Origin of the sequence: Streptomyces sp. NPDC093260 (genome assembly GCF_040683715.1) — a bacterium.
GTDB classification, from domain to species: Bacteria; Actinomycetota; Actinomycetes; order Streptomycetales; family Streptomycetaceae; genus Streptomyces; species Streptomyces sennicomposti.
Window position 1 is genome coordinate 1 of the sequence record NZ_JBFBEK010000040.1, and the last position, 55,724, is coordinate 55,724.

The 55,724-nt window shown below is 71.9% G+C and carries 50 protein-coding genes and 7 pseudogenes (1 of these 57 running past the window's edge); 36 read left to right on the top strand and 21 right to left on the bottom strand.

The window, feature by feature from the left end; genetic code table 11:
* Positions 1-301: 301 nt before the first annotated feature.
* Positions 302-735 (top strand): annotated as a pseudogene (locus AB0N63_RS33180) (hypothetical protein); the annotation flags it as partial.
* A 144-nt stretch (positions 736-879) separates the two neighbouring features.
* On the opposite strand, the gene AB0N63_RS33185 reads toward AB0N63_RS33180, so the two are convergent.
* On the bottom strand, positions 880-2,331 hold the full coding sequence (locus AB0N63_RS33185) for an amidase (RefSeq protein ID WP_365535078.1): 1,452 nt from the start codon (positions 2,329-2,331) through the stop codon (positions 880-882).
* Positions 2,332-2,450: 119 nt separating this feature from the next.
* On the opposite strand from AB0N63_RS33185, the gene AB0N63_RS33190 reads away from it, so the two are divergent.
* From AB0N63_RS33190 to AB0N63_RS33200, 3 genes and pseudogenes are all read left to right on the top strand, one after another.
* A complete protein-coding gene (locus tag AB0N63_RS33190) occupies positions 2,451-3,071 on the top strand; it encodes a TetR/AcrR family transcriptional regulator (RefSeq protein WP_365535081.1) in 621 nt (206 codons plus the stop codon).
* Between the two features lie 342 nt (positions 3,072-3,413).
* A pseudogene (locus AB0N63_RS33195) lies at positions 3,414-4,076 on the top strand (NAD(P)-dependent alcohol dehydrogenase); the annotation flags it as partial.
* A 248-nt stretch (positions 4,077-4,324) separates the two neighbouring features.
* On the top strand, positions 4,325-5,674 hold the full coding sequence (locus AB0N63_RS33200; protein ID WP_365535084.1) for a DUF1254 domain-containing protein: 1,350 nt from the start codon (positions 4,325-4,327) through the stop codon (positions 5,672-5,674).
* A gap of 145 nt (positions 5,675-5,819) precedes the next feature.
* Here AB0N63_RS33200 and AB0N63_RS33205 read toward each other — a convergent pair whose 3' ends face one another.
* On the bottom strand, positions 5,820-6,380 hold the full coding sequence (locus tag AB0N63_RS33205; protein ID WP_365535087.1) for a GNAT family N-acetyltransferase: 561 nt from the start codon (positions 6,378-6,380) through the stop codon (positions 5,820-5,822).
* 295 nt (positions 6,381-6,675) lie between these two features.
* On the opposite strand from AB0N63_RS33205, the gene AB0N63_RS33210 reads away from it, so the two are divergent.
* Positions 6,676-6,858, top strand: coding sequence for an SflA family class IV lanthipeptide (locus tag AB0N63_RS33210; protein WP_365535089.1), 183 nt, complete (start codon positions 6,676-6,678; stop codon positions 6,856-6,858).
* Between the two features lie 2 nt (positions 6,859-6,860).
* The gene (lanL, locus tag AB0N63_RS33215) at positions 6,861-9,455 is read left to right on the top strand and encodes a class IV lanthionine synthetase LanL (RefSeq protein ID WP_365535092.1); all 2,595 of its coding nucleotides are present in this window, start codon (positions 6,861-6,863) and stop codon (positions 9,453-9,455) included.
* Between the two features lie 439 nt (positions 9,456-9,894).
* Here lanL and AB0N63_RS33220 read toward each other — a convergent pair whose 3' ends face one another.
* On the bottom strand, positions 9,895-10,473 hold the full coding sequence (locus AB0N63_RS33220) for a TetR/AcrR family transcriptional regulator (protein WP_365535095.1): 579 nt from the start codon (positions 10,471-10,473) through the stop codon (positions 9,895-9,897).
* 71 nt (positions 10,474-10,544) lie between these two features.
* Between AB0N63_RS33220 and AB0N63_RS33225 the strand changes: the two genes are divergently transcribed.
* Entirely contained in the window at positions 10,545-11,075 is a 531-nt protein-coding gene (locus tag AB0N63_RS33225) for a GNAT family N-acetyltransferase (protein ID WP_365535098.1), read from the top strand.
* Positions 11,076-11,216: 141 nt separating this feature from the next.
* On the opposite strand, the gene AB0N63_RS33230 is transcribed toward AB0N63_RS33225, so the two are convergent.
* Together AB0N63_RS33230 and AB0N63_RS33235 are read right to left on the bottom strand one after the other, a co-directional pair.
* Positions 11,217-12,152, bottom strand: coding sequence for a hypothetical protein (locus tag AB0N63_RS33230; RefSeq protein WP_365535101.1), 936 nt, complete (start codon positions 12,150-12,152; stop codon positions 11,217-11,219).
* A 232-nt stretch (positions 12,153-12,384) separates the two neighbouring features.
* Entirely contained in the window at positions 12,385-12,558 is a 174-nt protein-coding gene (locus tag AB0N63_RS33235; RefSeq protein WP_365535103.1) for a CsbD family protein, read from the bottom strand.
* 138 nt (positions 12,559-12,696) lie between these two features.
* Here AB0N63_RS33235 and AB0N63_RS33240 point away from each other — a divergent pair, with 138 nt between their 5' ends.
* Positions 12,697-12,867 (top strand): hydrophobic protein, encoded by a 171-nt coding sequence (locus AB0N63_RS33240; protein WP_365535214.1) that lies wholly within the window; start codon positions 12,697-12,699, stop codon positions 12,865-12,867.
* Between the two features lie 342 nt (positions 12,868-13,209).
* Here AB0N63_RS33240 and AB0N63_RS33245 read toward each other — a convergent pair whose 3' ends face one another.
* From AB0N63_RS33245 to AB0N63_RS33255, 3 genes are all read right to left on the bottom strand, one after another.
* Positions 13,210-13,398 carry a hypothetical protein gene (locus tag AB0N63_RS33245; RefSeq protein ID WP_365535106.1) on the bottom strand — a complete coding sequence of 63 codons (189 nt, stop codon included), beginning with the start codon at positions 13,396-13,398 and terminating at the stop codon, positions 13,210-13,212.
* 222 nt (positions 13,399-13,620) lie between these two features.
* Positions 13,621-14,007, bottom strand: a complete 387-nt coding sequence (locus AB0N63_RS33250) for a fic family toxin-antitoxin system, toxin component (RefSeq protein ID WP_365535109.1) — start codon at positions 14,005-14,007, stop codon at positions 13,621-13,623.
* The gene (locus AB0N63_RS33255; protein ID WP_197073877.1) at positions 14,004-14,306 is read right to left on the bottom strand and encodes a DUF1778 domain-containing protein; all 303 of its coding nucleotides are present in this window, start codon (positions 14,304-14,306) and stop codon (positions 14,004-14,006) included. The genes AB0N63_RS33250 and AB0N63_RS33255 overlap by 4 nt, the downstream gene beginning before the upstream one ends.
* A 715-nt stretch (positions 14,307-15,021) precedes the next feature.
* Here AB0N63_RS33255 and AB0N63_RS33260 point away from each other — a divergent pair.
* Positions 15,022-15,225, top strand: a complete 204-nt coding sequence (locus tag AB0N63_RS33260; protein ID WP_009192932.1) for a cold-shock protein — start codon at positions 15,022-15,024, stop codon at positions 15,223-15,225.
* Between the two features lie 653 nt (positions 15,226-15,878).
* Positions 15,879-17,261, top strand: coding sequence for an FAD-binding oxidoreductase (locus AB0N63_RS33265; RefSeq protein WP_365535113.1), 1,383 nt, complete (start codon positions 15,879-15,881; stop codon positions 17,259-17,261).
* A 50-nt stretch (positions 17,262-17,311) separates the two neighbouring features.
* On the opposite strand, the gene AB0N63_RS33270 is transcribed toward AB0N63_RS33265, so the two are convergent.
* A complete protein-coding gene (locus tag AB0N63_RS33270; protein WP_365535116.1) occupies positions 17,312-17,971 on the bottom strand; it encodes a TetR/AcrR family transcriptional regulator in 660 nt (219 codons plus the stop codon).
* Positions 17,972-18,149: 178 nt separating this feature from the next.
* Between AB0N63_RS33270 and AB0N63_RS33275 the strand changes: the two genes are divergently transcribed.
* Both AB0N63_RS33275 and AB0N63_RS33280 read left to right on the top strand, forming a co-directional pair.
* Entirely contained in the window at positions 18,150-19,181 is a 1,032-nt protein-coding gene (locus tag AB0N63_RS33275; RefSeq protein ID WP_365535118.1) for a medium chain dehydrogenase/reductase family protein, read from the top strand.
* A gap of 256 nt (positions 19,182-19,437) precedes the next feature.
* A complete protein-coding gene (locus tag AB0N63_RS33280) occupies positions 19,438-20,316 on the top strand; it encodes a neutral zinc metallopeptidase (protein WP_365535120.1) in 879 nt (292 codons plus the stop codon).
* A gap of 468 nt (positions 20,317-20,784) precedes the next feature.
* Here the strand turns inward: AB0N63_RS33280 and AB0N63_RS33285 are convergent, their stop codons facing one another.
* On the bottom strand, positions 20,785-22,209 hold the full coding sequence (locus AB0N63_RS33285; RefSeq protein WP_365535122.1) for a non-reducing end alpha-L-arabinofuranosidase family hydrolase: 1,425 nt from the start codon (positions 22,207-22,209) through the stop codon (positions 20,785-20,787).
* A gap of 539 nt (positions 22,210-22,748) precedes the next feature.
* On the opposite strand from AB0N63_RS33285, the pseudogene AB0N63_RS33290 reads away from it, so the two are divergent.
* A pseudogene (locus tag AB0N63_RS33290) lies at positions 22,749-23,064 on the top strand (endo-1,4-beta-xylanase); the annotation flags it as partial.
* 336 nt (positions 23,065-23,400) lie between these two features.
* Here the strand turns inward: AB0N63_RS33290 and AB0N63_RS33295 are convergent.
* Positions 23,401-24,420: a DNA topoisomerase IB gene (locus AB0N63_RS33295; RefSeq protein ID WP_365535125.1), complete on the bottom strand. Its 1,020-nt coding sequence runs from the start codon at positions 24,418-24,420 to the stop codon at positions 23,401-23,403.
* Positions 24,421-24,508: 88 nt separating this feature from the next.
* Positions 24,509-24,844, bottom strand: coding sequence for a hypothetical protein (locus AB0N63_RS33300; protein ID WP_365535128.1), 336 nt, complete (start codon positions 24,842-24,844; stop codon positions 24,509-24,511).
* A gap of 449 nt (positions 24,845-25,293) precedes the next feature.
* On the opposite strand from AB0N63_RS33300, the gene AB0N63_RS33305 reads away from it, so the two are divergent.
* The 7 genes from AB0N63_RS33305 to AB0N63_RS33335 all read left to right on the top strand — a co-directional run bounded on the left by AB0N63_RS33305 (position 25,294) and on the right by AB0N63_RS33335 (position 30,366).
* The gene (locus tag AB0N63_RS33305; RefSeq protein WP_365535131.1) at positions 25,294-25,515 is read left to right on the top strand and encodes a hypothetical protein; all 222 of its coding nucleotides are present in this window, start codon (positions 25,294-25,296) and stop codon (positions 25,513-25,515) included.
* A gap of 97 nt (positions 25,516-25,612) precedes the next feature.
* A complete protein-coding gene (locus AB0N63_RS33310) occupies positions 25,613-26,161 on the top strand; it encodes a GNAT family protein (RefSeq protein ID WP_365535134.1) in 549 nt (182 codons plus the stop codon).
* Between the two features lie 4 nt (positions 26,162-26,165).
* Positions 26,166-26,717: a hypothetical protein gene (locus tag AB0N63_RS33315; RefSeq protein WP_365535137.1), complete on the top strand. Its 552-nt coding sequence runs from the start codon at positions 26,166-26,168 to the stop codon at positions 26,715-26,717.
* A 15-nt stretch (positions 26,718-26,732) separates the two neighbouring features.
* Positions 26,733-27,017 (top strand): hypothetical protein, encoded by a 285-nt coding sequence (locus AB0N63_RS33320; protein ID WP_365535139.1) that lies wholly within the window; start codon positions 26,733-26,735, stop codon positions 27,015-27,017.
* Between the two features lie 692 nt (positions 27,018-27,709).
* The gene (locus AB0N63_RS33325) at positions 27,710-28,624 is read left to right on the top strand and encodes an NADP-dependent oxidoreductase (protein WP_365535141.1); all 915 of its coding nucleotides are present in this window, start codon (positions 27,710-27,712) and stop codon (positions 28,622-28,624) included.
* A 33-nt stretch (positions 28,625-28,657) separates the two neighbouring features.
* Positions 28,658-29,137 (top strand): MarR family winged helix-turn-helix transcriptional regulator, encoded by a 480-nt coding sequence (locus AB0N63_RS33330; RefSeq protein WP_365535144.1) that lies wholly within the window; start codon positions 28,658-28,660, stop codon positions 29,135-29,137.
* A gap of 155 nt (positions 29,138-29,292) precedes the next feature.
* Positions 29,293-30,366: an alkene reductase gene (locus tag AB0N63_RS33335; RefSeq protein ID WP_365535147.1), complete on the top strand. Its 1,074-nt coding sequence runs from the start codon at positions 29,293-29,295 to the stop codon at positions 30,364-30,366.
* A 44-nt stretch (positions 30,367-30,410) separates the two neighbouring features.
* Here AB0N63_RS33335 and AB0N63_RS33340 read toward each other — a convergent pair.
* Positions 30,411-30,688 (bottom strand): annotated as a pseudogene (locus AB0N63_RS33340) (CoA-transferase); the annotation flags it as partial.
* A gap of 159 nt (positions 30,689-30,847) precedes the next feature.
* On the opposite strand from AB0N63_RS33340, the gene AB0N63_RS33345 reads away from it, so the two are divergent.
* From AB0N63_RS33345 to AB0N63_RS33355, 3 genes and pseudogenes are all read left to right on the top strand, one after another.
* The gene (locus tag AB0N63_RS33345; RefSeq protein WP_365535150.1) at positions 30,848-31,300 is read left to right on the top strand and encodes an ATP-binding protein; all 453 of its coding nucleotides are present in this window, start codon (positions 30,848-30,850) and stop codon (positions 31,298-31,300) included.
* Positions 31,301-31,448: 148 nt separating this feature from the next.
* Positions 31,449-31,676 (top strand): DUF5133 domain-containing protein, encoded by a 228-nt coding sequence (locus tag AB0N63_RS33350; RefSeq protein WP_365535153.1) that lies wholly within the window; start codon positions 31,449-31,451, stop codon positions 31,674-31,676.
* A gap of 52 nt (positions 31,677-31,728) precedes the next feature.
* A pseudogene (locus AB0N63_RS33355) lies at positions 31,729-31,953 on the top strand (zinc-binding dehydrogenase); the annotation flags it as partial.
* Positions 31,954-32,409: 456 nt separating this feature from the next.
* On the opposite strand, the gene AB0N63_RS33360 reads toward AB0N63_RS33355, so the two are convergent.
* From AB0N63_RS33360 to AB0N63_RS33370, 3 genes are all read right to left on the bottom strand, one after another.
* Complete coding sequence (locus tag AB0N63_RS33360; protein ID WP_365535156.1) at positions 32,410-33,153, bottom strand: SDR family oxidoreductase; 744 nt, start codon at positions 33,151-33,153, stop codon at positions 32,410-32,412.
* An 804-nt stretch (positions 33,154-33,957) separates the two neighbouring features.
* Complete coding sequence (locus tag AB0N63_RS33365; RefSeq protein ID WP_365535159.1) at positions 33,958-34,596, bottom strand: LysR substrate-binding domain-containing protein; 639 nt, start codon at positions 34,594-34,596, stop codon at positions 33,958-33,960.
* Between the two features lie 303 nt (positions 34,597-34,899).
* A complete protein-coding gene (locus AB0N63_RS33370) occupies positions 34,900-35,202 on the bottom strand; it encodes a helix-turn-helix transcriptional regulator (RefSeq protein ID WP_365535162.1) in 303 nt (100 codons plus the stop codon).
* 65 nt (positions 35,203-35,267) lie between these two features.
* On the opposite strand from AB0N63_RS33370, the gene map reads away from it, so the two are divergent.
* A complete protein-coding gene (map, locus tag AB0N63_RS33375) occupies positions 35,268-36,050 on the top strand; it encodes a type I methionyl aminopeptidase (protein WP_365535164.1) in 783 nt (260 codons plus the stop codon).
* 45 nt (positions 36,051-36,095) lie between these two features.
* Here map and AB0N63_RS33380 read toward each other — a convergent pair whose 3' ends face one another.
* A complete protein-coding gene (locus tag AB0N63_RS33380) occupies positions 36,096-36,365 on the bottom strand; it encodes a hypothetical protein (RefSeq protein ID WP_365535166.1) in 270 nt (89 codons plus the stop codon).
* A gap of 81 nt (positions 36,366-36,446) precedes the next feature.
* Here AB0N63_RS33380 and AB0N63_RS33385 point away from each other — a divergent pair, with 81 nt between their 5' ends.
* The 4 genes and pseudogenes from AB0N63_RS33385 to AB0N63_RS33400 all read left to right on the top strand — a co-directional run.
* On the top strand, positions 36,447-38,021 hold the full coding sequence (locus AB0N63_RS33385; RefSeq protein WP_365535168.1) for a hypothetical protein: 1,575 nt from the start codon (positions 36,447-36,449) through the stop codon (positions 38,019-38,021).
* 538 nt (positions 38,022-38,559) lie between these two features.
* On the top strand, positions 38,560-39,666 hold the full coding sequence (locus tag AB0N63_RS33390; RefSeq protein ID WP_365535170.1) for a serine hydrolase domain-containing protein: 1,107 nt from the start codon (positions 38,560-38,562) through the stop codon (positions 39,664-39,666).
* A 137-nt stretch (positions 39,667-39,803) separates the two neighbouring features.
* Positions 39,804-40,346 carry a GNAT family N-acetyltransferase gene (locus AB0N63_RS33395; protein ID WP_365535172.1) on the top strand — a complete coding sequence of 181 codons (543 nt, stop codon included), beginning with the start codon at positions 39,804-39,806 and terminating at the stop codon, positions 40,344-40,346.
* Positions 40,347-40,456: 110 nt separating this feature from the next.
* A pseudogene (locus tag AB0N63_RS33400) lies at positions 40,457-40,645 on the top strand (leucine zipper domain-containing protein); the annotation flags it as partial.
* 1 nt (position 40,646) lies between these two features.
* Here AB0N63_RS33400 and AB0N63_RS33405 read toward each other — a convergent pair.
* The 4 genes and pseudogenes from AB0N63_RS33405 to AB0N63_RS33420 form a co-directional block, all read right to left on the bottom strand.
* Positions 40,647-41,426: a hypothetical protein gene (locus tag AB0N63_RS33405; RefSeq protein ID WP_365535174.1), complete on the bottom strand. Its 780-nt coding sequence runs from the start codon at positions 41,424-41,426 to the stop codon at positions 40,647-40,649.
* A 522-nt stretch (positions 41,427-41,948) separates the two neighbouring features.
* Entirely contained in the window at positions 41,949-44,699 is a 2,751-nt protein-coding gene (locus AB0N63_RS33410) for an alkaline phosphatase family protein (protein ID WP_365535177.1), read from the bottom strand.
* A gap of 73 nt (positions 44,700-44,772) precedes the next feature.
* Positions 44,773-46,194: an ABC transporter permease gene (locus AB0N63_RS33415; RefSeq protein WP_365535179.1), complete on the bottom strand. Its 1,422-nt coding sequence runs from the start codon at positions 46,192-46,194 to the stop codon at positions 44,773-44,775.
* A 227-nt stretch (positions 46,195-46,421) separates the two neighbouring features.
* Positions 46,422-47,348, bottom strand: a pseudogene (locus AB0N63_RS33420) (ABC transporter ATP-binding protein); the annotation flags it as partial.
* Positions 47,349-48,039: 691 nt separating this feature from the next.
* Between AB0N63_RS33420 and AB0N63_RS33425 the strand changes: the two are divergent.
* The 8 genes in view from AB0N63_RS33425 to AB0N63_RS33460 are tightly spaced (at most 60 nt apart) and all read left to right on the top strand, a layout consistent with a single transcriptional unit that may run on beyond the window.
* Positions 48,040-49,161 (top strand): 3-deoxy-7-phosphoheptulonate synthase, encoded by a 1,122-nt coding sequence (locus tag AB0N63_RS33425; RefSeq protein ID WP_365535181.1) that lies wholly within the window; start codon positions 48,040-48,042, stop codon positions 49,159-49,161.
* Between the two features lie 42 nt (positions 49,162-49,203).
* Positions 49,204-50,592, top strand: coding sequence for an aldehyde dehydrogenase family protein (locus AB0N63_RS33430; protein ID WP_365535184.1), 1,389 nt, complete (start codon positions 49,204-49,206; stop codon positions 50,590-50,592).
* Complete coding sequence (locus AB0N63_RS33435; RefSeq protein ID WP_365535187.1) at positions 50,589-51,914, top strand: phenylacetate--CoA ligase family protein; 1,326 nt, start codon at positions 50,589-50,591, stop codon at positions 51,912-51,914. Before AB0N63_RS33430 ends, AB0N63_RS33435 begins: the two co-directional genes overlap by 4 nt.
* Positions 51,911-53,641 (top strand): prenyltransferase/squalene oxidase repeat-containing protein, encoded by a 1,731-nt coding sequence (locus AB0N63_RS33440; RefSeq protein ID WP_365535189.1) that lies wholly within the window; start codon positions 51,911-51,913, stop codon positions 53,639-53,641. Before AB0N63_RS33435 ends, AB0N63_RS33440 begins: the two co-directional genes overlap by 4 nt.
* A gap of 13 nt (positions 53,642-53,654) precedes the next feature.
* Positions 53,655-54,101, top strand: a complete 447-nt coding sequence (locus AB0N63_RS33445; RefSeq protein ID WP_365535191.1) for a hypothetical protein — start codon at positions 53,655-53,657, stop codon at positions 54,099-54,101.
* Positions 54,088-54,363 (top strand): acyl carrier protein, encoded by a 276-nt coding sequence (locus AB0N63_RS33450; RefSeq protein WP_365535194.1) that lies wholly within the window; start codon positions 54,088-54,090, stop codon positions 54,361-54,363. The genes AB0N63_RS33445 and AB0N63_RS33450 overlap by 14 nt, the downstream gene beginning before the upstream one ends.
* Positions 54,360-55,388, top strand: a complete 1,029-nt coding sequence (locus tag AB0N63_RS33455; RefSeq protein WP_365535197.1) for a class I adenylate-forming enzyme family protein — start codon at positions 54,360-54,362, stop codon at positions 55,386-55,388. The genes AB0N63_RS33450 and AB0N63_RS33455 overlap by 4 nt, the downstream gene beginning before the upstream one ends.
* Positions 55,389-55,448: 60 nt before the next feature.
* A protein-coding gene (locus tag AB0N63_RS33460; RefSeq protein WP_365535199.1) for an SDR family oxidoreductase crosses the window boundary here: on the top strand, positions 55,449-55,724 show its 5' end (the start). 465 nt of this gene lie beyond the right edge of the window; 276 of the gene's 741 nt are visible here — the first part of the coding sequence; it begins with the start codon at positions 55,449-55,451; its stop codon lies beyond the right edge, outside the window.

Genomic DNA, 55,724 nt, shown 5'->3' on the forward strand with positions numbered 1-55,724 from the left:
ATGGTACTGCAGGGGGGACCCTGTGGGAGAGTAGGACACCGCCGAACAATTTTTGGGGAAACCCCGCACCGTATGGTGCGGGGTTTTCCGCGTTTACCGCTGCCCAGCTGCTGGACTTGTTCGGGTGATGTCGGTGCCGTTCGTCACCACGTTCTCCGGTGAAGCAGGATGCAGGCGGGCGGGCAGGCAGAAGAAGGGCAGGCGCCGGGCGCCTGGAGCGGTACGTGACGTCCTTCTCGCGCCGCGTCGCAGGTCGGGTGAGCACCCTGCCGCGAGCCACCTGTATCGGTGAGCCCGCTCCCGGGTGCTGGCCGTCAAGCGCACCGGTGACCGTACGTACGTCGCGGTCGACGGCGGCATGAGCGACAACCCGCGCCCCGCCCTGTACGGAGTCCGCTACGCGCCCGTCCCATCGGCCGTCGCACCACCGCCGAACCGGCCCTCGTCACCGTCGTCGGCCGGCACTGCGAGGCCGGTGACGTGCTCGCCGCCGTCGTCGGCCTCCCCGCGGACGTACGTCCCGGAGACCTGCTCGCCATCCCCGTCGCCGGCGCCTACCACCTGTCCATGGCCTCCGGGTACAACCTCGTCGGCCGCCCGCCGGTGGCCGACGTGCGCGACGGCCGTGCCCGGCTCCTCGTGCGCCGGGAGTCCCTGGAGGACATCCGCAGCCGCGATGTGGGCCTCCAGCCTCGCGCTTGCGTCAGCGCGCTCGTCCATGCCTTGACCGAGTAAGCGAATAGTGCCCCTGATCTGCAACATGTGATTCGTCCTGGGTTCTGTCTTCGAGGGCACCCCTCGCGCGCGCCGCGAGAGTTGTCGGTCCTGAGACCGACAAGAATTCTTCGCTGTCTCTCTGCAGCGTGTCAGGAGCGTTCTTCAGCGGCCTGGGTGGTTTCCAGCCCATACCGCGGGAGTCCGGCCTGACCACGGACTTGCCTGTTCGAGTTGGCCGGCGAGGCGGAAGAGTCGGCTTTCAAGGCCGTATCCGGCGGCGAACTGCATGCCTACCGGAAGCCCCGTCCCGGCGGCGGCCGTCACAGGTACGGACATGGCAGGCGTGCCCGCCACGTTGAACGCCGTGGTGAACGGCGACAGGTCATTGATGCGCTCGATCCAGCCGAGGCCGTCCAGTGTCTCCGCACCCTCGGTATGAGTGCCCAGAGGCAAGGGGGGCTCCGGCAGGGTCGGCGTGAGGAGGATGTCGTACGCGTCGAAGTACCGCGCCAGGCTACGGGCCACCCGGTTCCGCATCGCGAGGGCGCTGAGGAACTGTGGGCCCCCGACCCGCTGCCCGTAGTGGTAAGCGGCGAGGGTCGCCGGCTCAAGGGTCGAGGAGTCGATGGGACGGCCGAATGCGGCGGCCAATCCGTCGACCAGGGTGGTGAGGTTCACCGTCATGAGCCGGGCGTTGGCCAGGACGAATTCCTCCCAGTCGGCGCCGAGGCCGACCTCGGCCTCCTCCACCTGGTGACCGAGGGATTCAAGCAACCGCACGGTGCGGGAGAGGGCGTCGGTCACCGGAGCGGTGGTGCGGCGTCCGCCCCACGCCTGGGCGAGGACACCGATGCGCAACGAGCCCGGAGGACGGGTGACTTCCTCCGCGTACGGCTGTGACGGCTGCTCGGCGAAGTAGGGGTCGCCCGATTCCGGGCCGCGTATCTGGTCGAGCAGCACCGCACTGTCGCGTACGGTGCGGCTGACGCTGCCGTGCACGGCCAGGCCGTTGAAGACCTCGTCGACGCCGGGCCCCATGGACACCCGGCCACGGGTGGGTTTGATCCCGAAGAGACCGTTGCAGGCGGCGGGAACACGGAGCGATCCGGCGGCGTCGGTGCCATGGGCGACCGGGACCACCCCCGCGGCGACAGCGGCGGCCGCGCCTCCACTGGATCCGCCCGCGCTCCGCTCCAGGTCCCACGGGTTGCGGGTCGCGCCGTACAACGCCGATTCCGTCGAGATGCCGTAGGCCATCTCCGGTGTCGCGGTGCGCCCGAACGTCACGAGGCCGGCGCGACGGAATCGCAGCATCAGTGAGGAGTCGGAGCCGGCGACGTTACCGGCCGCCAGACGGCTTCCCAGCTCCATGCGCCTGCCGGCCATGGCGACCGCGATGTCTTTGATCAGGAAAGGGACGCCGGCCAGAGGTGCGCTGCCGGGGACAGGTTCGTCGTCGGACGTCCAGGTTTCCACGACGGCATTGATCCGCGGATCGACTGCCTGTACGGCCTCGCGTGCGGCTGCCTCCAGCTCGGCGGGGAGCACCTCGCCCTTGGCCACCAGCTCCGCCAGCCCGACCGCGTCGAAACGTACGTATTCGGAAACTCTCACTGTCACTCCCCTGACAAGGCCGATACCGCCGAGTGCCGAACGATACCCCACGGTATCGAAAGGGGCTGGCTGGTACCGTAGGGGGTCGCGAACCCCACGATCGGAGTGACGGAGTAGTCATGGCATCGACCCTCAGCAGGCCGGGCAGAGTGGCGAAGCTGCCGCCTCGCGAGCGCATCCTCGACGCGGCCGAAGAGCTCTTCCAGAGAGACGGGATCCGGCAGGTGGGGGTCCAGGCGATCGCCGACAAGGCGGAGACCACCAAAATGGCGATCTACCGGCACTTCGAAACCAAGGACGCGCTGGTCGCGGAGTGGCTGCGGATCGTCGCCGCCGATTATCAGGCGGCCTTCGACCGCGTGGAAACCGAATACCCCGACCGGCCCGAGGAGCAGATTCTGGGCCTGGCCCGCTTCATCGCCGGGGGGCTGCCGGCGATCTCGTACAGGGGCTGCCCGTTCATCAACTCGCTCGCCGAGCTGCCCGACCGCCTTCATCCGGCACGACAGGTGATCGAGGACCACAAGGCCCGCCAGACCCGCAGGCTGATCGACATGTGCACCAAAGCCCAGATGCCCGACCCCGAACAGGCCGCGGCCGAGATCACCTTCGCACTCGAAGGAGCACAGGTCAGCACACAGAACGGAAGCATCGATCAGACGGGAGACCGCCTGATGAAGATCGTCGAGGGAATCGTGGACCGGCACTGCTCCCACCCCGAACGCCCACAGGGCGGCTGACTGACCGCCCGTGCCGCCCGCCCGACCACCGCTCGACGTAGGCATACGCGTGTGACCTGACGCGCCCGCTCACCTGAAAGCGCCGTTGACGGGAACGGGAACAGGAACCTGGACGATCCATGAACGATCCGGGCCAGGGCCCGTTGCGAAGGCGGAGTTGTCGGGGTCGATGTCTGGATGCGCTCTGCGGCAGGCGCCGTTTCCTGTCAGCCTCCCGGGGGCCGCCGCCCCTGAGGACCGCCAGTTGTGATCGGGAGGCTGCGCAGTGTCAGTGCAGCCGGCGGGGGCAGCGGTTCGTTGGAGCACGGGATCGACGCCCCGATGGCGAGCGTGGCCCGCCGGGCCGGGTTCGGCAGCGCCGACGAGTACGTACCCGCTGAGCGGGTCGGCCGGCTCCCCGACGGCCTCGACCTGGTGGACGCCGCCGCGCTGCCGGTGGCCACCACGGCCGTCACCGCGCTGCGGGACAAAGCCGGGCTGCGCCCCGGCGAACGACTCCTCGTCCGGGGCGCGTCGGGCGGTGTCGGCAACGCCGCCGTCCAACTCGGACGGGCGTACGGCGCCGAGGTGACGGCCCTGGCCCGCGCAGCCAACCTCGACTTCGTCCGCGGGCTCGGCGCACACGAGGCCGTCGACCACCGGACCGTGCGGCCGGCGGAACTGGGCCGCTTCGACGTGGTCCTGGACACCGCGGGGACCGACCTGCGGGCCTTCCGGCGCCTGCTGAATCCCGGCGGGCGCATGGTCACCATCGCCTTCGACCTGAAGCGGCCCGCCGCGTCGCTCGGCTACCTCGCGGCCAGCACGGTCCACGGACACGGCCGGGTGCGCTTCTTCAGCGGCAACCCCACGCGGGCGGACTTCGACGACCTCGCCCGCCACGTGGTCGAGGGCAAGCTCAGCCCTGCGGTGGACACGGTCTTCCCCCTGGAGGAGACGGCAGCGGCACACCGGGCGCTGGAGGCGGGCGGCGTCCAGGGCAAGTACGTGGTCAGGGTCGCATAGGACGGCCTTCGGGTCCGGGGCCGGTACGGCACGATCGAGGCCCGCGCGAAGCACGGTGTGGTGCGGGGCCGGAGCCGGCCGGTCGGCGGCCTTCACCGGGTTTTCGTTCGGGCCCGATCTGCTCGACGAGTGAGGTCGGGGTGACATCGGCGTGACGTCGGCGCGTGTCGAGGGGTCGCCGTCCGGGAGGTGGGGGAGCCTCGTGGCGTCGGACCAGAAGGGGGACGCACGAGTGCAGGGAGAAGCCGATGGCGGATGAGTCGCTGGAGCAGCTCGCCACCGAGGCCTGGCTGTACGGGTACCCGCTGCTGACGGCGGAGGCGACCAAGGCCGTGATGACGGCCGTCCCGGCACGCGACGACGAGCGGCGCAAGGCTCCGGTCAACCAGTTCGCCTCTATGCGCCGGACGCCGGACGCGTCGTTCACCGAGGTCGTCTCGCCGAACGCCGACACCCTGTACTCCAGCGCCTGGCTCGATCTGTCCCAGGAGCCACTGGTGTTGACCCTGCCGGACTTCGGTGACCGGTTCTGGCTGACGCCGATCCTCACCGCATGGTCGGATGTCTTCGCCGTTCCCGGCCGGCGCCTCGACGGCCCGGCCGCGGGGCCCTTCCTCCTCGCCGGTCCGTCCTGGACGGGCAACACCCCGCCGGGCCTGACCCTGCTGCGGTCGCCCACCGCCATGAACTGGATCGTCGCCCGCTACGCGACCAGCGGTCCGCCGGACTTTCCCGCCGTGAACCGGTTGCAGGACCGCACGCGCTTGATCCCGCTGCCGGCGTGGACCGGGAACCCCGACGACTACACCCCGCCCACCGACGTTCCCGTTCCCACCGGCATCGACACCGCCACACCTCCGGTCGACCGTGTCGAGTCCTTCTCCGGGCGCGAGTACTTCTCCCGCCTCAACCGGCTCATGGTCGACAACCCGCCCCACCCGGACGACGCCGCGTTCCTGGACCGCGTCGCCCAGCTGGGTATCGCGCCGGGCGCGGACCTCGAGAGCCGGCCCCCGGAGGTGCTCGCCGCGCTGGACGCCGCCGCCGCTGGCGGGCCGGACACGCTGCGCTCGCTCATGGCCCGGGCCGAGTCCGCCGGCGGGCAGGTCAACGGCTGGACCGTTCACCGCGGCCTGGGCGAGTACGGGACCGAATACGCCAAACGCGCCGTCATCGCCCGGTTCGGTTACGGCGCCAACCTCGATGCCGACGCCCTCTACCCGCATGCCACCACCGACGCCGACGGCCGGCCCCTGGACGGCGCGCACCCCTACGTCCTGCACTTCGACGCCGGGCAGACACCACCGGTGCGGGGCTTCTGGTCGCTGACGATGATGAACGAACGTCAGCTGTTCGTCGACAACCCGCTGGACCGCTACGCGATCGGTGACCGCAGCGGTATGACCCCCAACCCCGACGGCTCCCTGGACATCTACATCCAGCACGACACCCCGGGGCCCGAACGCGTAAGCAACTGGCTGCCCGCCCCCGGAGGCAGCTTCAACGTCTTCCTGCGCCTGTACTGGCCCGAGCAGGCCGCCCTCACCGGCGCCTGGACCCCGCCACCCCTCAGACGCCGAGACTCCGACGTCTCGTAGCCGAAAGACCCAGGCCCTCGACCCAGGTGCCCGCGGCTCGCGGACGACCCGGCGGAGGCCGTGGCCGTCGCATCGGTCGCCCGCGCGTGCACCGCCGCGGCGACAGCGGCGGCTCCTCCCGCGGCCGCGGAGGGCGGGGTCGTGTTCAGAGACTTCTGGTCATGAAGGTGCTGTTGGGATCGGGCCGGTAGTCGGCGAACGGCTCGCAGGGAGTGAACCCGAACTTCCGGTACAGCCTCCTGGCGGGCAGGAAGAACTCGGCCGAGCCGGTCTCCAGACTCAGCCGGGTGAATCCCATGCCCCGGGCCTCCGCGATGATGTGCTCCAGCAGCAGGGAGGCGATCCCACTCCGTCGGCGGGCCGACGTGGTACGCATCGACTTCAGTTCGGCGTGGTCCGCGTCCAGTCTCCTGATCGCCCCGCAGCCCACCACGACGCCGCCGTCCCGCGCGGCCCAGAAGGTGATCCCGGGCCGGCGAAGCGCGTCGACGTCGAGCGCGTGCTTGCTCTCCGGCGGGGAGACGGACCGCAACTGCTGGACGTGCGCCGCGAGGAACTCGGCGATCTCGGGGCTGGAGAGGTCGTCCGTGGCGATCTGCACTCTCGTCGGTCCTCCCGCTCGCGCCGCGAGGCGCCGTCCGTGCCGCGTCCCGGGCGGCAGAGGGCCGCCGCGAGGTGTGTTCGAAACGTTCGACGATTCTGCCATCCGCGAGTCGGCGTCGTTCCCCCGCCTCGATCCCGTGGCTCGTTCCCCCAGCCTCGGCCTTTCGCCTTCGCACCGTGCCGTGCCACCGGAGCCGTTCACGCCGCGGCGAGCCGGGGGCGCTCACCGCGCGGGCCCGCCGCCCCGGCGGCCCGTCGGACGGCGATGTCACCTGACCCCTTGTCAGCGCGTACGCCCCTCCCTACCTTTGTCCAGCGAGTGCTCGGCCCGGCGGGCTCACCGGCCCGTGCCGGCCATTGCCTGTTCCTCAGCGCACGACAGACCATGGAGGCGTCACATGCCCGTAGCCGTGCCGGATCTTCGGGAAGCCCACGGATTCCGCGACGCGGGACCGCTGGAGATCGACGACGAGGCGATCGTGTTCGAGGACGACGACCGGGGCGACCGCGAGCCCACGGCGTGTCTGGCCGACCCCTGGGTGACCGCCACCACCCGTTTCGCCTGTGACCTGAACTCGTAGCGGTGGCCGTCTCCATCGCCGGCCGCACCGGGTGGTCCGACGACGCATGGTCGTACCTGAACGATCCGCGGATGCCGGCGATGGAACACGGCTGGAAACTCCACGTCTCGGCGCGTCCCGACGACCTCGACACCGTGACCGGGCTCGTCCTGCCAGTGCTCGCCCGGTACGTCTGCCACGCGAAGGTCGCCCGGGACCCGGAGACGCTGCGCCGTCTCAACTCCGGGACGGCGAGCGCCGGGGCCGTCGGCAAGGCGATCACCGTCTACCCCCTGGCCGGAACCGTCGTCGAGGTCGCCCGCGAACTGGCCGCCGTACTGCGCGACCGGGAAGGCCCGCGGATCGTCAGCGACCGGCGGGTGGACCCGAGGGCCCCGGTCTACTACCGCTACGGCCCCTTCACGGGCGACTACCGGACCGGCCGCAGCGGGCGGCTCGAATCCGTCATGACAGGACCGGACGGCCGCGTCTTCGACGGCCTGGCCGTCGGCCGCTACCGGTGCCCTCCCTGGGCAGAGGACCCCTTCGCGACCGCCTCCGGACCCGGTACGGGACCGTCCGCGCACGGCCTGGGCGGCGGGCGCTACACGATCACCGCGGGCATCGCGCGCGCCGCCCATGGCAACGTCTACCGCGCCCTCGACAACACCCTCGGACGGCCGGTGGTGGTCAAACAGGCGCGGGCCTTCGTCGGCGAGGACGAGTCCGGCACGGACGCCCGCCACCGGCTGCGCAACGAGCACACGGTCCTCACCGCGCTCGACGGCGCCCCGGGCGTACCCCGCGCACTGGACTACTTCGCCCACCGGTCGGACGAATACCTGGTGATGAGCGACTGCGGTGACCGGAACCTCCGCAGGGAGATCCTGCGCGACGGCCCCTACCAGGACGACGGCGCCCGACCGGGACGCGCCCTGTCCGTTCTCGCCGTACGGCTCCTGCGCGTCCTGGACGCGATCCACGGCCGGGACGTGGTCGTCCGCGACCTCAAACCCGACAACGTCGTACTCGACGCATCAGGCCCCGGCCACTGCCACGTGATCGACTTCGGGATCAGCGAGCGCGCGGGCGCCGGACCGGGAGGGGCGACCCCCGGATACGGCGAACCGGTGCTGCGCGCGGCCGGACCGGCCGCCCCCGCCGACGACCACTACGCCCTCGGCGCCACCCTCTTCTTCGCCGCCACCGGCATGGACCCGGTGATCGTCGACACCGACCACGAGGTCAACCGGGACCGGACCCTGGCCTGCCTGTCCTGGGCCCTGCCCGGGCGCGCCCACCGCGAGATCCGGTCGACGATCACCGGCCTCCTCAGCTTCGAGGCGGCCGTACGGACCGCGGCCGCCGACCGGCTGCGCACCGGCACGGCCGGAACCGTGCACCGGCCCGCACGCCGGACCGCGCGCCCCCGGATCGACCGCGACCTGCTGGACGAGATCATCGAGCACACGACCGATTTCTGCGTCGGTGAGGCGGAGGCGATCGTCGACCCGGTGCGGGCCGCGCGCCTGAACGTCCCCACCTCGATCGACGTCTACGGCGGCAGTTCGGGACTCGGCCTGGAACTCCTCCACCATGCGCACCGGCCCCGCGTGCGTTCGGCCGTCACCGCCCTGGCGCGCTGGACGGCGGAACAGTCCAGGAACCTGCCGCCCGGCCTCTACACGGGGCGCACCGGAGTCCAGCTCTTCCTCGCGCAGACCGGCTTCGGGGAAGGGCCGGGGACGGACGCGGACGGCCGGTCCGCGCACCCCGCCGTGCCGGACCGCGCACCGGACGGGGGACCGCCGGAGGCAGACCTGATCGCGGGTGTCGCCGGAATCGGACTCGGCCGGGTGCTGCTCGCCCGGCACGCTCTGCTGTCCGGTCACCGGCAGGCCGCGGACCGGCACCTGGCCGTCGCCGCCGACTGCGACAGGATGCTGGCCTCGGGCACCGCTCGACTGACCCCGGCCGGTTCGGACACGGTCGGCAGCGCCGCCCTGCGCGAGGGCGTGGCGCACGGCGAGGCGGGCGTCGTCGGCTTCCTGCTCGAACACGGCTCCCCGCTCCAACACGGCGGCCTCGGCCACAGCGGCGCGACCGGGGATCCGGAGTCGGCCTCTCGCGCCGAGAAGGCCGCCGCGCGCCTGGCCGCCGTGACACCGGACATCATCGCGGCGGCCGCCGAGCCGGGGGCGACACGCCGCTACGGCTCATGGTGCCGGGGCCTGGCCGGCATCGGGACGGTACTCGTCCGGGCCGCCGAACGCCTCGACGAGCCCGGGTACCTCCGCCTCGCGCAGCGGTCCGCACGCGCCTGCGCGGCACTGGCGCCGCGGATGCCGCTGGTCACGCAGTGCTGCGGACTGGCCGGGGTCGGCGATCTGATGGTGGACGTGGCGGAGGCGTCCGCGTCCGAGGAGTTCCGGGACGCGGCCGAGACCGTCGCGCTGCTCATCCTGAGCCGCAGCGGTGGCACCTGGTCCCGGCCCGTCTTCCCGGACGCGGGTCTCGCCCGGCCGAGTGCGACCTGGGCGGGCGGCTCCGCGGGCGTGCTGGCCTTCTTCAGACGACTGCGGGACCGGGGCGGCCCGCGGCTCGGCCTCGTCGCCTGACCGTTTCACCGCCGGGCTGACCATGTCCCGCCGGCCCTCCCCTGACCTCACGCCAGGAACGGCCGTGAGGCCGGCGGGCCACACCGGCCGCTCCGGCGGCTGTCAGCACCGGGCTCACCACCAGGGCGGCCAGGCGGCGGCGGGTTCTGTCACGCGACGGACGGTCAGACGACCGTAAGAACGTGGACGGCACGGACATGGAGGTGCCTTCCTCATGGTCCGCGCGACGACGGCGGGGACCGGCGGGCCCCGGAAACCGGTGGCAGCGCACGCAGACGGTCCCACCAGCGGTGGGTCACTGACCATCGCCTGGAAGGCATGGGCCGGCCGGACACCGGGGGAAGGACGGGCTCCACGATCACGCTGAGGACGGCCGGGGCACGGTTCCCGGCGCGCTCGGCGGACCGGCTGCGTACCGGTTGGGCGTCCGGCTCCTGCGCTACCCGCGCAGCAGGGCGAGTTGGGCTTCGACGGCCTTGGTGAGCCGCTGCTCGTCGTCGGTGGCGAGGAGGTCGAGCAGGGCGCCGCGCAGGACGGCCAGGGCAAGGGTGCGGCGGACGGCACCGTCCTCACTGTCCCGTTCGGACGGCGACTGGCAGTCGGCCAGGACGCCGAGCCAGTCCTCCACCGTCGCCCGGGCGAACCCGGCCCAGGCCCCGTCGGGCTGGACGAGGGAGCGCGCGTACGCCTCGGCCCACAGACGCAGCAGTGGCCGGTGCTCCTGCGCGGCGAGCCACGTCCAGACCCGTTCGACGGCGGGCGCGAGTCCGGTGGGGCGATCGGGCTGCCTGGCCCGGTCCAGGAGCGCCAGTTCCTCGGCGCGGGCGCGGGCCAGCAGGGCTCGCAGCAGGCCGTCCTTGCTCTCGAAGAGGAAGAGCAGGACCCGCGGGCTGGAGCCGATGGCCTCGGCCAGCGGGCGCAGTGACAGGTCGGCCAGGCCGTGGGCGAGTGCGTACCGGTAGGCCGCGTCCAGCAGCTCGTTCTGCCGGGCGGAGGGGGCTGGCGTCTCGTGGGGCATGCAGCTAGCCTAACTGAAACAACTGTTTCAGTGGGGTGGGCGGGACGATCACGGGGCCGGGAGAGCAGCTCATGTCGCAGCAGGATCAGAAGCACGTCGTCATACGCCACGCCGACCGTCCCGGCGATCTGGGATGGGTGGTGATGGCCCATGGCCAGGTGTACGACCAGCAGTTCGGCTGGGACACCGACTTCGAGGTCCTGGTCGCCAAGATCGTCGCCGATTACGGAACCGAGCACGATCCGGCACGTGAGGCGGGCTGGATCGCCGAGGTGGACGGCCGGCGGGTGGGCTGCGTCTTCCTGGTCGCCGGCGATCAGCCGCACGTGGCCAGGCTGAGGATCCTGCTCGTCACACCGGAGGGCAGGGGCCTTCGCCTCGGGACGCGCCTGGTCGAGGAATGCGTGGCCTTCGCCCGCGTGGCGGACTACGAGCAGGTGACGCTGTGGACCAACGACGTGCTGACCGCGGCGCGCAGGATCTACCAGAGCTTCGGCTTCACCCTCGCCGACGAGGAGCGTCACCACAGCTTCGGCCACGATCTCGTCGGCCAGAACTGGACCCTGGACTTGCGCACCGGCGCGGCGGACGGCGACGGCTGACCGACGAGACCTAGCGGTGACACGGCGAAGCGGCGCCCGCCGGGACCCCACACCGCCGCCTCGGCCCGCCGGCTTCCCCACGACCTCGCCGCCGACTGACGGCGGGCGGCGGCGACTTGTTGTGACGGTGGCCCGGTGGTCTCAGGAGCCGACCCGGCCCCTCCGCTGCCGGAGGGGAGCAGGCCGGCCGGACGTGCCGGTCGTGTGACCGGCGGCGGCCCGGGCGGGACCGTCGGGGAGGGTGAAGGCGAAGACCGCCGTCGCCGCCGCGATCGCGGCCAGAGCGAGATACGAGTGCTGGTAGGCCGCCAAGGGCGGTACGGCGCCGGCGCCCGGCGGTGTGCCCAGCACGAGTGCCGTGGTGACCACGGCCGGCGCGAGCGCGCCGCCGGTCTGCCGTACGGCGGTGTTCAGCATCGTGGCCTGGGGCAGATCCGCGCGCTCGACGGTGGCCAGCGAGGCGACCGTGGTGGGGATGAAGAAGCAGCCGATCGCGGCCCCGAACAGGAGCATCAGACCGCGGAAGGCCCACAGACCGGTGTCCGTGCCGCAGCGGGCGAACAGCAGCAGTACCGCGCCGACACCGGCCAGTCCGCAGCCGACGATGACGCGCGGGCCGACCCTGGTGTACAGGATGGCGGAGAGCTGGACGGTCAGCAGCACGCCGAAAGCCTCGGGGAAGGTCGTCAGGCCCGACTCCAGCGCCGTACGGCCCTGGGCCTGCTGGAGGAAGAGCGGACCCAGGTACAGGGTGCCCATGACGGGGATCAGGCCGACCGGGTTGATCACGTTGGTGTCCCGGAACAGCCGGTCGGCGAACAGGCGCAACCGCAGCGCGAGATGGTCCGTGCGCAGTTCCACGGCCACGGCGGTGGTCAGCAGGACCGCGCCGGACGCCAGGGCGGTGAGGACGGCGGGGGAGGACCAGCCGCGGTTGGGCCCTTCGCACACACCGAACATCACCGTGCTCAAACCGCCCGCACTCAGCAGCAGGCCGGGCAGGTCGAAGCGACCTGGCCGGCCGCCGCGGCCGTCGGCGAGAAACAGCGCGCCGAACAGCAGCGCGGGCAGGCCCACCGGCAGATCGAGCCGGTGTGGCGGGGCCGGCGGGTGGAACTGGCGGGGCGGTTCGGGCAGTCGGCCCCGTCCGCCGAAGCGGATGCAGAGGAAGATCGCCGGGAGGGAGTCCGACTGGACCAGATCGGCCCCTGCATCCGATCACAGCGCCACGACGACAGAAAAGAGAGGGAATCCTCCATCGGCAGGAGGATTCCCTCTCTTCTCGGAGAACCGAGGGGTGAAGGGGACGTCAGTTCCTGAACACGTCCTTCGTCTTCTCCTTCGCCTCACGGGCGTCACCGGTGCTCTTCTCGGCCTGTCCTTCGGCGACCATGCGGTCGTTGCCGAGGGTCCTGCCCACGGCCTCCTTGGTCTTGCCCTTGGCCTGCTCGGTCTTCGCCTTGGCCTTCTCGCCGGCACTCATGAAAGACAGCCTCCTCGAAGTATCCGTTCGCCGTTGCGGTAACCGACTGGTGCCCCGGCCCAACTTCCGCAAACAAAGGCGCTACCGAGGAATGTGCGCGGCGATGCAGGGCAATCGGAGGTCAGGAGGTTGATGACGATGGTTCCCCTTTTGCTTGTCCTGCTTCTCGCGCTCATCCTTTTCGGTGCCGGCTTCGCCCTCAAGATTCTGTGGTGGGTGGCCGTCATCGTTCTGGTGGTATGGCTGCTCGGTTTCGTGATGCGTTCCACCAACGCAGGCGGTGGTCGCGGCCGCTGGTACCGATGGTGACCTGACGCCACGCGCACCCCCCGGTAGGGCCCAGCCGAGAACGGCTGGGCCCTACCGGCTTGTCCGGCGAATCACCGAGGGCGGCATCGGGTGAACGCGTACAGAAGGGACTTCCGGGTAGGTGTGGTGCAGTCGGGGACGGGTGGGGCCCGCGCGCCAGGAACCCGCGCAACCTCCAGTCGCCTCCCGTCCCCGACCCGAACTCACCCGCTCGGTGACGGGGTGCTCACGCGATGCCGGTCCTCAACGGTCTTCGTCAGCCACGTAGCCAGCGGGTTGGCGGCCGGCGGGGAGATGGCAGTGGGTGCGGAACTCCGGGTCAGGGTCGTCCTCCAGCACGCTCTACCGACGACAGGCGTCCGGCCGGAACAGCGGAACCTCGGCTTCGGCCGCCCGGACCGGGGTGATCACGTGGATATGGTCACCGGACGACTCATCGATGACGACGGTGTCGTACCGCTCCAGGACGACGGTGTACTCGCTCTCGTCCTCTGCGTATCGCTCCGACTCCGGCCGGCTGTGGAGAGGCACCCAGAACTCCGGTACGGGTCGCGGAGCTTGTACCCCGCCGGAGGGCAGTCAGGCCAGTGCTGCTGTCACAGCTCGGTCAAAGCCGTTCGGAGGCTTCCAGGCACCTGCCGCACCCGCGCTCACGCTGAGGTTCCCAGTCGCCATCGGACTGAGGCCGGGCGGCGGGGACGGGACTGCCGCGCCCCGGCCGCCCCGAGCCGGACCCGGCTCCTTCCCGAGCGGTCAGGCGAGGGTCCAGTCGCGCAGCTGGCGGGCGATCTGGGCGATGCCGAGGGCTCCGGAGGCGGCGTCCCGCACGAGCGCGACGGCCGCCTTGGGCGGATAGTCGAGCCGGCGCGCGTGGAGGATCAGGTACGCCTCGGTCGCATGCCAGGCGAAACGCTCGTTGGAATGCTCCAGGCACGGCAGTTTCGCCAGGGTCTGGAGCAGCGCGCCGGCCTTGAGATGCAGAGATCCGTAGATGTCGCGCTCCATCGCCCGGGCATTGACCCGGGCGACAGCGGCGTACAGCGGTCCGAAGTCGTCGACCTGCGGATCACCGTCGAGCAGCTCGGCGGCGTGCAGCAGGAACGTGACGTCGAGCGGGTGGAGCGGCTCCGGCTGCGTCACGCGGCGTGGCCTCGTTCCTGGTGCTGTCCGAGTTCCCGCTGCGCCTCCTGCTCGGCCGCCCGCTGCTCGGCACTGGGGTCAAGGCTGCTCGGCTCGGCAGCGAAGGCCGCGCCGCTACGGGCCATGGACGCCTGGAAACCGTCCAGGAACCGCCGTTCCACAGCGGTCGCACGGTCGTAGGCGGCGGAGAGGATGTACTCCTGCATGCTGACCCCCGCCTGCTTGGCGGCTGCCGCGATGGCGGCCCGCTGCGCGGGGTCGGGGAAGCGAAGGTTCATCGCTGTTTTGGCGTCCGACATGGTATCCACGGTACCAGCGGTACCGCAGTCGCGTCCCAGGACCGGCGCGGACCGCCCCGGCTTGGGCGGCCTTGGCGAGCTACGTGAGCCCCTTGAGGTTGACGCCCACCGTCCGGTCCCACTCGTCGGGCCGGGCCCGCAGCGCGTCCCCGGGTGCGGCGCCATCACGCTCGACAGGGCAGGCGACGGCGGGAGTCCGGACGTGGGACGCGCGGAGACCGTCGTCGGCGAACTCGGCCGACGGCTCGGCATCCGAGTTCCCGAGTCGTCACCGTGGAGATCGACCCGGAGACGGCGCGTCGCGACCCCGCCAGGAGATCCAGGAGCTGCTGCGGGCCGGCGCCGGGGAGAGCCTGGGCACGGACTTCCCGCCCGGCTGCCACCTCACCGACGCGATCGGCTCGGTCATCGGTCTGGTCGACGTCGACGGCTGGCACACCATCGGATGCTGACAAGCGGTCCGGACCCTGCCCACGGCCGGCGGCTCATGGCCGGGCACGGGGCGAGATGAGGCCTTGGCGCCGCGAGGACCGCCGGCACGGGGCGCTGGCCCGCCGCAGCGCCAGCCGCTCGGACGGAAGGGTTCCTGCTTCTCGGGTGATGATCGAATGGCGGAGCCCCGGGCGGGGTAGAACCGGTGCCGGGTGTCCGCCTTTCCTGGGAGACCCCGTTACCCACCCCGGCCGGCACCCCCGGCGAGATCGAAGGACACAGTATGGCCAGCGGCACCGTGAAGTGGTTCAACTCCGAGAAGGGCTTCGGTTTCATCGCCCAGGACGGCGGTGGACCGGACGTCTTCGCCCACTACTCGAACATCTCCGGCAACGGGTACCGCGAACTGGTCGAGGGGGAGCCGGTCACGTTCGACGTCACCCAGGGCCAGAAGGGCCCCCAGGCCGAGAACATCGTCCGGGGCTGACGTCCCGGCGCCCAGGGAGAGGTCCGTTTCACGGACATCCCGAGCCCTCGGTTCGATGCGCAGCGATACAACGGCGTCAGCTGCCGGTGCAGGCCACACCGCCTACCCGGGGCTGGCAGCCGCCGAACGGCCCCACCCTGTGGCAGGGCGTCTGACGGTCGCCGTACGGGACGCACACGCGCCAACGCACGGATCGCCCCGGCCGATCCCCGTGGAACGGGGGCCGGCCGGGGCCCGGCCGTACGCGGTAGCGGCTCGCCCTGCCCGCGGTCCCACGTCGAGCCGTTCGGGCGAGCGGCCAGATCTCACCGTCGTGGCGCTGGTGCACACAGAGGAGACGGGTGGCACGGAGCACGTTCCTGTCGCAGCGGCAGCTGTCCCACCTCCGGCCCGGCACCACCCGGCCCCTGCCGTCGGCGGCCTGCTACGACAGCTCGGCTCGACGGGACGGCCGGGACAGGGCTGGCCCCGGTCTCCTACGACTACGACGGTCAGCTGCATCAGTGCGGATGCGGGCACCTCGCGTCGGCGAGACGCTGGGAACACCAGCCGGCCGTGCGCGCGCCGCGTGGTCCGCGTGACAGTGATCCGCCGCCGCCGGCCAGAGCCCGGCACGGCTCCCTACCGCGGTGGACCGCTGCGAGGAGAACGTGATGGACGACATCACACTGGAAGAGATGCGGACGGCGCTGCGTGGTCCGGTCATCGGACCCCAGGACTCCGCGTACACGGCGGCGCGCACGATCTACAACGCCATGATCGATCGGCGCCCCGCCGCCGTGGTGCGCTGCGCGGACGCGGCGGACGTGATGGGCGCCGTGGACTTCGTGCGGGACCACGGCCTGGAGATCGCCGTGCGCGGCGGGGGCCACAGCGGCCCAGGGCTGTGCATGGTGGACGGCGGTGTCACCGTCGACTTGTCGCCGATGCGCTGGGTACGCGTCGACCCCGAGTCCCGTACGGCCCAAGTCGGCGGTGGCGCCCTGCTCGGCGACCTGGACCATGCCGGTCACGCATTCGGCCTTGCCACGCCCGCCGGTATCCAGTCCACCACGGGCGTCGGTGGCCTCACCCTGGGCGGAGGGCACGGTCATCTCACGCGCAGGTTCGGACTGACCATCGACAACCTGTTGGCCGCCGACGTGGTGCTGGCCGACGGCTCGTTCGTCACCGCGAGCGAGGAGGAGCACCCGGACCTCTTCTGGGCACTGCGCGGTGGCGGGGGCAACTTCGGTGCGGTCACCTCGTTCACCTTCCGGCTCCACCCGGTCGACATCGTCGTGCTGGGCATCACTCTGTGGCCCGTGGACCGCACCCGGGAGGTACTGCGGTGGTACCGCGACTTCCTGCCCCAGGCGTCCGAGGACCTCACCGGTTTCTTCGCCGCGCTCGCTGTACCGCCGAGTCAGCCGTTCCCCGGGGAGATCCACGGCCGCAAGATGTGCGGTGTCGTGTACTGCTGGACTGGTGACCCGGAGCGCGGGCCGGACATGCTGGCATCCGTCGACGCGCCTTCCGGGCCGGCCTTCCACTTCACCGCGCCCATGCCGTACCCCGCCGTGCAGAGCATGTTCGACGACCTACTGGCTCCGGGCCTGCAGTGGTACTGGCGCGGAGCGTTCTTCGACCGGATCAGCGACGAGGCCATCGACGTGCACGCCGACTTCGCCGAGGCACTGCCCACCGGCCTGTCGACCATGCACCTCTACCCGATCGATGGGGCCGCCCACCACGTGGAGCCGGACGACACGGCGTGGGCCTACCGCGACGCCACATGGTCGGGCGTCATCGCCGGCATCGACCCGGACCCCGCCAACGCCGAGACGATCAAGGAGTGGAGCATCGCCTACTCCGACGCCCTCCGCCCCCACTCGATGGGCGCCGCGTACGTCAACTTCATGGGGTCCGGCGAAGGGCAGGACCGGGTCAGGGCCACCTACCGCGACCATTACGACCGGCTCGCGGAGGTGAAGCGGACCTACGACCCGGACAACTTCTTCCACGCGAACCAGAACATCAGTCCGGCCGCGACCTGACTCCGCTACCGACAGGACGACCACCCGCCGGGCGCTGCGGACCGCCTGCTCTACTGGCTCAGGTGCCGCAGTTCGTTCTCGTACAGTTCGGCCGGGTCGAATCCCATGTCGGCGAAGTGGCCTGCGAGTTCCAGGGAGAGGATGCCGTGCAGGCGGGTCCAGAAGTGCAGGGCGCGGCGCAGGGCCACCGGGGAGGCGGGGTGGTCGCCCGCCCACTGTCGGTGTTCGGCGAGGTGGGATTCGAGCGGAGTCTCCGCCGCCGCGGCGGCCGTGGCGGGGCCGCCGGCCGACTGGGCGGCGACGAGGAGGGCGTCCATGATGTCTGAGGCGATCAGGGTGACGTCGTCGGGCGCGTGGTAGCCGGGGACCGGTGTGCCGTAGATGAGGAAGTAGCGCTGGGGGTCCTCCAGCGCCCAGGTGCGCAGCGCGTGCCCGAGTCCGGCGAGATCGGCGCCCGATGCGGCGGCGGTGCGGACGGTGTCCGCGAGACTGCGGTAGGCGTCCCGGATCAGCTCGGTGATCAGTTCGTCCCGGCCGGCGAAGTACCGGTAGAGCGCGGGGCCGCTCATGCCCATGTGCTTGGCGATGGCGTTGAGGGAGAGTCCCGGCGCACCGGCCGCGGCGATCTGCTCCCAGGCGCGTTCCTTGATCTCCGCACGTAGCTGGGCGCGGTAGCGCTCGCGTGGGGTCTCCTTGCCCGCGGTGGACATGGGCTCGTCCTTTTCCTGTGTGTCGGTCCGGCCCCCAGGAGCCGGGTGAAGCGGCTGGCCGCACACTCTGGGTTAGACCCTATTACGAACACGCTTGACTGTCACTCCGCAAGGAGGTTATAACCTCTAACGAAAGCGCCAGCCGCTAACGGAGCTGCTGGAGCCTAGGGAGGTCGTCATGAACACCGCTGAGATGGTCGAGGTCGTGCTGCCGGGCAAGGTCGAGCCGGAGGGGCTTCAGGTGCGGCGCCGGACCGTCCCCGCCGCCGGCCCGGGCCGGGTGGTGGTCCGTATGGAAGCCACCGGCGTCTCCTTCGCGGAACAGCAGATGCGCCGGGGCCGCTACTACGACCAGCCGCCCTTCCCCTTCGTCCCCGGCTACGACCTGGTCGGCACCGTCGCCGCGGTCGGCGAGGGCGTCGATGCGGCCCTGGTCGGCACCCGGGTGGCCGCACTGGTGAAGGTCGGCGGCTGGGCCAGCCATGTGGTCGTCGACGCCGCCGACGTAGTGCCGGTCCCGGACGGGATCGGCGCGGCGGAGGCGGAGACCGTGGTGATCAACGGCATCACGGCCTGGCAGATGCTGCACCGCAAGGCCCGTGTCCGCGCCGGGCACACCGTCCTGGTACACGGCGCCAACGGGGGAGTCGGCTCGGTCCTGGTCCAACTCGCCCACGCCGCGGGTGCGAACGTGATCGGCACCGCTTCCGCCCGCCACCACGCGGCCCTGCGCCAACGGGGGGTGACGCCGATCGACTACCGCACCGAGAACATCCCGGCCCGCGTCCGCGAGCTGGCCCCGGGCGGTGTCGACGCCGTCTTCGACCACGTCGGCGGCCGCAGCGTCGTCGACTCCTGGCGTCTGCTCGCGCCCGGCGGCACGCTCGTCTCCTACGGCAGCGCCTCCACCCGTGACGACGAGGGCTCCAAGCAGTGGCCCGTGCTCAAGCTCCTGGGCCGCATCTGGGTGTGGAACGCCCTGCCCAACGGCCGCCGCGCCTACTTCTTCAACGTCTGGGCCGGCCGCGCCCTCAGCCCCAGCCGCTTCCGGGGCCGGCTGCACGCCGACCTCACCGAGGTGTTCGCCGCGCTGCAGCGTGGTGAGATCACCGCCCAGATCGCCGCCGAGCTGCCCCTCGCACGCGTCGCCGAGGCGATGCGGCTGGCCGAGTCCGGCACCGTCGCCGGAAAGGTCGTCCTGCACGCCTGACGCACCACGCGGAAGCACACACGGGCACGTCGCTGTTCTCCGGCTCGTGGACGCCGCCGGCGAGGCGGACCGGCGCCGGCCGCGGTGAGCGCGAGTGCGATGTGCGGGACCGTGCGCGAGCGGCCGTGTCGCCGGCCTCGGTCCGCACGCGGTGTGGACCCCGCCGCGGATTCGGACGCCGGAGGAATGATGAAGACGGCGGTGCCGGGGCATCCGCTGTTCGACCGGAGTGACGGAAGAAGGCGGTTGGCGGCGCATGGACTTCGACGACGATGCGGAGCTGGACAGCTCACAGGTGGACGACCGGCGTGGCGGGGGGCGTGGTGGCCTGGCCCTGGGTGGCGGAGCGGTCGGCCTCGTCGGGCTGCTGATCGCGCTGTTCCTCGGCATCGACCCGACCGGCGGCGGTGACGGCGGCAGTCCCGCGGGCCCGGCGGTGTCGGGCACGCAGGACGTGCGTGCCGACTGCCGCTCGGGCGCGGACGCCGACGAGCGCACGGACTGCCGGGTCGTCGGCGTCGTCAACAGTGTGCAGGACTACTGGGCGTCCCACTTCAGGGCCGAGCACCGCGCGTACGAGCCCGCGAAGACCGTGCTGTTCACGTCGCGCACGGACAGCGCATGCGGGGCCGCCGACAGCGACGTCGGGCCGTTCTACTGCCCCGGCGACAAGAAGGTCTACCTCGACGTCGACTTCTTCCGTGAGCTCACCTCGCGCTTCGCCGCCAGGGGCGGACCCTTCGCCCAGGCCTATGTCGTCGCCCACGAGTACGGGCACCATGTCCAGGACCTGCTCGGCACGATGGACAAGGTCGGAGACGACCGCCGGGGCGCCGGCAGCGCGTCGGTGAAGCTGGAACTCCAGGCGGACTGCTACGCGGGTGTGTGGGCCCACCACGCCGCGTCCACGCCCGACGAGAGGACGGGCCGCCCGCTCCTCGACCAGGTCACCGCGGCCGACATCGACGACGCCCTCGATGCTGCGGCCGCCGTGGGCGACGACCGGATCCAGCAGGGAGCCCAGGGCCGCGTCGACCCCGACACCTGGACCCATGGATCGTCGGCGCAACGCGAACGCTGGTTCACGACTGGGTACCGTTCAGGCGAGCCGGCGTCCTGCTCGACCTTCGGGTGACGCGCGCTGCCGCCCTGACGCGTGCTGCCTCGGTCCCAGGACGCGATCCGTCGCGGCCTCGGGCCGCGGTGGATCGGCGCCGCGTCACGGGTGTCGCCCGCCCCTCACGGTGTCCCGCTCGACCGCCGCTGTCCCCGCCGCGGCACGCCGCCGAGGCCGCCTGGCCGGTCCAGGCCCGGCACGGCCCGGCGCACGCGGGCGTTGCCGGACAGCCGCCGCGGGTGCCGTTGCAGGAAGCTCGAGTGGCCGGCGGTCCAGGGGCGGGTGCGCTCACTCCCGGCCGGGCGACGTCCCGGGAGGCGGGTGAACCGTCGTGACCGCACCGGCGGGGGGAACCCCGGCCGTCGCACGGCCGGGGTTCTCCGAAACGGTGAGCGCGGTCAGCGGGTGGAACGGGCCCGGTCGTGAACCGCTCCTCGCGACCGGCTTGCGAACCGCTGCGCATCACGCTCGCCGCGCACCGGGCGGTCAGCGGCGCAGGGTGAGTACGCCCGGCCGCCACGGCAGCTGGTCGTAGGGGCCGCCCGCGGTGGGTGACTTGCCCTGGTAGAGCAACTGCAGGTTGCAGGGGTCGATGGTCATGGTCTGGTCGGGGTTGTTGCGGACCAGGTCACCGTGGCTGATGTCGTTGGTCCAGCCGGCGCCGCTGTTGGCCTTGCCCGCGAAGGGGTTGCTCTCGCTCGCGGCCTGCGGGGTCCACGAGCCGCTCAGGCTGGAGGCCGTGAACGAACGGAAGTAGCGCCCGTTCGCGCCCATGGCCTCGACGATCATCAGGTACTGGTTCTGGCCCTGGACCTTGTAGACCTGCGGGGCCTCGAACAGGTTGTTCGTCGTGTCGCTCATGACCGTCGTGTACGACGAGCCGAAGTTGCCCGGGAAGTTCCCGATCGGCATGCTCGCCCGGTAGATCTTGCCGTTGTCACCGGCGAAGAACAGGTACATGTTCTGGTCGTCGGCGATCAGGGTCTGGTCGATCGGGCCGGTGCCGGAGCCAGAGATGCTCCCGGTGAACAGCGGCTGCGGCGCGGACCACCCGTTGGGGTTGGTCGGGTCGCTCGACGTGCGGTAGATGAAGGGCCACGCACCCCACTGGTAGGCCAGCACCCAGATCTTCTTGGGCGCGAAGTAGAACAGCGTGGGCGCCACCGCGGCCTGGCTCATCCCGGTCTGGCCGGCCGACGCCATGTCCGACCAGTTCGTGAACGGGGCGAACGCCATCGAGCCGTACGACGATCCGTTCACGTTCGACCCGTAGACCAGGTGCTTGCCGTTGTACACCACGTTGGTGAAGTCCTTCAGTGCGGCCCACCCGTTCGCCGGCTGTGCCAGCACACCCGTCGACGTCCACCGGTACGTCGACGGAAGGGAGCACGTGCCGCCCGTCGGCGGGGTGTCGGCCAGGCCGGCCCACTTCTGGTTGCTGCCACCGTTGCACGTCCCGGTCTGCACCGCCGTACCGTTGGCGGTGCCGCCGCCCGTCGCCTCCAGGCACAGCCCGGACTCGACGCCGACGACCGTACCGTCGGAGTTCACCCGCCACTGCTGGTTCGCACCCCCGGAACAGGACCAGATCTGCACCCGGGTCCCGGGCGTGGTGGCGTGGCCGGGGACATCCAGGCACCTGTCGCCGTACACGGTCAACTGGTGATCGTCCGTCAGCGTCCACTGCTGGTTGGTCCCACCCCAGCAGTCGTAGATCTGCAGGTACGCGCCGTTGTCCTGGCTCGCGCCGACCACATCGAGACACCGGTTCGAACCGGCGCCGCGCAGGGCTCCGCTGGTGGCCGCCTGAGCCGGGGTCACGCCGAGCATCGCCGCCAACGCGGCCAGGACCGCCACCGCGACGGTCAGCACCGCGGATAATGGCCTGCGGCTGAAACTACCTCTGTGCATGGGGACTTCCTCAACCTCGAGTGGGCGGTTCCGGTCGACCTCGTCAAAGGTTGTCCGGACTGTCGGGTGCAGTGCGCTGTGCGAGGGGGGTGACGGCTTGGGCGGCCGACCATCCCGGAGGCACGGCCAGACGCCTTTTTGGCGCGGCCATGACATATGCGAGGCAGGAACTCCTTGCGGCCCCGATCCTCGGGGAGGCCGCCCGGGGTTGCTCCGCTTCGCGATGGAGCGGCTCGATGTGTTCGACATATCGAACTGCGGTCGACGCGTCGAGCATCCTGAATGATAGGGAACCGGCGAACGGCGTCAACTCCCCGCGCATGTGTCGCTGTTCACTCCGAAAAGTTGCGAGCCCCAGAATGCGCCACCTGCCGCCACATGCCGTCGTACACGCGGGCAGAACCAGCTTGTGCCCTTCCTCATGGAGTCCCGAAAGTTTCGGCAGCGAACCGAAACTTTTTTGGCGACAGGTGTTGACGGCGTATCACACCACCTCGATCATTCCCGTCTGGGAGGTCGGCTGTGTTCGTCACACAACCATGGTGACGGCCGAGAACCAGATGAAGATCGACGCCACCGCACGGCAGCGGGGCCAGTTCGACTTCGGCGCCGGACCACGTCTACGACCGGGCCGTGCGGAACGGCGAACAGGTGCGCGGTCACACCCTGGCCCGGCACTCCCGGCAGCCCAGCTGGATGCGGAGCCTCAGCGGGAGCGCCCTGCTTCGGGCGGTGATCGGCCACGTCAACGGCGTGACGGGCCGCCACAAGGGCGAGATCGCCCCATGGGACGTCGCGAACGAGCCTGTCGCCGACGGCGGTTCGGGGGCCCGGCGGGACTCCGACCGCCAACGGCACCCTGATCCGGCTGTACTCCTGCTCGAACGGCGGCGACCAACGCCGGACCCGCACCTGAGCGACACAGCCGTTCGCACGGAGCCGACCGCGTCACGGTGATCAACAGCGGGCCGGAGCCCAGCCAGGCGCCCTGCCGCGGCGCGGGCCGGGGCCCGTGGCGCCCGCGCACGGACGAGACCCGGTGGGGTCACCCGGCCGGATCTCGTCGTGGACGGCTGCGAGATCGACGCACCCGCAGACGGCGAGGCCCCTCGGCCCGCACCGTCGCCGTGACGCCCCGGGACCGCGAACCTCTCGGGGGCGCCGTCTCGGGTCCGGCTCGGGAGGTGGACGTCAGCCGTCGTCGCGGAGCATGCGCAGCACGGCCCGTTCGGCCGGCCCCTGGGTGGCGGGAATCCCGTACGAACTCTCGTTCCCCAGGTACGGAAGCGCCTCGGCGACCGTCACGCCCTCCTCGTACAACTCGATCACCCGTGGGTTGATGTAGGAGGCACGGCAGACCGCGGGGGTGTTGCCGAGGTATCGGGCCACTTCCCGCGCCGCCCGGGCGATGGCCCGCCGCCGTGCGCTCTCGCCGGCGACGACGGGTCGCGAGACGGCGAGCGCCACAGCGGCCATGACGGTGGCGTGCCAGGTCCGGAAGTCCTTCGCGGTGATCTCCAGACCGGCGAGTTCCTTGAGGTACAGGTTGACGTCGTCGCCGCTGATGTCGCGCCAGCACCCTCGGTCCCGGTAGGCCAGGAGCCGCTCGCTCCCGGTCCTTCGCCGCCTCAGCGCTCTGAGGCTGCGGCAGGCGGCCGGATCGGCGATGGTCCGGACGACTTCCTTGCCGTGCTTGCCGGTGTAGGTGAACAGGACCGTGCCGTTCACGCAGCGCGTGTGGTCGCGCAGCAGCGTGCTCAGGCCGTAGCTGCTGTTCAGATCGGCGTAGCGGTCGCTGCCGATGCGGAAGAAACCGAGATCGAGCAGGCGGACGGCTGTGGCCAGCACTCGTGTCCGGGTCAGTCCCCGATCGCGCAGATGGCCTTCGACGGCCTCACGCACCGTGGGCAGCACTTCGGCGACGTCGAGCACGTGCTCGTGCTTGGCCGTCTCCTGCTCGGCGCGGAACTGCGGGTGGTACAGATACTGGCGGCGCCCGGCGGCGTCGGTGCCCACGGCCTGCAGATGCCCGTTGGCACGGCCGCAGATCCACACGTCCCGCCACGCCGGCGGTATCACCAGGCCGCGGATCCGGGCCAGTTCCGCCGCGTCCTTCACGGGCTTCGCCCGGGCGTCGAGGTAGCGGAATCCGCGCCCGTGCCGCACACGGCGGTAGCCGGGGTCAGTGGGACGGCTGTGGAAAAGACGCATCCGACCTCCTTCTCGGCGGTGACGGGCGGCGAAGGCCGACTCGCCTCGCGCTGCTGTCACAGCGTCTCGGCCCCGGGGCCTTGTACGCCTACCCGCAAACGCCGGTTTCCTGCGGCACCACCGGCAGAAGGCGAGTGCCGCTCCCGGCACGAGCGCGACCTCGGTCACCGTCCTGGCTGCCCGCCCACACCAGGCGGTCGTACCGGACCGCGTCGGCCACCGGAGCCGGAGCGGCCACCGGAACGGTCCGCCAGGGCGCGGCCAGCTCGGCGCCCGCTCCGCACAGCGCGTCGAGAAGCAGCAGTCGCCCGTCCGGTGCGAGCAGGTACAGGGCGCCGAGCGATGCGCCCGTCCGGCGCACCGTCTCCGCCAAGGTGGCGTCCAGCTCCGCGCTGTCGGCGGCCGGACCACCGATACCGGTCACGAGGCACCTCCGCCACCGCTGGGGGCCCTGTGCGGCCGCGCTCGCCTCGGATCCGCGTACGCGCGGTCAGACCTCGGCAGGACCCGTAGGGCAAGGCTATGCCCGGACGGAGTGACGGGCACGCCGCCACGTCCCCGGCCCACGAGCGCCGCGTCGCCCTGAAGGGAGGCACGGGAGCGGTGTCCCATCCCCCCGGCGGCAGGTACCTCCGAAGGGCCCGGCGGGCCGTGCGCCGCGGCGGCCGGTCCGACGGGGGAGGGGCCGCACGGCACCGTACGTCCCTGCCCCGGTCGCGGGCCAACCCGCCGGCCCGCGCCGGTCCGACGGCTTCCGGCCGAATTGGTCTTGACCATTGCCATACGGCCGACCGTGCAGGAAGCTGCTCACCCAGCACCGGAGGATCACGACCGGAGCGCTCGCCACCGGAACAGGAAGGCAGCAACACACCCATGCGCAAAGCGATCTCGACCCTGAGCCTGACCGGACTGCTGGCCGCAGTGGCACTGCTGGTCGCGCCGTCCGCCCAGGCCGCCGGGTACGTCTACGTCGGCATGTACCCGAGCGCCGCCGCCTGCGACGCGGCCGGCAGGGACTATGTGGCCCGCGGTCAGGCGGTCAGCTACTTCTGTGACGTCGCCCCCACCACCGCCCGCCTGTCCATCTGGGCCTGACCGGCCCCGCCACCGGGCGCCGCCTCCCCGGCACCCGGTGGTCCCGCGGCTGTTCGCGTATGCACGGCGATCCCCGGCGGTCGGTTAGTGTGCCCGAATGTTCGAAGGAAAGCTGGTAAGGCTGCGCGCGCTGGGCTCCGAAGACGCTGAGCACCATTTCCGGTGGCGCAACGATCCGGAGGTGGTGCGCTGGGCCGCGGGTGGTGATCCGTTGTTCGGCCCGGTCACAGCGGAGGCGATCGGGCTCGGCTTCGAGACCATGCTGCGACTGAGCCCGAGGGAGTCCGCTGTGTTCACGGTCGAGGACCTGGCAGGCGGAAAGGTGATCGGCATGGCCGACTACCGGGACCTCGATCCGTACGTCGGAGTGGCCACGCTGGGAGTCACCATCGGGGAGCGGGAGTTCTGGGGCCGCGGCCACGGCAGCGAGGCGCTGCGGCTGCTCGTGGACCACTTGTTCGGTGCCTACCGCCTGAGCCGGCTGGAACTGGACACCTGGAGCGGCAACGAGCGTGCCATGCGCGCCTTCACCAGGCTGGGCTTCCGAGAGGAAGGCCGCCGCCGGTCGGCCGTGCTGGTGGAGGGGGAACGCTACGACCGCGTGCTCTTCGGAATGTTGCGCGAGGAATGGGCGAACCCCGTGTGACGCCGTGAACGCCCTCGACCGGGCTACTGGCGGCCAGGGGGTCCGGGACCGTCGCGCGACGGTCCGAAGCGCCGGCGCGGCCGACAGCCGCGGGGCAGGACAGGACGCGGTCAGCCGGAAGGAGCGCCCCGAAATCGATCCGGGCGCTCCCGTTGGGGAGCGTGGTGATCGGCTTGCCGGCGTCCTCGTCCGATCGTTGGAGGGGCGCCGGGTCCGGTGTGACCTCTTCAGCGCCCAGGCGGGCGTGCTGGAGCGTAACGTCTCCGCCGAAGTGGCCGGCCGCTGGCGGCGGACGGCAATCGGCGACATCGAGGCCACGGCCGCACTGGTGCGCCGCCGGCTCCCCGAACCGGGCGACGGAGCGGTGGCGTTCTGTGCTCAGGTCGTCATGATGGCCGGCACGGTACGGACTCATGCCCGCCTGTCCGCTGCCGTGCTCGACGCCTACGACGCCGACCCTTCCCTGGCCCAACCGCGCAGGGGATTCGCTGCCGCTCTGCGGGCCGTGCCGGCCACCTTGACAGCGGGCACGCCGGCACGAACCGCGGCGTCGTGACGATGCGGAGGAGGGGTGCCCCCTCCGAGCGGGCTCACGGTGCGCGAACGGGGCGCCGGCCAGGTACAGGACGCACTCGCGGCCCCCCGGGCCACCTCTGCAGCTGCCTTCGCCGACCAGTGGGAGAAGCTGATCGTCGATCACGTCCAGGACCGGTCCGGGCTGGTGAGTGGCACCTCGGCGATCTTCCCCGCCGGCACGCCCTGTGCCGACAGCGGCACCGTCCGGGCCCGCAGCCCGGTCACCATCGGCCCGGTTCACCGGCGGACGATCCGCAGCAGCCGCCCGCCCTCGGCGTAGACCTGACGAACTCTCACTTGCTCGGTCGCGGGACCGCTGGATGCTTCGGAAGGTGGTTCCCCGCGGCCCGTGCGGGCGCGGCCGGTGAGGCGCGCCCCGGTGAGTCCGATCGGCCGTCGGACACGGTCCTTCCCTGCCCGACTCAGCCGAAGCACTCGGCAGGCGGGAGGTCGAGGTCGTCGGCGCTGTCTTCGGATCTTCGAGACGAGGGAGTCGCCGACTCCGAGGAGCTCGTCGCCGAGGACGTCCTCGTGCACGGGGCGGGCGTTCGCGGCCGGTGGCGGCACTGTCCCGAGGGATCGGTGCCGGTCCCGGGGCTGTCCCGTGGCGTGTGCAGGTGGACCGCCTGCTCTCCGCAGGCGACCGGGTGACCGTGGCTTCCACGCTCGCGGAGGAAGAGGCCGCCGCACGCGCGCCGGACTTCGACCGACGCCCCCGCGCCGGACGGGAAACGGGCGCACCAGAAGTCGCCGGTTCGCTCCTGGCGCACGGTCGGGACGGCGCTCGCCATGCCGCCGAAGTTCCGCCGCTCCCACGACGACACTCCAGCGCCCCGCCGGGTCGGCGGCCGGTCAGGGAGCTGCGCGCCGGATCCCTGGAGGCGATTACTTGGCTAGCCACACAATCGGTGCTACTTTTATGTGGCTGGCCACGGATTCGGTCGGCGCGACATCCCAGTGAGGAGATCAGTCATGAAGGCCATTGTTTTCGACGGGTTCGGCGGCACCGAGGTCCTGCACGAGGCGGAGATCGAGATCCCTCAGCCCGGGCCCGGCCAGGTCCGGGTACGCGTCAAGGCGGTCGGCGTGAACCCGGTGGACGGCAAGATCCGCTCCGGGATCATGGAGGCCATCTTCCCCACCACGCTGCCCGCCGTGCCCGGCGGGGAGATCGCCGGTGTGATCGACGCCGTGGGCGAGGACGTCGACCACCTGAAGGTGGGGGACGAGGTCCTGGGCTGGTCCGACACCGGCTCCTACGCCCAGTACGCCCTGGCCTCCGCAGCCGTCCTCGCGCCCAGGCCGGCCGGCCTGGACTGGACGCACGCCGCCGCTCTGCCCGTGGCGAGCGACGGCGCCGAACGCGTGCTGGACCTGCTCGGCGTCACCTCCGGCGAGACGCTGCTCATCCACGGCGCCTCCGGGGCGCTCGGCACCATAGCCGTCCAGCTCGCCGTCGCCCGCGGCGCCCGCGTCATCGGCACCGCCGGCCCGGCCAACCAGGACTACGTCACCTCCCTCGGCGCCACAGCGCTGGTCTACGGCGACAACCTGGTCGAGCGGGTCCGCGAGCTCGCCCCCGAAGGGGTGGACGCCGTCTTCGACGCCGCGGGCAAGGGTGCACTCGAGGACTCCATCGTCCTGCGCGGCGGCACCGACCGGATCGTCACCACCGCCGACTTCCGCGCCGCCGAACTCGGCGTCGTCTTCGCCGAGGGCCCGCAGCGCCGATCCGCCACGCGACTGGCCGAACTCGCCCGGCAGGCCGCCGACGGCACACTGGTCACCACCATCAGCGCCACCTACCCGCTGGCCGAAGCCGCCAAGGCCCAGCAGACCAGCGACGCCGGCCACAACCGCGGCAAGGTCGTCCTCACCGTCAACTGACCGGTCTTTCAACTTTCTGACGAGGAAACAGCAATGCCCGACACCACCTCACCGGAACCGCCGAACACGGCACAAGCGGGGCCGCTGAGCTACGCCATCTTCCAGCTCGCCCGCACCCACCGCGCGCACGCCGCCACCATGCTGCGCGCCATGAACCTGCACCCTGGACAGGAACTGCTGCTGATGCAGCTCTTCGACCGCGACGGCCGGACACAGACAGAACTGCAGGAGTGTGTCGGCCTCGACCACTCCACCGTCTCCAAGTCACTGCGCCGCATGCAGGAGGCCGGACTGCTCACCCGGGAACCCGCTCCCCACGACCGGCGGGTCATGGTGGTCCACCTCACCGACGCCGGCCACGCCCTGCGGGAGCCCATCGCCGACATGTGGCGCACCCTGGAGCAGATCTCCGTACGCGATCTGACCCCCGAACAGATCCAGGCATTCACCACGTGTGCGCGCCTCATCGAGAAGTCGGTCAGGCACCACGACCGACAGCCACCTGGCAAGTGAGCGGGCACGAGGAGCCGGCTGACTCGACGGCACCATCCGTGTCCTGCGTGCGGCGAGGGCCTGCCCGAGGGCAGCCCTCGCCGCACACAGGCCCGGCAGGACATGCCCCCCCTCCGCCCCCCTTTCTTCCCTTCTGATGACGGCAGGAGATTCCTATGACGAATGCGTTCGCCCCGGTCGACATGGCCGGCCGGTCGCTGGCCAACCGCATCGTGATGGCGCCCATGACCCGGAGCCGGGCCTATGGGCCCGGAGCCACCGCGACCGACCTGATGGCGACCTACTACAGCCAGCGCGCGAGCGCCGGCCTCATCGTCACCGAAGGCATACAGCCCTCGCCCGTCGGCCAGGGATACCCCGACACACCGGGCCTGCACTCGCCGGAACAGGTGGCCGCCTGGCGCAAGGTCACCGACGCCGTCCACGCCGAGGGAGGGGTGATCTTCGCGCAGCTGATGCACACCGGCCGCATCGGCCACCCCAGTCTCCTTCCCGCCGGCCTGCGTCCCGTTGCGCCCTCGCCCGTCGCCGCGAAGGGCCAGGTGTTCACCCACCAGGGGCCGGTGGACTTCGTCACCCCGCGCGAACTGGACGCCGACGGCATCAGCCGCACCGTCGCGGACTTCGCCGACGCAGCACGCAACGCGATCGCCGCGGGCTTCGACGGGGTCGAGATCCACGGCGCGAACGGCTACCTGATCCACCAGTTCCTCGCCCCCAACGCCAACCAGCGCACAGACGGCTGGGGCGGCGATGCGGCAGGTCGGGTCCGCTTCGCTCTGGAGGTGGCTACGGCCGTCGCAAAGGCGATCGGCGGCCGCCGCACCGGTTTCCGCATCTCGCCCGCGAACCCCTACAACGACATCGCCGAGCACGACGCGGCGGACGTGGAGAGCACCTACACCACGCTGGTCACCCGACTCAGCGAGCTGGACCTGGCCTACCTGCACATGATCGAAGGAGCCGACCGGGAGCTGACCACACGCCTGCGCAAGCTCTGGCCCTCGACGTTCATCCTCAACCCGCTCACCCACCCGCAGCCCACCGGCCCGGAGGCACTCACCCTCATCCAGGACGGCACCGCTGACCTGATCGCTTTCGGGGCGCTGTTCCTCGCCAACCCCGACCTGCCCGCCCGCCTGGCCGCCCAGGGCCCCTACAACACACCGGACCCCGCGACCTTCTACGGCGGTGACCACCGCGGCTACACCGACTACCCGCACCTGTAGGCCACGCCGTCACCGCGGGGACCGCCTCTCACCGGGTCGGTCTGGCCGCCCAAGCCCCTGACCGTTGTGCCGGGTGTGTCCAGTCGGCCAGGTCGCCCCGTCCGGGTACCCGCATCGCGCCGAGCACCGCGGTGTCCAGGTGTCCGCCGTGGACCATGCCGAAGGCGAGGTCCGAGTCGAGGAAAGCGGCCCGGGCAGGACGGTGACCGTCTCGTCGCCGGCGTCGGTTCAGGTCGGGGCCCACCACGTCCTCGGTGGGACGGGAGCCGGTTCGGGGGATGCCGTTCCCGGAGCGCAGGACGCCGCGCACGCCGGGTGGGAGAGGGCCCACGCGGATGCCGGGCGGGCGAACGACGCCGGGGCCGGCCCGCCCGGTTCGACCGGGGAGACAGCCATGAGCACAGCCGACGTGGGTAACCGGGAAGCGTTCCTCGTAGACGATCAGTAGCCAGCCATCCCCCACCACCGCACAGGAAGCATCATGGTCATCCCACTCAGGGAACAGCTGCCGGACGAGGACCGTCCGGCGGCAGTCCTGCGCTACGGTGCCGTGTGGGGCACGGGCGGCATCGCCCTGGCCGACGCCCGCCACGCGGCCCGCACCCTCCTGTACCGGGCCGGGTACCCGCCGCATCACCAGATCAGCCAGGACGCCCAGCTCGTCGTCAGCGAACTCGTCACCAACGCTCTGCGGCACGCCCCCGGCTCCGGCGGTCTCCTGCTCGAAGTCCTCATGGCCGCCCCGGCCCGCCTGCGGATCACCGTCCGCGACACCTCGCCCCGTCTGCCGCAGCCGAGGGATCCCGACCCCCGCCGCGTCGGCGGACACGGTCTGCGTCTGATCACCCGCCTGTGCGCCCGCTTCGACACCAGCCACCACGACGGCGGCAAACACGTCACCGCCGAACTCCACCTTCCTGCACCCACTCCCTGACCCGGCCGGCGACCGCCGTGGCGCCGGCGAGCCCGCCACGGCCATGCCCTCCCGGACGGCGGCCGACCGGCCGGGCATGCGTGACGGGGTCCGGGGCACAAGGTCGGTGCAGAGGACACGTTGATTTCCGGTGACAGGGAGACCTGCGATGCTCATGGCGCACCCCGCGGTACTGAAGGATCTGGTGGAGCAGTACGAGACGCTGCGGGACCTGTACGCCGAGAAGGCCAGTCCTGAGGTGCGGCAGCGCCTGGAGGACGTCGCCTACACCCTGTGCGTGTCGACGGGCACCCGCGACGTCGAGGCGGCCCTCGTCGCCGCCCGCCTGAGGCTGCCCGGCACCCGCGCGCAGGACGAGACCCTGCTCAACGCCTGATGATTCGCCGCGTCCGGGCCGACCGTTCCGTGCGCGACCGGTCCGCGCTACCGGCCCGGACCACCGCATCTGCACCATCGCGGGCCTGGTCGACGGGGTCCCGGCCGCCAACGGCGCCGACGCCGCGCCCGACGCTCTCGAGAACATCGCGCGCCTCGTCGCGGCCGGCCGTCTGCGTGTACCCATCGCAGCGACCTTCCCCGTCGAGGACATCCGCGCTGCCGTCGAGCTCCAGGCGGTCCGGCACACCCGCGGCAAGGTCGTGATCGACCTCTGACCTCGGCCTCGGTGCACGGGCTGGACTCGGGGCCGGCCGTCGCGATACGCACGACGCCGCCCGAGTCCCCGTCATAGCAGGGGGCGGCTCAGCGGCCCGCGGAACCGACGAGTCGACCGCCTGCTGTCGTGCGCACGAGGCGAGTAGCGCGTTGCGCCCGCACCGCAGCCCGGCGTGGTCCTACGGGCCGAGTGCGCCGCGGAATCGGATCGCCGGCGACGGCTGCCGTCGCGCGGCCGACGGCCACACCTCGCACGCGGCACCACCTTGGCCCGCGTCGACGGAGACGGCGGCCCGGAACCCGTTCCACTTCGGCCCGCCCCGCCCCCCGGCCGCAGGACAACCGTGTCGCGGAGGGGCTGGGCAGGCCCGCCACTTGCCCACCGTTGCTCTGTCCGCGCCGGCGCAGCGTTCGCGTGGCCACGGCCTCCCGGCCCACACGCCACGCTCACGCCCTCACAGTCGGCTCTCCCGGTCCCGCAGCCATGGTCCGAACTCGGCGGCGACGATGCGCTCGTCATGCACGCCGGCCGCGTCGTCGGAGGCCAGCCAGACGATGGGCGGACCCATCACCGCAGGGCTCAGGAACCCGTGGCCCTCAGCGGCGACGTCCGGGGGCAGCATCCCGGTGACCGTCGCGCCTCCGGGCAGCAGCAGGTTGACGGTGACGCCCGTGCCCCGTAGGTCGGCCGCCATGATGCGGGACAGCGCCTCGCTGCCGGCGCGCGACGGCCCGTAGGGAACGAAGCCGGCGCGTCGCATGGTCGAGTGGTTCATCGAGATGTTGACGATGCGGCCACCGCCGGCTGCCAGCATCCGTGGCGTGATCTCGCGGGCGACCAGGAAGTAGCCGGTCAGATTGGTGTCGATCACCGCGCGGAAGGCGTCGGACGGTACCTCCCAGAAGCCCTGCGGCTCTGTCATGAAGCGCGGGTTGACCGTGCGCATGCCGATGCCGGCGTTGTTCACCAGCATGTCGATGCCGTCGAGCCGCGACCACGCTCGATCGACGGCCCCGGCCACCGACGACTCGTCGCGCACGTCCATTTCGATGCCGGTCGCCCCCGGCAGCCCCGCGGCGACGGACTCCGCACGCTCGCCGGACCGGCCGGTCAGCGCGACGGAGGCTCCCGCCGCGGCCAAGGCGGATGCCATGGCGAGTCCGAGTCCGCTCGTCCCGCCGGTCACCAGCACCTTCATCGGATCACCTCTGTCCTGAGAACCGGCCTGGCCGGGTCAACGGTCGCGCTCACCGCCGCGTTCACGGTCGCCGTTCGCGACCGTGGTCCTCGACGGCAGGGCGTATCCGTGGGCGGCTGTCCGTGACCGGAACTCTAGGGATTCGAGCCCGCTCGAAGTCAAGTTGCGGCGGCTGTCGTGACACGTCCTGGTGACATGCCCGAGGTCGTACGGGTGCCGCCGCCCGGGGCCGTCCGGGTGACGGGGCCCGCATGCTCCTCAGCACGCCCCGTCCATCCGTACCCTCGGTAGCCGGCCGCGTCCCGGCCATCTGCCCCCGCACGATCCGCAAGCGGCCGCCCGTCGCCAGACCGCCACCGACCCGGACCGGCAAGCCGACTACCGACGCCGGCGACCCCGGTCGAACGCGCCGTCGCCTGGCTGTCCAGCACGGCAACCGCCGAGTCCGCTACCGCGCACCACCACCGACAGCACCCGGCGCCACACCCGGGCGGCCGCCCTCGGCCTCCGCCGACTGGTCGACCTCGGACTCACCCGCGCCGGCGACGGCCGGCAACTCGCCCCGGCCACCGCCTGACGGACAGGGGCTGCCCGGCCTCCGCCGGACAGCGCCTCACCGAAATCTCCATGACCCTTTTTCTGGTGGCTCGGCTCGGATTGTCGACCGCGAAATCGGTTCGCCGTCCGGTGCCCGTCATTCTGCCTCCAGGTGTGATCTCGACGGTGGCCGTGAGGGCGTCCTGGAGTGTTCGCACGCCTGCGAGCATGGGCGAGGGCGCCTCCCGCCCCGCGTGTCTCCCCGCTCTACCCGCCGTGGCCCGTCGCCTTGCCCGCCACGGCGGCGGCCGCGCGGATGAAGGCGGCCAGGGCTGGGGAGGTGGCGTGCTGGGGCCAGGCGAGGACGAGCGTGGTGGGCTCGGCATCATCGACCGGGACAGCGACCAGGTCGTCGCGGAGCTGGCCGCGGATGGAGGAGGGGAGGACGGCGACCATGCGGCGCAAGGCGATGAGGTGGAGAAGCTGCCCAAGGTCGTGGACCTCGGGTCCGTGTGAGCCACCCTCGGATGCGCCCGGCCGGCGCGGCAGGGGCTCCCCGGCGAGGTCGTTCAGGCAGACCCGGGTACGGCCCGCGAGGCGATGCGAACTCGGCATCACGAGAAGCTGAGGCTCGGTCAGGAGGTCCTGGGCGTCCAGGCCGGTGAGGTCGTGGTGGGGGCGGTGAAGCAGGGCGGCGTCGGCACGACCCTCCCGCAGGAGGATCTCACGCTCGCCGAAGCTGCACACCAGCTCGACCGGCACCGCATCCGGCTCAGCCTGATAGGCGTCGAGGATCGCGGGCAGCGGGCCACCGTCGCCGCCCGGCTTGATGACCAGGACAAGACGCGGGTCGGCGCGGCCGGCCCGCCGGGTGCGCCGTGCCGCGGCCGACGCGGCGTCGAGCACCGTACGGCTGCCAAGGCTGCCCGACGGTCCGCTACCCTTCCGTCGGCTGTTGCCGGGGCGGTCCGGCGGGTAACCCGGCGCTGCGGCCCGTCGGGCGCCGGCGTCCTCCGGCGACCATGACGGCCGGCACGAGGCCTGGCCGTCCACCGCCAAGCGTCTGGAGGCCGAAGCCCGTGCAGGACGGCAGCCGGGCCGCCCTGCCGGCGGGCCCGGCCGCACCGGCCTGGACGACGGACTGCGCCATGGACGCCCCGTCGTCATGCACGGCAGCCGTCCTGGCCGTGAGGCCGGCGCGGCATCGCCTCAGGAGGCCAGTCGTTCCGGCGGACGGTGGGCGGAGCCGACGGCCTCGACGGCGCCCTCGGTCCCGTTGATCTCGGCCCACACCGCGTCGAGGGAGAGGCCGAGGGCATCGGCGATCGCCGCGATGGTCGGGAAGGCGGGAGTGGCCACGCGACCCGTCTCGATCTTGCGGAGCGTCTCCGGTGAGACGCGTGCCGCAAGTGCGGTGTCGAGCATCGAACGCTCCCCTCGGGCCCGACGCAGCAGGGCGCCGAGACGCTGTCCGCGTTCGACCTCTTCGGGAGTGAGCGGCAACCTGACCATGGCGCCCATTCTATACCGGTACAGTATGGCCGGTATAGTTATTGGAACCGTGAGGAAGACGCTCCATGATCGAGATCCTGAACGCCTCCATGCTGACTCGGGCGAGGCGCACCGGTGCCCTGGTGGCCGACATCCTGCAGACCCTGAAGAGCCGCAGTACCGTCGGCACGAACCTGCTGGACATCGACCGGTGGGCCAAGGAGATGATCGTCGAGGCGGGAGCCACGTCCTGTTACGTCGATTACGCCCCGTCCTTCGGGCGCGGCCCGTTCGGCCACTACATCTGCACCGCTGTCAACGACGCCGTCCTGCACGGGCGGCCGTACGACTATCCGCTCGCCGACGGCGACCTGCTGACTCTCGACCTGGCCGTCTCCCTGGGCGGAGTCGCCGCCGACGCCGCTGTCAGTTTCATCGTGGGCGACGCCCGGCCCCCGGAGAGCGTGGCCCTGATCGAGGCGACCGAACGCGCACTGGCCGCCGGGATCGCCGCGGCCGTGCCCGGGAGGCGGATCGGCGACATCGCCCATGCCATCGGCGCCGTCCTCACCGAGGCGGGGTACTCGATCAACACCGAGTTCGGCGGTCACGGCATCGGCTCCACGATGCATCAGGACCCGCATGTCCCGAACACCGGACGGCCCGGTCGCGGCTACCCGCTGCGCCCCGGACTGCTGCTGGCCCTGGAGCCGTGGGTCATGGCGGACACCGCCCGACTCGTCACCGACGCCGACGGGTGGACCCTTCGCAGCGCCACCGGTTGCAGGACAGCCCACAGCGAGCACACGATCGCCATCACGGACGAGGGAGCGGAGATCCTCACCGATCCGGGGCGAGCGCGGTCATGAGGCCGAGCGCCGCTGGCAGTCGGAGAGTAGGGGAGGGTACGGGAGTCACCGGCCCAGCTCGGGCGGCCGGCCGGTCCGTCGGTGAGCCGGCGGGCTGGGCCGGTGGGCGTGCCGTCCGCGGTCGGGCAGCAGCCACAGCACCGACTCGGTCACGAACGCCATCCAGCGGCCCTCCGGGGGCCGCACGGGCCCGGCGGCGACCCGGTCGTACGGCGCCGGGTGGTCGGCGGGCAGCCGGCGCCGGCCGGCTCCGGTGCGTACGTCCACGATCCGGATGAGGACGCGAGGCGTCCCCGGTGAAGCGAAGGTCGACAACGTTCTCCTCCTGCTCCTTCTCCGTTCGTTCTGCCTCGCTACCGTCCTCTCACCCCGGTCCAGTACAGGAGAGGTACGTCCATGAGCGCCCCGGTCCACCGCACCCCGGCTCGGCAGCCCGGGACTTTCCTGACACCGGGCCGGCAGGGTTCGGACCGGATCCGCACCGGCAGGCTGCCCGGCGACCCGGCGCAGCGCGCCGTCCTCGCGATCCAGTCCAGCGCCGGGAACCGAGCCGCGACCGCGATGGTGCAGCGCGCGAGGGGCGCGGGGAAGGGGAGGGCAGCCCAGAACGGCAACGCGCCCGTGGTGTCACGCGGTTACCGCGACCGGATCGCCGCGATCCTCGACAAGCTCAAGAAGAATCTCGAAGTCGTCGACACCTTCGTCAAGGGCGTCCAGGTCCCCGTCAACGCCGGCTTCTCCCAGCAGGCCTCCGCCACGGTCAACGACACCCTCAAATACTCCACCGCCGCCTCGGGGAGCGCCGCCGGCTCGGAAAGCCTCGTCGCTGAGAGCGTCGGCGCCCTCCTCGGTGGCATGGAGGCGGCCAAGGCCCGCAAGGACGCCGAGAAGCACAAGAGCGGGGCCGCCTACCACGGGGCGGCCAAGAAGTTCACGGCCAAGACGAGCGAGGCGGTCATCGCCGCCGCCGGCGCGGCGAACAACGCCCTCGGAGTCGCCAAGGAACTGACCAAGGCCGAGAAGGCGGCGCACGCGATGGAAGCCGCCGAGACGAGCGGTATCGGCTCCGGCGTGGTCGGCGCGGTCAAGGGAGCGCGCGCCGCGCGCCGCTTCGGACTGACGGCCCGCAAGTACCGTGCCCTGCAGGGCATCGAGAGGCCCGACCGCAGCGACGAGGGGGTACTGGCCCGGCTGAACCAGGCGCGGGAGGACGCCGAATGGGCCGCCGCCGAGGCGTACGTCGCACTGGACGCCCACTGGGACCACGAGGGGGAGGGCAGGCTGGAGCGCGTTTCCGACGCGATCGACGCGGCCTGGGCGGCGATGGGCGACGCCCGGGACGCCGCCAGGGACCTCCGGCGCGCCGAGGACGCCAACGCGATGAACACGGTGCTCACATACGCGCTCGCCAAGCAGCGCAACAAGATGGGCAAGCAGGCGTTCACCGCCGTGGGCGAGTCCACCAAGGCCGCGGGCGGCGTGGTGACGGCGATCGCCGCCACAGCGGGAGGAGCCGGACTGGCGAGCAACCCGGTCGGCTGGGGCCTCGCCGCGGGTGCGGCCGGCCTCCTCCTCGGCGTCACCGCCTACAAGGCGGCCCGCGCGGGTGTGAAGCGCTACGACGGGGCCCGCCACCCCGAACGCTGGGCGGCTCAGGGCGACAAGCCCGCGGACCCCGCCTCGCGCGAGGACGCGCTGAAGGAGGCCCTGAAGTTCTGGAAGAAGGTGGAGAACGGCGAACGCCGGGCCATGGCGCGCAGGATATATGCCCTGGCGGCGGGTCCGGACATCAAGGGGAGCGGCGACACGACGGCCGAGATGCGGGCCTCCGCCAGAGCCCTCCTCAGAGCCCTCAAGGCAGGTCCCGCCCACCAGCGGCTGACTCCCGAGGCATGGGCGGACTCCCTCGACGACCCGGCGAAGAGCGCCGCTTGGATCAAGGAGATAGCGGAGCAGCTGTCCTCGGCGTGAGCGGGCGACACGACCACCCGCGAGGGGGGAGAGGGAGGCGTCGGACAGCGGCACGGCCCGCAGTCCACGACTCGTGACCGCCGTTCGCCGCGGGAGCGCCCGGACGACGTACCGCGAGAGGGCAGCCGGCCGGTCGAGGGCCTGGCGGCCTTCCCCCACCGGCTGCCTCGGTGAGATCCCGCGCCGGCCGGCGCTGCGGTACGAGGGCCGCCGGTACCGGTCCCACGCCGCTCACCGGGCGCCGTGCTCGACGCCGGCGGTCTCGAAGCCGGTGTCGACCCGCCTTGCGGAGCCGGTCGGGCACGACTTCTCCATCGGTCTCCGTCCTGGAACGGCCCGGTTGGATCCGTAGCCGGTTGTAACGGGGCGGCGGCACAACCGGCCTGGTCCCTCAGGGGTGGATCAGGGTGTCGTCCGGGTGATCACCAGGGGGCGTCCAGGGGTGTCGTCCGGGTGATCACCGATGGGCAAAGCCCGCCGGACCCAGCAGAGTTGACGTCGTCACCCGAGCCCTCACAAGTCCGCTGGAGGCACTTCGATGCGCCTACGCGCCGCCCTCACCACCTATCTCCTGACCTCCGTTCTCACGGCCGGAGCGGTACTGCCCGCAGCCGCCGCCCCCGCCACTTCCACCAGCCCGACGTCCGCGAACCCCACCGTCCAGGACATCCTCGGCCACCTGCCCGACGAGATCGTCGCGGGCGCGCTGACCAGGAAGGACGGCGTGGGCGCCACTGCCGGCCAGGTGACCGCTGACGCATACGTCCGGATCGGCAGCGTCACCAAGGTCTTCACCGACACGGTGGTGCTCCAACTCGTCGCCGAGCACCGGATCGACCTCGACGCACCGGCACGGCGGTACGTCCCCCAGGTGCTGCCCGAGGCGTACGGCGATGTCACCGTGCACCATCTCCTGGACCACACGAGCGGCCTGCCCAAGCCCGCCCCGACGCCCGGGCCGGCCGACGGACCAGGATGGCAGTTCGCATCAGTGTCGCCCGAGGACTTCCTGCGCGAGTCGTTCGCCACAGCCGACCCCACGCCCCCGCAACCCGGTTCCGTACAGCAGTACAACGGGCTGAACTCCTTCGTCCTCGGTCTGATCGTGGAAAAGGTCACCGGCCGCTCCTTCACCGCCGAGTTGGAGCGCCGGATCATCCGGCCGCTTCACCTGCGCCACACCAGCCTCCCCGCCGCCGACGACCCCACGATCCGCTCACCCCACGCGGAGGTGTACGTCGACGGGCAGGACGTGACCGAGCAGAGCCCGTACCCGTGGGCCGAGGGAGGCATGATCTCCACCGCCGCTGATCTGGACCGCTTCATGACCGCCCTGTTCCGGGGCCGCCTGCTCCCGCCCGCCCAGCAGAAACTGGTGTTCGAAATGCCGACGGCGGTGAACGGCACCGAGAACAAGAACTGCCCCGGCCCGGCCGCCTGCTACAGCACCGGCGGGCTCATGCGCTACCAGCTGCCGGACGGCGAGGACGTGTGGGGCAAGACCGGTTCCCGTCCCGGGTGGGACAACGGCTTCTTCGCCACCCGCGACCTCAGGCACCGTTTCGTGTACTCCCTGAACCCGACCGGGGCCGGCAACGACCTCCCGTACATCAAAGCCCTCATCAACGCCGCGCTCACCGACTGACAGCGGGACGGCTCCGCTGCCCGCTCCTCACGAGCGACGCGGTCGAGGGCCGGGCAGCCCGGCGAACCGGGCATCGGCCGGCGGCGAGTGCCGGAAGCCAGTGGCCGCGACTGCGAATCGCGTGCTTCCCTGCCGGAATGAGCATCGAGAACGCAGGGATTGCTGAGCAGCGGCCGGGCCGCCGGGTCCGGCTGAGGACGGGTGACGACGTCGGGGAGTGCGCGCGGATTCTCGCGGAAGTCCATCGACGTGACGGCTACCCGGTGAACTGGCCCGACCAGCCCGCTGAGTGGTTGTCGCACGGCGCCGAATGGGGCGCCTGGGTCGCCGAACTCGACGACCGTGTGGTCGGCCATGTCAGCTTGTCCCGCGGTGGGGAGGGGGATCTCGCCCCCGGCTTGTGGAGCGACCGCAACGGGACGAGCAAGGACCTGACCGCGGTGGTCAGCCGGCTCTTCGTCGCCCCGCGGGCCAGGGGACACGGAGTCGGCGCGTTGCTGATCGGCCGGGCCGTGGCGGAAGCACGGGGACGTGGCCTGCACCCGGTCCTCGACGTCGTGGCGTCCGACACCGCCGCGGCAGCCCTGTACGAACGGTTGGGCTGGGAACTGATGGCCACGGTCGAGCAACGATGGAGTCCTTCCCAGCTGGTGGCCATCCACTGTTACGCGGCGCCCTAGCTGTGCTGTCTCGGGACGTTGGTGACACGCGGCCAGGGTGCTTGAGCGAGTGAGGGCCTTCTGGGTTCGGTGTGGACTGCGACATCTGCGCCTGACCGCAGGAGGCCCTCGTGTCCCACCGTGATGCCCCGCTGACGCCGACCGGCAGGCTGCGTCCGGCCCGGTGTGTCGTCGACGACAACTGGCCCCTGCGGCGGGCTGCGGAACGCTTCCAGGTCAGCCACACCACCGCGGCACGCTGGGCCGGCCGTTACCGGCAGCTGGGCGCCGAGGGCATGCACGAGCGTCGGTCGCACCCGTTCAGCCGGCCGCAGTGTCCCGTGTCGTCTGGCGGGCTTCGGCGAGGGCGCGCTGCCTGAGGTCTCCGCCGGACAACTGAATCGTGGTGGCGGTCAGGATGTGGTTCCCGCCGATGGTCCGCCTGTCCTCCCCGTGGCTGGACAGGGCCCGGAAGGAATCCTTGGGGAACGCGGGCGAGGCCGGTTCGCCCGGCAGCACCGGGGTGACCTTACCGAAACGTTGGACCCCGCCCTCCCGGACGACCATGGCCGCGTCCCGGGCGAGGTCCGTCAGGAACGCGCTGGCGATGCCGTCCAGGTCGCGGACCATCACTGGGACGGCCGTGACCCCCTGGCTCCGCAGCAGCTTCTTGACTCCGGCCTCGAACCTGTGGGCGCCGACCACAGCACTCGGTCTGCGCGACCTGCTGCGCCGACGAGAAGGCACGATGACACCCTCGGCGTCGTACAGGACACCGGTCAGACCTCGAAACGTCGGGCTGTGGTCGTACCACTTGGTCCCCACCTCGAGTTCGACGTTCCGGTCGATCGCCGAGAGAAGGTCCCGGGGGATCAGCTTCCTCCTGCCTTCCTCCGCCGCAGCTCTGCTCGCGCCGTCGATGACCTCCGCCACCACTGTCCGCGTCACCGACGCGGCGGCCCACGCGGCCGACCGGGAGACGCGCATGGAGGTCACGTCCCTGAACACCGCTTTGACGAGGGACGGCTTGAACGGCGGGACATCCATGACCGAGGCGGTCTCGGCGCCGCTGTGCCCAGGGCGTGCCTGCTGCGTGGGCATCGGAAGATACGCTCCTTGTCGTCGAAGTCATCGAAGGCCCACCTTCACACGCAGAACGCTCCCTTGCTCCGTACTGCGTCGAAGCGGCACCTGGTCAAGGGTGCGCCCCGGGACGGACAGTCTCGTGCTCACCGGCCCGGACGACTGCCAAGGTCGAAAGGACACAGCGGCCGCCTTCTCCCGCATGACGGGCACCGATGGCTGGGCTCCTGCCGGGAATTCCCCCGTGTCCTGCCGTGCACGGCGCCCCCGCTCGTCCACGGGGACTCGCCCACGGTGATCAGCTCGGGCGCGGCGCCGGCCACGGGCACCCGGCGGGCGCTGGACCTGGAGGCGTGATCTCCGGTCCGCCCGCCGGGCGTGACAGTGCGTCCGAGGCGTCGAGGGGATCGCCCTGCGGCGCGTCGGCGAGAAGGCGTGCAGCTGTGGGGCCGGTCGGACGAACGAGGCGGATTGCGTGGCGGCGCCGTCCGCGGCCCCTGGCGGGCGCCGAGCTGCCAGGGGCCGCGGACGGTGTGTGCGTCAGCCGTCGGACTCCGCCGACGGGATGAACGCGCCGGGCACGTCGTTCGGGGCGTAGATCCTCTTCTCGCCGGGGTACGGACGGGTCCAGTTGTGCGTCTGGTACCAGGTGAGGTGGTTCATCTGGGCCGGGTTGGCGTAGTCGGGGACGGCGTGCGGGCCGGTCAGGCGCTGCTCGGACTTCCAGGCGTCCCACGCTGCGGCGAGGGACTTCTTGTCGGCCGGGACCTTCGCGGGCGGTACGACCGCCGCCTTCGGGTCCTGTGCGGCGGGGACGTCCACACCACAGGACGGCGGGGTCTTCACCCCGTCGGTCAGCGAGGTGCGGTTGGGCAGGGCGGTGAACGGCGTGTAGTCGGGCCGCCGGGTGAACGCGGCCCGCATGGGGGTGGCCGCGCTGTCCTTCTGGTTCATCGGGTGGATCCCGAGGATCTGCTCGATGGTGCGGATCATCGTGATCTGCGAGTAGTAGTGGCTGTCGACGGTGCCGCGCTGTGCCCAAGGGCTGATGATCTGGACCGGGGCGCGGTGGCCGTCGACGTGGTCGAGGCCGGCCTGGGAGTCGTCCTCGACGACGAAGATCGCCGAGTCCTTCCAGTACTTGCTGTGCGAGATCCTGTCGACGATCTTGCCGGTGGCGAGGTCGTTGTCGGCGACCTGAGCGGCCGGGGCGGCCGGGCCGCCGGTGTGGTCGCTGGAGAGCCAGAACATGTTCAGGTTCGCCGGACCGTTCTTCTCGAAGTCCTGCTTCCAGATCTCGTACCGGTACAGGTCCGGGACGTTGGTGTCGAACTTCGGGAAGCCGGGCACCGAGACGCTGTTGAGCGACGGGATCGGCGAGGAGGAGTTCAGCGGGTACGCGGTGGTCCGGCCGGTCGCGGCCATGTTCTTGGCGTCGCAGTACAGGTTCTGCCAGCTCGCGCCCGACGGCTTGGTCAGGAACTGCTGGAACTCGCCGAAGTCCCGCACGCTCTTGCCGGCCGCCTGCGCGCCCGTCCAGAGAAAGCCGGTCTTCTGGTGGCCGAGGGCGTCGTCCTCGGTGTCGTAGCTGCGTTTGTACTCACCGGCCGAGGACTCGGTGTACTCCGGATTGTCGGCCTGCATGAGCCAGTTGTGGCCCTCGGCGGAGTTGGTGCCGATGTCGTAGGTGTTGTCGTACAGCCCGAACTGCTTCGCCAGCGCGTGCTGGTTCGGCGTCACGTTCTCGCCGAACTGCGTCAGCGACGGGTCGCCGTTGCCCTCGGGGACGTCGCCGAGGACCTGGTCGTAGGTGCGGTTCTCCTTGACGATCAGGAAGACGTGCTTGATCGTCGAGGGGTCGCCGATCCGCGTCGGGACCGGTTGCGGCCTGGCGTTGCCGTGGCCCTTGGCCAGCCGGACGGAGCCGGCGCTCCAGCCGTTCTGCCGGAACACCTTGGCGGTCTGCGCGCGGATGGCACGGTCGCTGGGCAGGGTGAACTGCGTCAGGCTGGAGGTCGTGTCGTGGGTGCCGTGCCCGGCGGCGGCAGGGCGGCGCGCGTCGATGCCACGGGTGTGGGAGACGACGACCTTCTTGCCCACGGTGGTGATCTCCGCGGGGAAGTAGTCCGTCGGGAGGAGGCCGACGTAACTGACCGGCTCCTGCGGGGAGGTGTAGCGGTAGACGGCGACGGCGTCGGCGCGGCCGAGCGTCACCAGCAGGTGGCCGTCGTCGGTGAGGGTCACCGCGTCGGGCTCGTAGCCGACGGAGGCCTCCGGCCACGGCTGGGTGGAGACGGTCTGGACGACCTTGCCCTTGGCGGTGTCGATGACCGACACGTCGTTGTCGGCGGTGTTGGTGACGAACACCGCGCCGCGCCGGGCGTACACGGCGGTCGGGTGCAGACCGACGTCGATGGTGCGGACGGCGGCGGAGGGGTCGGCCAGGTCGATGACGCTGACCGTTCCGGTGGTGGTGGCGCCGGTCTTCGGATCGGCCGGCACCGGGGTGCCGTAGGAGTTGAGCGTGGAGTCACCGGCCTTGGCGGGCCGGCCGCCCTCGTTGCTGACGTAGAGCTTGTCGCCGACGCGCGCCATGCCGCGCGGTGCGTTGCCCACCGTCCAGTTCCGCTTGACGGCGCCGGTCGCCGCGTCGATCGCGACCACCCGGTTCTGGCCGTTGACCGCGGCGTACACGGTGGAGCCGTCGGCGGAGAACACGGCCGCGGCGGCCAGGGCCTGCTTGCCGCCGTCGGCCGGGATCTTGACGGTCACGGGGTCGGCGAGGGTGCCGTCCTCGGTCACGGTGAACTTGGTGTAGCCGTCGAGCTGGCCCAGCCAGAGCTGCTTGCCGTCGGGCGAGTAGACGGGGCCTTCCTGGCCGACGGCGTTGCTGCTGATGCGCAGGTCGTCGGCGGCGTTGGTGCCGACGCGCTGCTCGATCCGGCCGGTCGCGAGGTCCACGACGACCAGCGAGGCGTCGCCGTCGGTGACCGAGGCGGCGAGGCGGCTGCCGTCGGGGCTGACCGTCGACGACATGATCTTGCCGTCGTCGATGACGAGGCGGTCGCCGTACGGGGCGATGTACTGGTCGGCGGAGACGACTCGGCCCCGGTCGGTGACCTGACCGACCTGGTCGGTGCCGAACTGGCGGGTCTCGGCGACGGCGGTGCCGGTGGCGAGGGCGGCCGTGGTGATGCAGGCCGTGACCAGCGTGGCCCGGCGGCTGACACGTCTGCCCAGTAGGTCGTAGTACTTCTTCTCGGCCTGTCGACGGCGGCGTGCTGTCTGCATGTCATTCCTTAGGGAATCCGGAGAGCTGGGGGGTGGCCGGAGAGGGAGTTCAGGGGGGAGTTCGGGGAGGACTTCAGGGGGTCGCGGAGCCCGGGGAGGCGGCGAGCAGGTCGACGTCGCCGTCGAACTGCCACAGCGGATTCGGTGCGTCTCCCGTCGAAGTGCGCACCAGGAAGTAACCGTTGACCTCCTTCGGCCCGTCGCCGTCCGCGACGAACCGCCCGTCCGCCGTGATGTCGAGCTGGTAGACGGCCGACCCGGTGGCCGTGACGCCGGGCAGGTGCCAGGAGACGACGCACCGCCAGTCGTTGCCCGGGCCCCGGGCGCCGTCCTGGACGCCCGCCTTGGCGCACTCCGCCGAGGTCCTCAACTGCGCCTCGGTGACGGCGGGACGGTGGAGCTGCCCGGTCTGCATGCGGTACAGGTGGGCGAACTCGGTGGCGAGTGCGCGTTCCACCTTGGTCTGCTCGATCCCCGAGCCCGCGGCCGTGGTCGTCCCCGCCACGACCGCCACCGTCACGCCGAGCAGCGCGGCGAGCGGCAGCGCGGCCGTGGTGACCGCGCGGCGCGCCGAGCCGTCGTCGGCGGGATGGGTGAAGTCACGCCGCAGGAAGAGGACGTACGCCAACGACGTCGCCGTCACCGCCCACAGAAGACTGACGACGATGCCGATGAGGAGCGGAGCGAGCTGCGCCGGCGCGGTGAACAGACCCTTCCAGGTGAGGAACGCGTCGCCGGGCAGGGCCAGTCGCACGGCGACCGGCAAGGGCAGCATCTGGGCGAGCTGCATCGCCAGCGCGACGAGTGCGGGCAGCAGCAGACCCATCGGGGAGCGGCCGAGGACCACCGACCCGAGGAACCCGATTCCGGCGAGGGCCAGGGTGGGGGCGAGCACGCAGGTCCACGCGAGCAGGACCGTGCGGGCGGCGTCCCCCGGCGTGAACAGGTGCCCGTCGAGGCCGACCAGCGGCTGGTCACCGACGGCCAGCAGGCCGCCGGCCGTGCTGGAGGCGGCCAGCCCGGCCACGAACAGGACGACGACGGTGAGACCGGCCGAGGCCTTCGCCGCGAAGATCCGCCGGGGCGAGCGGACGGCGACGAGCAGGTGGCGCCAGGTGCCGAGCCGGTCCTCCGAGGCGAACACGTCGCCGGCGACGACGGAGGTGAGCAGCGGCAGCGCCCAGGTGCCGGCGAAGCCGAGCGTCACCAGGGGCCCGGCCCACCCGGTGGCGTGCATCCAGCGGCCGAACAGGGTGTCCGTGGGCAGCGTGCTCTGCGCGCTCACCCCGGCCACGAAGACCGCGGGCGCGAGGCAGCAGGCGAGGAGCAGCAGGCGGATACGCCACTGTGAGAGGAGCTTGACGACTTCGAAGCGGTAGCTCCGGGCGACCGTCACCCGGCCTGACGCGGAGTCGTGCGCAGGCGCGGCGGTGGGGGCGGGGCGCGCGGCCGAGGGGTCGGCCGGGTGCTCGGCCGGGCTTGCGGAAGCGGTCATCGACGGGCCTCCTGCCGCTTGACGTCGGTCCTTCGGGGTGCGACTGCGTCGCGCCGCGGTGCGGGGCCGGTCGGCTCCGGGACCTCGGTCCCGCCGTGATGCTGGGCCTCGTCCGACCGCGGGGCGTCGGTGTCGGTCCGGTCCCGGGCCTCGGTGTCGTCCCGCTGCTCCTCGGCGTCGTCCCGCTGCCGGGCGTCCGCGTCGTCCGGCTGCCGCGGCTCGGTGGGCCGTTGTGCGGTCAGGGCCAGGAATGCCGCCTCCAACGGGGAGACCACGGGGGCCAGTTCGCGCAGGGCGACGCCCTCGTGGACGAGCCGTGCCACGAGGGCGTCGAGGGCGACCACCTGCGCGCGCAGCACCAGTGCCTCCGCTCTCCCCCGGCCCCCGGCGCCGTCGGCGAGCCGGACCCCCGGCGTGCCGGCGGCCAGTGCGCGGGCGCGCCCCGGGTCGGACGTGAGGAGCCGGTAGTCGAGTTCGCGGTTCTCGGCGGTCAGGTCGCCCAGCGGTCCGGAGAAGACGGTCCGCCCGGTCGCGAGGATGGTGACCTCGGAGCACAGGGCCTCCAGGTCGTCCATGCGGTGGCTGGAGAGCACCACGCTCGTCCCCTCCCGCGTGAGCCGGGTGAGGACGCCGTGGACGTGCTTCTTCCCGGCCGGGTCCAGCCCGTTGGCGGGTTCGTCCAGGACGAGCAGCCGGGGCCTCGCGAGCAGTGCGGCGGCGAGGCCGAGCCGTTGGCGCATGCCCAGGGAGAATCCCCGGGTGCGGTCGTCGGCGACGTCCGTGAGCCCGACCTGTTCGAGCGCGTCCTCGATCCCCGCCGACCGCGTGTCATCGCCGCGCAGGGCGGCGAGCGCGGCCAGGTTCTGCCGGGCGGTGAGCGAGGGGTACAGCCCGGGCCCGTCCACGAACCCGGCGACGCCGCCCGGCGCCTCGAACGCCCGGCCCACCGGCGTGCCGAGGATCTCCAGGCTCCCGCTGTCGGCCACGGCCAGGCCGAGGAGAAGGCCGAGCAGCGTCGTCTTGCCGGCGCCGTTCGGACCGACGAGGCCGTGGATGCGCCCCTGTTCCACGTCCAGGTCGACGCCGTCGAGCGCGACGACGTCGCCGAAGCACTTGGTGATGCCGCGCGCCCGGACGGCGAGCTGTGAGTCCATGAGCCCCTTCTTTCGGAGAGCCTCATGGACCCTAGAAAGCACACACGACCCTGACAGGGAGCTCCGGTTGAACGCTCAGGGAACGGAATCCCAAACGGGAGTCAACTGGGCTCCGCCCACGGACGGTCGCCGCAACGGTTCTGTTCCCCGAGCGCGGGGACCGCGGAGTCCGATCAGCGCCGCCTCGCCGCGCTCACCCCGGTGCTCTCGCGCCGCGAGGCCCTCCCCCCGAGCCGGGAGAAGGGCGCCGAGCGACGAGACGACGCGGTGGGATCGGCCTGACGGAGGCCACGGCGGTGAGCGTAGGCCTCCGTGACCGGCACCGTCCTCCCGCACCAGCGTGGTGGCCGGCAGACGCAGCCTCCGCACCCCGGCGTCGACGCTGTGGAACGGCTCCAGGTCACGGCCGGCCCGTGCGCGGGCCGGTCGGTGGGCAGCACGGCGAACTCCCTCCGGACCGGCGTGCAGCTAGGTGCACAACAACTTGCTGCACACGGCACAGGTGGCGAGCCCTCTCGCGCATCGGGCACGGTGATGCGTGTGCTCCCCGGACGATCGCGCACACGGCGGGGCCGCCGTCCCCGACGCGGGCGGCCTTCCCGCGGAGCGCACCCCGGGGGGCCGAGGTCCCGTCCGAATCATTCGTTGCCGACGTACACGTACGTACCGAAACACGATGAATTGAGGAACGATGCAGAGTCTTCGCCTGCCGGCCAGGGAACGCACCGGCTCCGTGGCGCAGCGGTTACCGCCGAACGGAGTGGGCGGGCGGCACCGCGCGCACGCGGCCAGCACTCCCGGGGAACTGCTGCGCGCGGTGCCGTTGACGGCCGCAGCGGCGCGTTCGGTGAGTGCCGGACGCCTGATGACCCGCCGCGTGCTGAAGGGGGACGACGACCGTCTGCTCGTCGTCGTCGGGCCGTGCTCGATCCACGACGTGGACGCCGGTCTGGCGTACGCCAGGTCACTGAGCGAACTGGCCGCCCGCCTCGCCGACGACCTCGCGGTCGTCATGCGGGTGTACGTCGAGAAGCCGCGCACCACCGTCGGTTGGACCGGGCTGCTCGCCGACCCGGCGCTGGACGGCAGTCTCGACCTCAACGGGGGACTGCGCACCGCCCGGACGCTCATGTCGGCGATCGCCGAGATGGGGCTGCCCATCTCCACGGAGTGGCTGAGCCCGGCGGCGCCGGCCTACCTGGCCGACCTGGTGTCCTGGGGAGCCATCGGCGCTCGGACCGTGGAGAGCCAGGTCCACCGGCAGTTGGCCAGCGGCCTGCCGATGCCCGTGGGCATGAAGAACGGCAGCACCGGATCGGTGCGTGTCGCCGTCGACGCCGTCCGCTCCGCGGCGGCCTCCCACGCCTACCTCGGCTTCGGGCAGGACGGCAGGCCGGTGGCCCTGCGCACGAGCGGCAACCCCGACTGCCACGTCATCCTCCGGGGCGGTTCGGGCCGGCCCAACTACCGTCCCGAGGACGTGCGCGGGACGGTGGAACTGCTGACGGCGGCCGGGCTGCCCACCGGTCTGATGATCGACGCGAGTCACGGCAACAGCGGCAAGGACCACGAGCGGCAGGCCCTGGTCGCCCGCGAGATAGCAGCCCAGGTGGCGGCCGGCGACGCGGACATCCGCGGTGTCATGCTGGAAGGCTTCCTGGTCCCCGGACGGCAGGAACCCGGCCTCGGCTCACTCGTGTTCGGCCAGAGCATCACCGACGCCTGCATGGGGTGGGACACCACGGTCGACGTGCTGCGCGATCTCGCGTCGGCGAGCCGCAGGCGCCGCGCCGTGACGGCCGCCGCACGCTGATCCGCTCGTCGCACACCTCGTGAGGGCTGGAAGGAACAGAGAGTGAGCGTGCTGGACATTCCCGCGCTGGGGCCGGCCGGCCCCTACCGGACGCGCAAACGCACCACCGTGGAGGACGCCTCGGGCGTTCCCGCGCTCGAACTGACGTCAGTCCCGGGGCTGGTCGTCTCCCACTGGATCGACCAGATGCGCGCGACCGCGCCCCTGCCCCTCACCCGGGCAGCGGCCGTGCTCGGCGAAGCGGCCGACCTCTTCGAGGGCCAGGACGTCCTCGGCGACGACCTGGCGGCCCACCAGCGGCGTGTCGCGGAACTGACGGGTACGCCCGTCGCGGTCGTCCGCGAGTGCGACCGCCTCATCACGGCGGCCCTGCGCGACGCGGGGCGCACGGCGTTCTCGGCACGGCCGTCGGGCTGTCTCCCGGCCGGCGCCGCCGCGACCGACACACCGGCGGCGGGAGCCGCCTGGTGCCGCACCGGTGACGTCTTCGCGGTCCATGCGGCCGGCAACAGCCCAGGCGTGCACGCCATGTGGCCGGAGGCGTTGGCGCTCGGCTACCGGGTCGTCGTCCGCCCCTCCAACCGGGACCCGCTGACCCCGCTCCGCCTGGTCGCCGCACTGAGGCAGGCAGGACTGCCGGCCGGGCAGCTCGTCCTGGCGCCGTGCGACCACGCGACGGCGCAGCTGATCGTCGACCGCGCCGATCGTGCCGTGGTCTACGGCGGGCAGGAGGTCGTCGACACCTACCGCAACCGCGGTGACGTGAAACCGCAGGGACCGGGCCGCTCGAAACTGGTCGTCACCGCCGATGCGGACCGGGACACCGGACTGGGGCTCGCCCGCACGGGCGCCCTCTACCACGCGGGGACCGCGTGTACCGCGACCACGGGCGTACTGGTGGAAGACGACGTGACGACGTTCGCCGGGGAGCTGGCCGCCGCCCTGGCGACGGTGGCGCCCGCGCCGCCCGCGGACGACGCGGCCCGCCTGCCGTGCATGCCGCGGACGCAGGCGGAACTTCTGGTGGCGGCGGTGCTGGACCGTGCGAAGGACGCGGTCGTGCACCTGGCCCCGAGGGTGGAACGGCTCGACGGCGACGGCTCGTTGTCGGCCGTGACGCCCGCTGTCGTGGAACTGGCGTCGGCGAAGGACCCGTTGCTGTCGTACGAGGTTCCCTTCCCCTGTGTGTGGGTGGCCCCCTTCGAGCGCGGTGCCCTCGACGTGCTCGACGGCTCCCTGGTGCTGGCACTGCACACCCGGGACCCCGAACTGCACGCGCGGGCACTGGAGCTCCCCTCGGTCTCCAACGTGTACGGGAGCAGGCCGACTTCCTGGCTCCACCCCGACGTGCCGCACGACGGCTTCCTCGGCGAGTTCCTGATGCGCGCCAAGGGCCTGGCCCACGCCGACGAGAAGAGGAGTGACACATGAAGATCAATTCCAGGAGCGGTCTCGACTTCATGGAGCGCATACAGCAGGAGGTGATCGCGCGCCGTCGAGCCTCCCCCTCCGACGAGGCCTACTACACGTCCAAGCTGGACGAGGTCTGGGACCGCGCCCGGCACACCTCCGCCTACGCCTCGCTCGGCGCGTTCTCGATGAGGGCGTTCTGCGACCTGCCGGCCACGTCCAAGGACGACCTCAAGGCCCGGCCGCTTGACTACCTGCGGGTGCCGGTGGACGCGGGCCTGAAGTACTACCAGACCACGGGCACGACCGGCGTGCCCACGCCCACGCCCCGCACGGCCCGGGACATGATCGCCAACACCGTCTCCGTCGCCGAGGCCTGGCGCACGCTGCTGACGGACGGCGGTCACCGCGCGCTGATCCTGCTGCCGTCGGACATCGTGCCGGTGGCCGACCTCATGGTCGGCGTCTGCGAGTTCCTCGGCGTGCCCCACGCCAAGGCGTACCCGTACACCACGGGCATCTCCGACTGGGACCGCATCATCGGACTGTGGGAGGTGCTCCGGCCGACGGCGCTGTTCGTGGCGCCCGGCGTGCTGCTGGAGTTCTCCCAGGTCCTCAAGCGGCGCGGTCTGCTGTCCCGGATGCGCGAGTCCGTCGAACTCCTCATGCTGCTGGGCGAGGTCAGCACCCCCGAGCTGCGCGCGATGGCCGGCCAGTGGTGGAACGCGCGTGCGTACGACGCGAGCTACGGCAGCACGGAGAGCGGCACGTTGGCCGCCTGCTGCGTTCAGGACCGGCTGCACCTGCTGCGCGGCGCCAACTACTTCGAGGTCGCCGACGGGAACGGCATCGTGCCCGCCGAGGCGGGGCGCGAGGGCCGGCTCGTCGTCACCCCGCTCAACAACGACGCCCGCCCCCTGCTGCGCCTCGACATGGGCGACGAGGTGTCCCTGTCCGGCGGCTGCCCCTGCGGTGACGACGCGCCGGTGGTGACCGTCCACGGCCGCGGCACCGACGGAACGGAGATCAAGGGCAGCCGGGTGCGCACCCGCGACCTGGAGAGCGTCGTCTACGCGAACCGCGACGTCATGGGCTACCTGATCGAGATCGCCGAGGACGGGACGTGGGCCAGGCTGCTGCTGGAGCGGGACCCGGGCACCGACCGGGACGCCGAGACCGCGAAGAACGACCTGATCCAGCGGCGTACGGGCGAACGCCTCGGCTTCCGCTGGGACGAGGTCCGGTTCGTCAACCGGCTGCCCGCCACGACGAAGAGCGGTGGTTCGCAGAAGAGCTGGAAGCGCTCCAACTTCCGCGTCGTCACCGAGGGGGTGCCGGCATGACGTACGACACGCTGCGGCAGTCGTCCGGCACCGTCTCCGGTGAGTCCGACCTGTGGTGCACCTATGCGGCCGTGCGCACCCTCGCCTGGCTCGGCCGCACCGGCGACCTGCCCTCACCCGGGGCCGTCGCCTCGTTCCTGGCCTCCCGGCAGAACGCCGACGGCGGATTCGCGTGGTCGGCGGGCATGAGCTCCGACGCCTGGGCGACGTACTACTGCACGCAGGCCCTGGCCGACCTGCCCGAGGGCAGCCGCGGCACGCTGCGCGCGCCGAGTACCGACTGGGTGCGCAGCACCGCGAACGCGGACGGCGGGTTCGCCATGACACCCGGCCAGGCGTCGGACGCGTGGGCCACCTACTACGCGGTGCGCACCCTGGTGGAGATCTACGGCGAGCGCCCGCCGGAGGGGCTGTCCGGCTGGCTGGCCGCGCTGCAGGCCGAGGACGGCGGACTGGCCTGGAGCCCCGCCCACGCCAAGGACGGCGCCTCGGACGCGCGAGCCTGCTACTACGCCGTCACCGCCTGGAGCACGGCCACGGGCGGACGCGGTCCGCTGCCGTGGGACCGCGAGCGGCTGGTGAACTGGCTCAAGGACCGGCAGAGCCCGGCCGGCGGGTTCACCTTCCAGGCGGGTGACGGGACCGACTGCCTGTGGGCGACGTTCCGGGCCGTCAGCGCCCTGAGCCGCCTCGGTGAGGCTCCACGGGACCGCGAGGGCTGCGTCGCCTGGATCCGGGCCCGGCTGCTCCCCGGCGGTTCCTTCACCCGGTGGCCCGGCTATCCCGTGACGGACGTGTGGGCCGCGTTCTGCGCGGTCGGAGCCCTGCGGGAGCTCGGTGCCCCACTCGACGACGTCGCCGACCGGGTGGTCGGCACGCTCCTGACCTTCCGCACGGCACACGGCGGCTTCACGTACCGCACACCCGAACTCGCCTCGGACGTCCTCACCACCTCCGCGCACCTGCTGGCCGGCCGCCTGTCGGGCACCGCCGCCCATCAGGCCCTGGACTGGACCGAGAGCTGCATGCTGCCCAACGAGGACGGCATCATGTACATGCCCGGACGGGGGAGCGAGGTGCGGTGCACCCTGTGGGCCCTGTCGGCCGGAGCCTTCGCGGACGACGCCCCGGCCCGCACCAGGATCGCGCACTGGCTCACCGGCGCCATCCAGAACCCCGACGGAGGTTTCGGCTACTGGGAGGGCCGCGCCTCCGACATGGTGTCGACCTGCTCGGCCGCCGAGATCCTCCACGGCAACGGCGGGAGCGACGTCGCCGGCTCCCTGCGCGGCATCGCCGCGTACGTGGCCACCTGCGAGACGGCTCCCGGCGAGTACGCCAACGTGCCCGGCGGACGGCCCACCCTGCGGGCCACCTTGCAGGCCCTGCGGGCGCTACGGCGGGCGGGCGGCGCCGACGGCGACCACGTCCGTGCGGCACTGGACCGGCACCGGGTGCGCGGCGGCGGATACGCGGACACGGGCAACCGGGTCCCGGACCTGCTGAGCACCTACGAAGCCGTGCTGACGGCCGACACGTTCGGCATCGAGTGGGACGCCGGCCACCTGACGCGCTTCCTGGACAGCGTGCGCACAGCCGACGCCGGGTTCGCATGGACCCCCCTGATGCCGACGTGCGGCGGCCCGCTCGCCGACTGCCTGGGACGGCGACTCGAACTGCGCCTGGCTCCCGAACGGCACCCCCTGCCGCCGCTGGCCCTCTCCTGAAAGGCACACGGCCTTGCCGACCGTCGAAGTGACCAGCAATCCGCTGACCCCCTCCACCCGTCTCAGGGCCGCGCTGCGCCTCACCCGGTTCATGGCGGCACGCGGTTCGGACCCCGCACACGTCGTGGTCTGCTTCCGGACCGCCGAACCCATGGCGTACTTCGCCGGCGGCATGCCGCTGACGACCTACGAGGACGACACCGGCCCCGAACGGACGGCCCGCTGGGCGTCCGTCGTGTGCCACGTCCATCCCGACCGCGACCACGACTACCGGGCCCGACTCGCCGAGGAGATCGCGCAGGCGCTCGGCGTCGACCCGGACGCCCGCCATCTGACGGTCCACTTCCGGCCCACGCGGCCCGACCACGTGTTCTACCTGCAAGAAGGCTCCATGACCAGCGCCGGTCCGGCACCGGCCGGCCGCGACCAGCAGAAAGGACTCCAGCATGCCCGCCCCTGACCAGACCGACATCCAGGCCCGCGTCCGCGCCCTCCTCCAGAAGCGTTTCGGCGACGCCGCCCGCGCGCTGCCCGCGGACGCGGACCTGTCCGGCGCGCTGCCGGGCTTCGACAGCCTGGCGGCCCTCGAGTACGTCACCGCCGTGGAAGGCGAGTTCGGCATCGAGGTCGACTTCGTGGGCGACGACGTCCGCTACTGGTTCAGTACGCTCGACCGGACCGCCGCCTACGTGCGCGAGTGCGCCGAGGACCAGGCGGCATGACGGGGACGGCGACCCGTGCCGCGGGACGAGGAGCCGGGTCGGACGAGGTGCCCTTCGACACGTCCGGCAGCACGGGAGCCGCGCGCCGCTGGTTCCGGCTGCCCCGGCAGATGGAGCGTGAGGTGGAGCTGATCGGCACCCACCTCGTCGGGCCGGTGGACCAGGTGATCACCTACGCACCTCCGCAGCACCTCTTCGGCGCTCTGTTCGGCCAGTGGCTGCCGCGCACGGCGGGCATCCCCGTCCACCATGCGTGGACGGATCCGTTCGCGCCCCTGCCGATCCGCTCCGGCGCACGGGTCCTGGTCGTCTGCGTCCCGATGGCCTGGAGCCTTCTGCACCGCGGGCGGCCGGCGCTCGAGCGCGCCCGCTCGGTCGTCGCCCTGCACAGCGCGGCGGCACCGCCGCCGGCGGCCCACCGGCTCGTCCGCCGGGCAGCCCCCCTGCTGCGGGCCTTCGAACTCCTCGGATCGACGGAGACCGGGGGCATCGCCCACCGGCCGGTGGCCCCCGAGGGAAGCGTCGCGGCTCCCTGGCGGGCCCTGCCCGACGTGACCCTGCTGCGGGACGCCGGCGCCCCGCAGGAACGCGCGCGGGAACTGGTCGTCCGCAGCCCCCGGCTGGCCCGTCCGGAGGGCGGGACCCGCCCGCCCGCCCGCTGGGCCACCGGCGACCTCGTCGAGTTCACCGGTGACCGGACCTTCCGGCTCGTCGGCCGCAGCAGCTCCTTGATCAAGGTGAACGGCGTCAAGGTCCATCTGACGCGCGTGGAGGAGCGGTTGAGAGCCCGCCTGCCGCACGCGGACTGCGTCGCGCTGCCGCTGACCGGCGACCCGCTCGCCGGGGAGGGCTACGCGGTCTTCTGGTCCGGCCGGCACAACGGGGTGGACGAGTCGGACGTCCGGGCCGCGCTACGGGACTTCCCCAGTCCGTCGCGGCTCGTGGACCTGGCGGCCGTACCGAGGACCGTCAGCGGCAAACCGGACCGGGCCGCCCTGCTCGCGACGCTGCGGCCGGCGCACTGACCCCAGCACACCTTTCGACCACACGTCATTGGAGGGTTCACTCTGTCCAGGCTGATCGTGGTGACCGGCGCGAGCGCCGGCATCGGCAAGGCGACGACGAAGCGGTTCGCCGAGAACGACGACAAGGTGCTCCTGATCGCCCGGCAGGAGAAACGGCTCACCCGCGCGCTGGAGGAGATCGAGGCGAGCGTGCCGGGCGCCGATGTCGAGCCGCTCGCGCTCGACATGGCCGACCCCGGCTCGGCGGACGTCCTGCGCGACCGCGTCACGTCGACGGGACTGCCCGTGAGCGGACTGCTGTGCTGCGCGGGTGCGGTGCCGCAGTCGCCGGGCACG

Excerpts from the sequence above, each read along its gene's own strand:
- AB0N63_RS33190 (WP_365535081.1), top strand. The coding sequence starts at position 2,451 with ATGGCATCGACCCTCAGCAGGCCGGGCAGAGTGGCGAAGCTGCCGCCT.
- AB0N63_RS33200 (WP_365535084.1), top strand. The coding sequence starts at position 4,325 with ATGGCGGATGAGTCGCTGGAGCAGCTCGCCACCGAGGCCTGGCTGTAC.
- AB0N63_RS33205 (WP_365535087.1), bottom strand. The coding sequence starts at position 6,380 with ATGGCAGAATCGTCGAACGTTTCGAACACACCTCGCGGCGGCCCTCTG.
- AB0N63_RS33210 (WP_365535089.1), top strand. The coding sequence starts at position 6,676 with ATGCCCGTAGCCGTGCCGGATCTTCGGGAAGCCCACGGATTCCGCGAC.
- AB0N63_RS33220 (WP_365535095.1), bottom strand. The coding sequence starts at position 10,473 with ATGCCCCACGAGACGCCAGCCCCCTCCGCCCGGCAGAACGAGCTGCTG.
- AB0N63_RS33225 (WP_365535098.1), top strand. The coding sequence starts at position 10,545 with ATGTCGCAGCAGGATCAGAAGCACGTCGTCATACGCCACGCCGACCGT.
- AB0N63_RS33235 (WP_365535103.1), bottom strand. The coding sequence starts at position 12,558 with ATGAGTGCCGGCGAGAAGGCCAAGGCGAAGACCGAGCAGGCCAAGGGC.
- AB0N63_RS33240 (WP_365535214.1), top strand. The coding sequence starts at position 12,697 with ATGGTTCCCCTTTTGCTTGTCCTGCTTCTCGCGCTCATCCTTTTCGGT.
- AB0N63_RS33255 (WP_197073877.1), bottom strand. The coding sequence starts at position 14,306 with ATGTCGGACGCCAAAACAGCGATGAACCTTCGCTTCCCCGACCCCGCG.
- AB0N63_RS33260 (WP_009192932.1), top strand. The coding sequence starts at position 15,022 with ATGGCCAGCGGCACCGTGAAGTGGTTCAACTCCGAGAAGGGCTTCGGT.
- AB0N63_RS33265 (WP_365535113.1), top strand. The coding sequence starts at position 15,879 with ATGGACGACATCACACTGGAAGAGATGCGGACGGCGCTGCGTGGTCCG.
- AB0N63_RS33270 (WP_365535116.1), bottom strand. The coding sequence starts at position 17,971 with ATGTCCACCGCGGGCAAGGAGACCCCACGCGAGCGCTACCGCGCCCAG.
- AB0N63_RS33275 (WP_365535118.1), top strand. The coding sequence starts at position 18,150 with ATGAACACCGCTGAGATGGTCGAGGTCGTGCTGCCGGGCAAGGTCGAG.
- AB0N63_RS33280 (WP_365535120.1), top strand. The coding sequence starts at position 19,438 with ATGGACTTCGACGACGATGCGGAGCTGGACAGCTCACAGGTGGACGAC.
- AB0N63_RS33285 (WP_365535122.1), bottom strand. The coding sequence starts at position 22,209 with ATGCACAGAGGTAGTTTCAGCCGCAGGCCATTATCCGCGGTGCTGACC.
- AB0N63_RS33295 (WP_365535125.1), bottom strand. The coding sequence starts at position 24,420 with ATGCGTCTTTTCCACAGCCGTCCCACTGACCCCGGCTACCGCCGTGTG.
- AB0N63_RS33305 (WP_365535131.1), top strand. The coding sequence starts at position 25,294 with ATGCGCAAAGCGATCTCGACCCTGAGCCTGACCGGACTGCTGGCCGCA.
- AB0N63_RS33310 (WP_365535134.1), top strand. The coding sequence starts at position 25,613 with ATGTTCGAAGGAAAGCTGGTAAGGCTGCGCGCGCTGGGCTCCGAAGAC.
- AB0N63_RS33325 (WP_365535141.1), top strand. The coding sequence starts at position 27,710 with ATGAAGGCCATTGTTTTCGACGGGTTCGGCGGCACCGAGGTCCTGCAC.
- AB0N63_RS33330 (WP_365535144.1), top strand. The coding sequence starts at position 28,658 with ATGCCCGACACCACCTCACCGGAACCGCCGAACACGGCACAAGCGGGG.
- AB0N63_RS33335 (WP_365535147.1), top strand. The coding sequence starts at position 29,293 with ATGACGAATGCGTTCGCCCCGGTCGACATGGCCGGCCGGTCGCTGGCC.
- AB0N63_RS33345 (WP_365535150.1), top strand. The coding sequence starts at position 30,848 with ATGGTCATCCCACTCAGGGAACAGCTGCCGGACGAGGACCGTCCGGCG.
- AB0N63_RS33350 (WP_365535153.1), top strand. The coding sequence starts at position 31,449 with ATGCTCATGGCGCACCCCGCGGTACTGAAGGATCTGGTGGAGCAGTAC.
- AB0N63_RS33360 (WP_365535156.1), bottom strand. The coding sequence starts at position 33,153 with ATGAAGGTGCTGGTGACCGGCGGGACGAGCGGACTCGGACTCGCCATG.
- AB0N63_RS33370 (WP_365535162.1), bottom strand. The coding sequence starts at position 35,202 with ATGGTCAGGTTGCCGCTCACTCCCGAAGAGGTCGAACGCGGACAGCGT.
- map (WP_365535164.1), top strand. The coding sequence starts at position 35,268 with ATGATCGAGATCCTGAACGCCTCCATGCTGACTCGGGCGAGGCGCACC.
- AB0N63_RS33385 (WP_365535168.1), top strand. The coding sequence starts at position 36,447 with ATGAGCGCCCCGGTCCACCGCACCCCGGCTCGGCAGCCCGGGACTTTC.
- AB0N63_RS33390 (WP_365535170.1), top strand. The coding sequence starts at position 38,560 with ATGCGCCTACGCGCCGCCCTCACCACCTATCTCCTGACCTCCGTTCTC.
- AB0N63_RS33395 (WP_365535172.1), top strand. The coding sequence starts at position 39,804 with ATGAGCATCGAGAACGCAGGGATTGCTGAGCAGCGGCCGGGCCGCCGG.
- AB0N63_RS33405 (WP_365535174.1), bottom strand. The coding sequence starts at position 41,426 with ATGCCCACGCAGCAGGCACGCCCTGGGCACAGCGGCGCCGAGACCGCC.
- AB0N63_RS33410 (WP_365535177.1), bottom strand. The coding sequence starts at position 44,699 with ATGCAGACAGCACGCCGCCGTCGACAGGCCGAGAAGAAGTACTACGAC.
- AB0N63_RS33415 (WP_365535179.1), bottom strand. The coding sequence starts at position 46,194 with ATGACCGCTTCCGCAAGCCCGGCCGAGCACCCGGCCGACCCCTCGGCC.
- AB0N63_RS33425 (WP_365535181.1), top strand. The coding sequence starts at position 48,040 with ATGCAGAGTCTTCGCCTGCCGGCCAGGGAACGCACCGGCTCCGTGGCG.
- AB0N63_RS33435 (WP_365535187.1), top strand. The coding sequence starts at position 50,589 with ATGAAGATCAATTCCAGGAGCGGTCTCGACTTCATGGAGCGCATACAG.
- AB0N63_RS33440 (WP_365535189.1), top strand. The coding sequence starts at position 51,911 with ATGACGTACGACACGCTGCGGCAGTCGTCCGGCACCGTCTCCGGTGAG.
- AB0N63_RS33450 (WP_365535194.1), top strand. The coding sequence starts at position 54,088 with ATGCCCGCCCCTGACCAGACCGACATCCAGGCCCGCGTCCGCGCCCTC.
- AB0N63_RS33455 (WP_365535197.1), top strand. The coding sequence starts at position 54,360 with ATGACGGGGACGGCGACCCGTGCCGCGGGACGAGGAGCCGGGTCGGAC.